Source organism: Dyadobacter luticola, assembly GCF_005860805.1.
In the GTDB taxonomy this organism is placed as follows: Bacteria; Bacteroidota; Bacteroidia; order Cytophagales; family Spirosomataceae; genus Dyadobacter; species Dyadobacter luticola.
Genome location: NZ_VCEJ01000002.1, coordinates 57672 through 115342 on the forward strand (window position 1 = coordinate 57672; position 57671 = coordinate 115342).

The window sequence follows — 57671 nt, forward strand, 5'->3', positions numbered from 1 at the left end:
ACAGAAGAATACCTGCCTTTCAGCTCCGGCATAAAATGGTCTAGCAGGAAAACGCGGCCGGAAAGCGATTCGAGCAAGTCGTCGATTTCCTGGAATTTCCCGGACATTAAAATGTAGTCGGTATACTTATTATTGGCGTCGCGCACCAGCGTTTCAAAAACCTTTCGGTTGTAGTTATGAAAAAACAGGTCCACCGTAGCAGCATTGCCCACAGACTCTACAAAGGATTTGAATAGCACCTCCTTGAAACCATTGTATTCATTAAAAAGCAGGAAAATGTTGTGACCTGCTTTCACCTTTGTACTCGTCACAAAATAGCCGACACCGTGATTGGAGGCAATTATTCCCCTGGAAATCAGCTCTTTCAAGCCAGCAAAAACAGTATCTCTCGACAAGTTATATAAACTCCTGAATTCGTTGATCGAGGGAATCCGGTCACCATTTCCATATTCCTCCGACTGAATGCGATCGGTTACGTGACTGACAATCAGCTTGTATTTGGATTTATTTTCTATCACTACATTTTCATTTGAACAAAAATAAAAAATAAGTCGTACCAGTTCGTACCAGTGTTAAACATTTATATAAATTTGGACATTCAAAACTGGATATGAAAAAGAAATCGATTTTTCTGGTCGCGCTCATTTTGCTGCAACTTAGTTATTTTTCGGGCTCGTCACAGGCGCAGGTCACGCAACTGCATCGGGTAAACCGGGCGGTGATCAATGATCCTTTCTGGAATCCGAAAATGGAACTCTGGGCCAATACGACGGCTACCGATGTACTGGATAAGTTTGAAGGAAAACATTTGAAAACCGCCGAGGAAAAAGATCTGAACAATGTTTTGGAAAACTTTGATAAGGTGGCGGCTGGTAAAAAGGGGCAAGGTGGACACGCCGGTTTACCCTGGTTTGACGGATTCTGGATCGAGAATCGCGGCCGGAACTCGGGTTATCCGCTGTGGCTGAGCTGGGGAAATGATAAATCGGAGGCGTGGATCAGGGAGCAAAAGTACAAGGAGGGCTTTTCTGCTGCCAAGGCGCGGCCTACCTGGGGCGACTATGCGCAGGATTCCATTTCTGTTTTTGAACAAAAAACCATTGAAGGCCACGCGGTTCGGGCAACATTGCTCGCGACCGGCATCACCGCTGCGGCACTGGAAAATCACAAGCCGGAATACATGCAAACTGCTGACCGTCTGTGGGATAACATGGTGGGCAGGCGCATGTTCGTTACAGGCGGTGTTGGCGCAATCCACGATGACGAAAAGTTTGGCGCCGATTATTTCCTGCCGACCAATGCTTATCTGGAAACCTGCGCGGCAGTAGGTGCCGGATTTTTCAGTCAGCGCATGAACGAACTGACCGGGAATGGCAAGTATATGGACGAATTTGAGCGGGTACTTTATAACAATGTGCTCACCGGCGTGTCGCTTTCGGGCCGACAGTATACCTACCAAAATCCTTTAAATGCGCACAAACATGCGCGCTGGGAGTGGCACTCATGCCCGTGCTGCCCGCCAATGTTCCTGAAGATGGTATCGTCGCTGCCTGATTTTATTTATTCTTCGGCGGCTGACAGGATTTATGTAAATCTGTTTATCGGCAGTAATGCGTCGATTCAATTGGCTGATAATAATCAAGTTAATATTACTCAAAAAACGGAGTATCCCTGGAAAGGCAGCATTGCGCTCAGCGTTAACCCGCATAAGAAAAGCGATTTCAGCGTCCTCGTCCGCGTTCCTGGCTGGGCACGCGGCAAGGAAAATCCGTATGATCTTTACCATTCCAATCTCGCCGGGCATTACACAATCCGCGTGAATGGCAAACCGGTGAAAGCGAACATTGAAAATGGCTATGCGGTGATTAAAAGAAAATGGAAAAAGGCGGATCAGATCACGCTGGACTTGCCTGTGGAGCCAAGAATGATCACCGCCAATGCGCAGGTAAAAGATTTAAAAAACCAGGTAGCCCTCGCCTCCGGGCCGCTGATTTATTGCCTGGAAGCCGTGGATAATGCATCGCTGGACTCGCTGGAAATTGGTAGTTCGGCCTTGAAGCTAGATTTCCGGAAGAATTTGTTGAATGGCGTTAATGTGCTGACGGGGAATGGGACGGAAAGAGGTGGGAAGAAAGTGCAATTTTTGGCAGTACCCTATTTTGCTTCCGGGAATCGGGAAGGGGAGGGGTATCGGGTTTGGCTAAAAAGTACCAAGAAATGATCAATACCATCGTCATGCTGAGCGGACCGGGCCGCCGGGCGGTCGAAGCACTTTGCCGGTGAGCACAGTGCAAAAGACGTTGTGCCTAGCCAGTAGCTTGCTTCGTACCTGTCATGCTGAGCGGAGTTTAAGCCTGTCATGCTGAGCGGAGTCGAAGCACTTTGCCGGTGAGCACAGTGTAAAAAGCGTTGTGCCAAGCCAGAAGCGTGCTTCGACTCCGCTCAGCATGACAATAAAAAAAAGCGTTTTTTTAAATTTTGTTACGCAAATTCCTAATCTCATAAACCTCTCATGAACCCACTTAAACTAACCCTCATATTCTCCCTATTTTCTCTCTTCGCAAACGCCCAAAAGGCCAAAATCACCGTCAATGCCGACAAAGTCGAAAACAAACTTTCCAAGCTGATTTACGGCTCTAATATCGAAGATGTAAACCATGAAATATATGGCGGGTTTAATCGGACTTCGTACCTGGAAAGCCGGAATTGAATTTCGGAATATTCGTTTTGAGAAAAATGGCAAAATGATGTCCCCCAGGGTTTTTACTGAACCTTCCGAGCAGGTGAGCTACAACTGGGATATGTTGCGTCCGGCGGGTGTGAAGGCATCGTTTGCGATTGATAGTACTGCCGGTTATAATGGAAAAAATGCCCAGGTGATCACATTCGAAAGCGGCAGCGGGAAGGTGGGAGTTGCCAACCGCGGGCTAAACCGCTGGGGTATCGCGGTGCGGAAAGGGCAGAAGTTTCAAGGACGATTGTATCTGAAAGAGACGCAACTTTCCGGACCGGTTACGGTGGCGCTGCAAAGTGCGGATGGAAGTAAAACGTACGCTTCAAAAACGCTGACCAATATTGGCGCGGACTGGCAGAAGTTTCCTTTCGAATTCACCGCGAGCGAGGCGGATAGCAAGGCAAAACTGACGATCACATTGTCTTCGAAAGGAAAGTTATGGGTTGATCAGGTGGTGCTGATGGGTACCGGGAAAGACCAGTTTGCCGGGTTGCCGATTCGTGCAGACATTGGTAATGCGCTGGTAGCGCAGGGGTTAACATTCCTTCGGTATGCCGGTACGATGGTGAATTCGCCGGAATACAGGTTTAAGAAAATGATTGGCGATCCGGATAAACGCCCGCTTTACCGGGGGCATTGGAACCATTACAGTACCAATGGTTTTGGCATAGAGGAATTTTTGCAATACTGCGAAGCGGCCAACATTACGCCTTGTTTCGCTATCAACATTTACGAAACGCCGGAAGATATGGCGGATATGGTCGAATATTTCAATGGTGATGCTTCAACAAAATGGGGCGCAATCCGCGCGAAAAATGGTCATCCGAAAGCCTATGGTGTGAAATACATTGAAATAGGGAATGAAGAAGTGCTTTTTAATGGCGACAGCAAAGAAGGGTACGAGGAATACGTGACGCGGTTTAAATTGCTGCATCAGGCGATGAAGCAGAAGGATAACGCGCTGATATTGATACATTCTGCCTGGTGGCGACCGGCTTCTCCGAATATGGAATATGTTTTCAAAGAATTAAATGGAAAGGCGGATTACTGGGACCTGCACGTAGGCGGGGATAATCCAAATGAAGGTTTGGAAACCGATAAAAAATTGACTGAAATGATCGGTATGTTCCGGAAATGGGACCCGGCTACGAAAATGCAAATTGCTGTATTTGAGGAAAATGGTAGCAAACATGGAATGCAACGCGCACTCGGCCACGCGACAAATCTGAATGCAATCCGAAGACATAATGAATATGTACTAACTTCCAGCCCGGCCAACGCTTTGGAGCCTTATCTGCAAAATGACAATGATTGGAACCAGGGGCAGATCTTTTTTACACCCACGCAAGTTTGGGGCATGCCGCCTTTTTATTCACAAAAAATGCAGTCGGAAAACCATTTGCCACTGCGTGTCCACAGTGCGTCCGAAGGTGGGCTGGATGTGACGGCGACCAGAAGCGAGGATGGAAAAACGCTGGCGCTGCATGTGGTCAACACCGGAGTGGAAGCGCGGCAGGCGGAAATTAGCATCACCGGATTTGACGGTAATAGAAGTAATGTTCAGATATTTACGCTTTCCGGCGAACTGACAGCCGAGAACTCTCCCCAAAAACCGGAAGCATACCGGACGATTGAATCAAAGGGAACATTGGCGGGAAATGCGCCGGGTTATGATTTCCCTCCGCATTCTTATACCATTCTAAAATTGAAGAGATAGTATTTGAACTATCAGTGCAGCCTTTGATCAGAGTATCCTGTTTACTCCTGGAATTTTTACCAGTAAATCGGCCAGCGCAAACGCTCCAACCACACCCAGCGGACCTACAACCAGGAATTTAATGCCTGGATCGACCGCCCAGTCTTTTAATAAAGAAGAAAGTATAACCAGTCCGATCGGGTGAAAAATGTAGGCTGCGAAAGCACAGCGGGCGAGACGGGCTAGGAGCGGCGAGGGGACGTCCCATTTTGCCCTTCCAATGCAAAGCAGGGCCGTCGCAATGCTGAAACCGAGCACCTGCTCCCATACCGCGTACCAAAGTTGCGGCCAATGCATGCCTGAGCTGAAATAAGCGATCGGGAAGTCAAAGATTTTTCTTGCAATAAAAAACAGCGGAAAACCGATGACAACCAGCAAAATCGCGATCAGCCGCATTTGTTTGCCCATTTTATAATCAGACTGACCGAGCCAGTTGTTCCTGGAAGCGATGATCCCGAAAATAAACATGGCAATGTATTGCGGAAAATGACCGAGCTGAAAGCCAAGTGGGTCGAGCGTACGGCCGACAGGAAAAACAATTCGGACAAAAAAACTGATGATACCGATTGCCGTCGCGAAAATCAGGATCTGACCGGTTGTCGGAATGTCCATGACCAGCTTATCTGAGCCAGAAATTATTCGGAATAGTACATATAAGAAGCTGAAAATCAGCAACGCTGCCACAAACCACATCACACCGAAATTGATCCACTCATCGAAGCCGCTGAGAAATTGTCCGTACGAAATGTGGTGACCTTTTGGCCAGTAATAAACGATGTAGATCACGAAGGGCGAAAACACGAACGAATAAAACATGAGCGGAATGCCCAGCCGCACAAGCCGGTCGGACATGAATTTGCCAGGCCCTTTTTTGTCGAGCGAAACAGGAATAAATAAGGCTGACAACAAAAAGAAAAAGCCCATAAAAAACGCCTGATCGACCGAAACGAGCAGCGTCATGGGCATAATCGCACCGAGAGTTTCCGTTTTTTCGGAATAATACCAGCCGCCCGGCGCGCCGTAAGTGACCGCGGCGTGATGCAGGACCACAAGCGCCGTCAGTGCAACCCGCAGGTGATCAATGTAAACGATCTTCGGTTTTGGTTCGATTTTCAGGGCGTCGGACATTTCGAATTTGTTGCTTTGAGCGAGAATGATTTTGCCGATAAAATATTGAACTGATTTTAGTCCAGCACAGAGAGGGTAATGCGGATAATGTCGCCGAAAAACGCATTGTCAACAGAAGATTTGGCAGACACGCGGATACCTTTCACCGTGTTGATAATAAAACGTGTAAGCGCCCTGGCGTCCTGGTTGTTGGGGATCTCACCATTTTTCTGACCCTGGTCGATGACGGCGTAAAAAGCTTCTTCAAGTTGGATTTCATTCCGGCACACAATGTCGCGGACTTCGGTATCGTGCGGCGCCACTTCCACTTCCGCGTTGACCATGAAGCAACCTTTGTGCTGATCGTCATTGAGCAGCTCGGCGGAGACGAATTCAAGTAGTTTTTTGATCTTTTCCCTGGCAGGCAAATTGTTGTTCACAATTTCAAAAATGCGCGCGCCGGATGTATTCTGATAAAATTCCAATGCCTTGATATACAGCGTATGTTTGTCGGCATAAGTATCATAGAGGCTCGACCGGCTGATACCTAGATGGTCGACCAGTTCCTGCATGGACGTACCATTATAGCCCTTATGCCAAAAGAGACATACCGCTTTGTTCAACACCTCCGCCTCATCAAAATCTTTCGTTCTTGCCATCGCAGAAAAGCTTTACCCGTTCAGGGCAAAGCTATTCAATTTTAAATAATATTTATCGGGTAATGATTACCGGGTAACGATTACCTGATACCGCCGCTGGCGATAATGGTTTCGCCGGTCAGCCAGCGGGAATCGTCGGATGCCAGGAAAACAGCAATCGGCGCAATGTCATTGGGTTGTCCAATGCGGCCCAGCGGAGCAGATTTTTCCGCATTTGCATGAAATTCACTACCGATCATTCCCGCAGCGTGCGCGCCTTCGGTTTCTACCATACCCGGATTGATCGCATTCACGCGAATCTTTTTCGGGCCAAGTTCTTTGGAAAGAACCTGTGTAATAGAATCGACGGCACCTTTGGTAGCCGTGTAAATGGAGCTTCCCGGAGGGGTGATCCTGGATACGGTCGAGCCAATGTTGATGATGCTGCCGCCTTTTTCGCCAAAGCTTTTTACCGCACCTTTTGTAACGAGCAGCAAGCCCAGCACGTTGGTATTAAATTGTCGGTTAAATTCCTCAGTAGTAACATCTTCAATATTGCCAAACTGGTAAATGCCCGCATTGTTCACCAGGATATCCACGCTGCCGAAAGCTTCTTCGGTTTGGCTGAAAATGCTGTCTACGTCCGCTTGTTTCGAGACATCACCTTGAATCGCGATGGCTTTACCACCTTCTTTTACGATTTCTGCAACCACTTTTTCCGCACCTTCCTTGGCCGAAGCGTAGTTCACAACCACCGCAGCGCCTTCTGCCGCCAGACTTTTAGCAATACCAGCTCCAATTCCTTTAGAAGCACCTGTAATAACTGCAACCTTATTTGTTAACTTTTCCATTTTGTCTTTTTTTGATTAAATTTCGGAATGATCGTTCCGGTATAGAATCAACATTCCGGAACAATCGTTCCAGAATTGGGAAGAATTTTTTCCAGCGTTTTAAACAGGTTGGTTTTAAGGTAAATGTGTACTTTTTTAAAGATAATAATGTAGCGAGAACCGTTACCAGCCTACGATCTCACCTCCCTGCTACATTCTTCCGCCGCTTTGAAACAGCCGATAAAAACAAATAGCCGCAGACTCCGGATAGGACCGAGCCGGTAAGGATGGCGAATTTGGCTTCGGAGAGGATGAGCTGCTCGCCGGGAAAGGATAAGAGGGCGATGAAGACCGACATGGTAAAACCGATGCCGCCGAGCATGCCGACACCGATTAAATGCTGCCAGCTAGCTGATTTGGGCATTTTTGCCACGCCGGATTTCACTGCCAACCAGGAAAAAAGAAAGATACCGATTGGTTTCCCAAGTGCCAGTCCAAGGATAATTCCCAGACCGAGCGTCGTGGTCAGTCCGCCGAGCATTTCCGTTTCAAAAGTAATGTTGGTATTGACCAGCGCAAAAAGCGGCATGATCGCAAAATTGACGGGATTCACGAGGATATGTTCCAGTTTTTCGAGTGGCGACTCGACTGCATCTGGCGTGGTAGGAAGCGCAAAAGCGGTAAGCACGCCAGCGATCGTCGCATGCACGCCGGAATGGTGGATGAAGTACCACATCAGCGCGCCGGGAATCAGATAGGCAGCCAATGCCTTAACTTTCAATTTGTTAAGAATTAAAAGAAAAACAAAAATCCCCAGTGCATACCCAAGAAATGCGTAATGTAAATCGGAAGAATAGAAGATCGCGATGACAAGAATGGCCATCAGGTCGTCCACGATAGCCAGTGCCGACAGAAAGATTTTGAGCGAGGAAGGGACTTTCTTACCCAGCAGCGAAATCACGGCGATGGCAAATGCAATGTCCGTCGCCATGGGTATGCCCCAGCCGCCTGCGGTAGGGGTACCTTTATTTAATGTAAAATAAATGAGCGCCGGAGCCAGCACACCGCCCAGTGCCGCGACAATCGGCAGAGAAGCTTTTTTGAAAGACGAAAGCTCACCCTCCACCAGTTCACGCTTGATTTCCAGTCCGACAAGCAGAAAAAAGATGGCCATTAATCCATCATTGATCCACGACAAAAGCGGGTAGCGCAGGTGGACGGCACCAGTTTCGAAGCCAAGTTCCGATTGCAGCAAATGTTCAAAACCGGGCGCGGCCGAAGTGTTGGCAATAATGAGTGAGATGACCACACAGCTCATCAAAAAGATACTTCCGAGTGATTCCGAGCGTAAAAATTCCTTAAAAGGTTTGATGTTGAAGAGTTTCGCCATAAGGTAAAACTAGTCAAAAATGGCTGTGAAAAGACCTTTGGAAGAGACTAAAATGCAATCCCAAGCCCTGCACCCAGGTTAACTACGCCTATAAAACGTTTGTCGGTAAGCTGCTCAGTGAGTTCCAGCCCGGCCACATTGGCATGGATCGCCAGATTTTTGACTTGCGCCCGTGCACCGATCATATCCGCATTTACATTGACAAACAGCATCTTATAAATAGGGTACCTCAAACTTATGCCACCTGCAAATCCAAAAGGCGTGACCGTTTTCTGATCCATCGTAATGATAATCTGTTTACTGGCCGGGTCGATCTGTCCGTCGGCACTAAGCACATTGCCGACCAGCCTCACCGAAGGCGTTTTCGCCGTGACAATACCACCCTGAATGTGGCCCTCGATGGTCAGTTTTCCATAATCCAGGTAAACAGCCGGGCCGAGCAGCAGCGCGCCCAGGTTCCATTTCGAGACATTGCTGTTCCAGGTGTACGTTTTCCCGGTGCCCACGGTATAGGTGTTGGCTTTGTCGACGATCGGTCCGGAATTGGTTTTATTTTTATTCAAATCACCGGAAATGCGAAAGCCAAACCGGCTGGTAACGCGGCGGTCATAATTGCCTTGGACATAAAACCCCGAGCCTGCCAGACCAGAAAGCGGATCATCAGGCTTGGCTTTGGCAAACTTCCCGACGGGTAAACTGTAACCCGAGGATACTGAAATGTAGTTACGGCTGCCCTGCGCTAGGGCCGAAAAGTTTATCAGGGAGCAAACCAGCAAAAAGAGCGTCCCGCCAGCCAGATATTTCATTATTCAGAATTTAAGGTTGAGCGAAGCTACTGAATGTTCGTCAAAGGCGGTTGCGGAAATGTTGGTTAAGTTGATTTCAGTAACAAACGAACACCGCTTTTTGTGACGTATATATATTAAAGTTAGTATTCTTTTGAGGCCTTGCTTCTCTACCACTTCTACCATTTTTAAAAATTAGGTATCTATAAATATTTCGACGATTCCTCCTGTAATTATTTCATTTTGAACACGCTGTGTTCCGATGGATAAATGATATGTGCCGTTAGTTCGCTCTTTTACGATGAACTGTTTTGCTCAGGTTACTTTTGGCTTGTTGTATAATTTATCACCTTCTAAACAGGCAAGCTTATGAAAAGACGAACAGCAAAGGGACGGGCCGCGGGCTGGTAGAACCTATTCATTAATTCAGGAAATTCCCTCCATTACTATGAAAGTTTCTTATTTAATCACACTTATTCATGATGAAAAAGTTTTTATTAATTATGGTCCTGATGCTTATGAGCATAGCATCAGTGCTGAGAGCGCAAACCGTGCCTGCCACTGGTGCGGGCGCTTATGACTGTTACACAGGATGTTCACAGATAGGATGGATTGGATCCGGTAACTATTGGATATCTAATGCATTTAAAGGGGGAGGAGAATATGCTTGGCTTCCCACTGGTGTCGTGCCTTCGCCTCCATCAAATCCAATAGGTTCCGACGGAGGTAAGCATTTCTTGTCACTTTATGCCTCTGGAAGTGTTGAGAATTCGTTGAGCAGTCAAATGACTGGATTAATAGTTGGCAGGAGTTATACATTAAAATATTATGTAATGTCCTCCAAAGCAGATATAGACGATGCATACGGTGATCCAACAGGATTTGCCACAAAAGCAGCAGTTAGTACAAACAACGTAGTTAATACTCATACATTTACAGAAGGTGTCAATACAAACCAGTGGATTTTAGGAAATCTTAAATTTACCGCTATTGCAAGCAGTCAAACATTGCTTATTGTCAACGGTACGAAAACGTACTCAGGTGGATTCATAAATGTCGATATAGCTGGTGCATGGTTGACAATGGATCCTTGCGATGCTGGAACTGCACAAGTTCAGGTCAATTCAACATTAACTAATACTTGTCCATCGGCTACTGCAAATTTAAATAATGCTTTTACCGGTTGGTATCCCCCATCTGGTAACAACGTTCTGGTGTGGTTTAAAGACCCAGCTCATAGTCTGAATCAGATTGTTAATAACCCTTCTGCGGTTGGCCCAGGCACATATTATGCCTTTTTTCATGATCTTAATAATGACTGCTATAATACAAGTGATTCAAAAGCAAAGGTAGTTGTATCAATAAATGCGTGTCAATCTTGTAAAGCGGGAACATCACAAGTCAGCGTAAAGGCTTCTTTAAAAAACATTTGTCCGTCAAGCACTGTCAATCTAAATGACGCTTTGGTAGGTAGTGCCCCAGCTGGTACCTTCATTGTTTGGTATGTAAAGCCAAATCCTCAGCCACAGGATCCATGGGTTACTGACCCTGCACACATAGCGAAGTCAGGCGATTACTACGCTTTTATTTATGATCAAGCTGCGAATTGTAAAAACGTAACAACTTCGACAGCGAAGGTTTCGGTAGGTATTAATAACGATATCTGTCATCCAGGTGTAAAAAGTGACAACGCTTCATTGCCATGCCAGGGAGGTACGGTTAACTTGCCACTTTTGTTTTCTGGTCTGATACCAAGTGGTGCGGAACTGCGGTGGTTTGACAATTCAACCCATTCAGGAGAACCAATTTCAACTCCAACAAATGTTCAGCAACCAGGTGAATTTTACACCTTTTATTATTACGGCGTAACCGGAACATATGACTCGGACAATTCAGCCGCAAAAATAACAGTAACAAGAGAAACGTGCCCCGACCTTAGCCCGACAATTGAAATTGACAATCTTAATTTTAATGAAGGGGCTGCCCGCGATTTCACCGTCAACATATACGAGATAAATGGGGCGCCAAGTTCAGGTGCAGTTTCATTTAGGATTACGAAATCGGGATCATACACAATCTCTTATCCCACGGTGAGCGGCACATCTGATGTCGATGGCGGTCAGAAAAACGACAATAGTAATTGGACGTTTACTGAAAATGCAGGATTCATTACTGCTACTTCGTCATTACCTATTTCAGCCAATGGCGCCGCGGTGATTGGGTTTAACATCAAGCGAAAGGCAGGACAACCCAAAGGAGTAACCCAAAATATCACTTCAACAATTGTCAGTAATTCTGGCGGGGAAACCAATTCAGGTAACAACCAGGCAATACGTAGTGTATCGACAAATTAATTTCTTTCAGGGCTATCTGGCTTTATTCCTCAGCTTGGAATAAGGTCAGATAGCTAATTCCAACTAAACAACTTTATTAAAATGAAAACGAAAAAACTTTTACTTTCACTTTTGACTTTTTGCGCTTCGGCTGCTTCTTACAATTCCTTTTCTCAAGATGTAAGTTTAAATGTCACTCCTTTGCAAGCTTCAATTTTAAATTACACAACGGGGGAGTTAGAGGTGACGTTGTGTAATGAAGATCCGTCTGACATTGCGGCACCGGCAAATAAGTTACGACCACTGATTAGCTTTCCTGATAATTTGACGCTGTTGGATGTAACAAACGCCGACGGTTCTCCACTTACGAATTTCCAATTGCAAAAAATGACTAATATTGAGGGAGATCATTCCGTTCGAGTTCTTTACCAAGTTCCACTCCCTAATGCACAGTGTATTTCTTTCCATATTAAGTTCCAAGGTAACGCGGTTGGCACAGGACCTATAACTGCTTCCCTTGGCTTTGTTGGTCCGCAAACTACTGGTAATAATCCAGCAAACGATAATAGTACGGCCACAACTCCTGTCGAGGTTAATCTTCCGGTAACGCTTGCCAGTTTTGAAGCAAAAGCTGAAGGCAAAACGGCGCAGCTGCAATGGGTAACGTCGGATGAGGTAAACAGCGATCATTTTGACGTGCAGAGAAGCCGTAATGGAAAGGATTGGCAGACATTCCAAAGCGTCCAAGCTCTTGGAGAAAGCAAGGAGAAACACGATTATTCAGCCGTAGATGAACACCCCTTTAGCGGTGAAAACTTTTATCGATTGCACATGATCGACCAGGATGGTAGCAATACGTATAGCTCAATCCGTCATGTATTTTTCAAGTCGTCTGAAGGGAAAATTTATCCCAATCCCGTCTCGGATTATTTTGTCATCGAAAACTCCGATTGGAATGAGATAAAGACAGTTGCGATTTTAAATTCAAGTGGCGTTGCGGTTTATAAATCTCCTGAGATTCCAGAAAAAACGGTCAATACAAAGAACCTTCCGGCAGGGACTTATATAGTAAGTCTTAACTATAAGAACGGAGATTCAAAAAGTCATAAGATTATTATAACACACTAAATACCAATAAGTAAGCCATGTTATGAAAGCGATTCTGAAAACAATTATTATCATCTGTATCATTATAAGTTCCTGCACTGTTAAAGCGCAAAGTATTAAACCTACCGACGGTGCAAATACTTGCAAATATTGTCTTCCACAAGGTTGGGTAAGGCCCAACACTTCTAACTTTGATCCTGGTATTTCGGATATGATTCATTGGGGAGGCGACCCTTTTGAACCATGGACACCCGCACCTCAGGGACCAATCCCTTCCGGTTTAAATAACTTTCTAAGTGTATACCATTCGCCGATTGTAAATGAGACCTGCCATACAACTATGACAGGTCTCACGCCCGGAGTCACTTATTATTTGCGATACAACGTCATGACTACTAAAACGGCAACCACGAATTATGCAATTCGAGGTGCTGTACTAGTCAGTAACGGAGGGGACGCCTACCAGAAAACTGAATTTACACCAAATGTAAATACTGATAAGTGGATTGAAAACATTCTGGTGTTTAAAGCCACGTCTCCCACAGCAAGATTAACCGTTGCTGCTGATGGTGGAAGCGGCGGTTATGTAAACTTCGACATTGGTTTTAATGCACTCAGGTCTTGCTACTCAGGAACGGAACAGGTTAAACTCAGCGCAAATTCCCTGACTTCTAAGTGCCTGAATACTTTCGTTAATCTGAATAGTCTGGTTACCAGCCAAACACCCAGTGGTGCTAGCTTGGTCTGGTTTACTAATGCGGAGCACACCGGATCTCCTTATGGCCTACCTAACGCGGCTGCGGCAGGCACCTATTATGCATTTTATTACGATGCTATTATGGAGTGCTATAATACTTCAAGCTCAAATGCGAAGGTTGTAGTTTCACCCAAGCTGGTGGAGGTTAATGCTACGACACTATTCGTTTCCTGTATCTCCAAAAGCGGCGATTTGAATTCGGTATTAACAAGCGCCCCTCCAAATGGAGCAGTCGTTAGGTGGTTTGATAATTCAAGCCATTCTGGTAACCTTGTTTCAGATCCGACCAAGGCGGGGCCAGGTGATTATTATGCATTTTACTATTATAGTGTAAATAATTGCTATAACACGGACAATTCCATTGCAAAGGTCACGGTCAGTCTAGACCCGTCTTGTGCTGACTTGACGCCTACTATTGATATCGACAATCTTGGTTTTAATGAAAATGTAGAGCGCGATTTTGTCGTCAATATTTATGAAGTTGGAGGGGCTTCAACAATTGGAAATATCACTTTCCGTTTGTCGAAATTAAAAGCGTTCGATATTTTATACCCTACCACAAGTGGCACATCTAATGTGTTTGGTGAAACTCTGAACGAAAATAGTAAATGGACATTTTCAGAGAATGCTAATTTCGTAACTGCTGTCTTGTCTTCCGGGATTGCTGGTTCTGGCAAATCAACAGTGGGATTTTCCCTGAAACGAAAAGCAGGGCAGGCGAAAGGACTGGTCCAGAATATCACAACTACAATTGTAAGCGGCTCTGGCGGCGAAACAAATGCAACCAATAACCAATCTATTACTAACGTGGCGACAAACTAGCACAGTTTATCTAATGCTGTTAGTGTGGGGTAAGGGAGAAATGAAATTTCTCCCTTTACTTTATAAAGCAAACGCCACATATAAATCCCCCGATTTTCCCCCCAACTTCCCACCACCACAAGCTATTACCACATACTGCTTCCCGCCCACCGCATAAGTGCTCGGCGAAGCGAAGCCGGCGGCGGGGAGTTGGGTTTTCCAGAGGGTTGCGCCGGTGCGTTTGTCTATTGCGCGGAATTGTTCGTCTTTGCTGGCGGCTATGAAAAGGAGGCCGCTGCCTGTAACTAAGGGTCCTCCGTAATTGTCGGTGCCGGTTGGTGGGATGCCTTTGGCTGTTAATTCTTTGTATTCTCCCAGCGGAACCTGCCATTTGTGTTCGCCGGTGTTGAGGTCGATGGCGGTGATGGTGCCCCAGGGCGGTGTGCTTACCGGATAGCCTTTGCTGTCGTACCAACGGTTGTATCCGGTGTGCTGGTAAGGGATTTCAGTTGATTTTTGGGTGCTGGCGATTGTTTGTGACGTTTCTCCTTTGCTTATCAGGAAGTCGATGATGGCTTTCGTTTCTTTTTCGGGCAAGTGCGAGAAGGAAGGCATCATGCCGCGGCCTTTGGCGAGAACTTGCTGGATGGCGGGTTCGGAGAGCCGCTTTTCAATGCTCAGTAAAGAAGGGTATGATCCGTCGTGGTTGCCGCGGCGGTCCTGACCGTGGCAGGCGGCGCAATTTTGGCTGTAAAGCTGCGCGCCCGTGACGAATTTGCTATCCGTCGGCTGCTCACGTAGAATCAGTGATGAAAACACCGGATTCTGCTTGGCCGGAACGTAAATAACACCTTCCTGGTCCACCGCCGAGCCACCCCACTGGGCACCTCCGTCCGTTCCGGGAAAGAAAAGTGTCATCGTGGATGTGAGTGGCGTATAAGGACTGCCGGTACGGGCTTTTTGGAGCAAAATTTTGATTGAATCCTTATTTGAAGCCCACGAATTAATGTCATCCACCGTAAATGTTTGCCGGGTAAAAGGTGCCGGTTTAAGCGGGATTGGCTGCGTAATGCTCACCTGCTCGCCCTCCACAGCGTTTACAGGGAAACGTTTCTCTTCAATCGGAAAGATTGGTTTTCCTGTGACGCGGTCAAAGACAAAAATGTGTCCTTGCTTCGTGGTTTGGGCTACAACATCAATGCGCTTTCCATTCTGTGTGATCGTCAGCAGATTGGGTGGGGAAGGTGGGTCGCGGTCCCAGATATCGTGGTGCACAAATTGAAAATGCCAAAGCAGCTTACCATTATTCGCATTCAATGCAAGCAAACAGTTGGCATACAAGTTGTTACCTTTCCGGTTTCCACCATAAAAATCGTAAGCCGCGGAGCCGGTCGGGACGTAAACAATGCCCCGCGCACGGTCTATGGACATACCTGCCCAGGCATTTGCGCCGCCCAGCCGCTGTCGCGGGTTCGCAGGCGACCAACTTTCATAGCCCGGCTCGCCAGGTTCCGGAATGGTGTGAAAAGTCCATTTTCTCTTTCCCGTTTTTACATCATAACACCTGATATCTCCCAGCAAAGCAGTTTCACTTTCCGAAACCCTGACGCCGACAATGATCCGGTTTTTATAAGTCACATTTGGCGTGTTGGCCTGCACATAATTATCAGCCCCCGGCCGCTCAATGCCAATTTTAAGATCGATCCCGCCATTTTCTCCAAAAGTTGAGATCGTTTTTCCGGTAGTGGCATCCAGCGCATAAAGCCATTTTCCAGCCCCGAAAAAAATTCGTTTATCTTCTCCGTCGGCCCAGTAAGTTACCCCGCGGCTGGTTGTGCCGCCATTATCTGTCAAGGCTGTTTTCCAGATTTCCTTACCAGTTGCTGCATCCAGTGCAAAAGCTTGTGTGCCAGCCGAAACACCATATAAAATGCCGTCGATAATAACTGGGTTACACTGCATTTGAGTACGGTTGCGGACGGTATCCGCACCGCCGGAAGCGTACGTCCAGGCAACTTTCAGCTGCCCCACATTATCAGGCGTAATTTGCGACAGCGGGGAAAAGTGGCTTCTGGCTCCGTCACCGTTGTATTCGGCCCAATTGGTATCGGGCACGGGCGGAACAGAAGCCAATCCGGCAAATAAAAAGAGCAGGAATGTGGTGATGGTCAGGTATTTCATACTCCGGAAGAATAGACGTCAGGCGTTTATTCCCAAAGTCATTCTACCGGAAGAAATACCTTAAAAGTAGAGCCCTGGCCCACCTGGCTGTTAGCCGTAATTGCGCCGCCGTGGTTGATGGCCACTTTCTGACAAATAGCAAGCCCAATGCCGGTGCCGGTAAACTGGCTGCGTCCCTGCAAACGCTGGAAAATCTGGAAGATCCGGTCTGTATACCGCTCGTCGAAGCCTATACCATTGTCTTCCACGTCGATCTGATAGTATGCTTCACATTGCCTGGCGGGCCTTACCGACTCGGGCAGGTCCTGGGAGGGAATTGTTCTTGCCGAAATGTTAATGACCGGCGTCGAATCCGGCTCCTGGAATTTCAAAGCATTACTGATGATATTCTGGAACAATTGCACCAGCTGCGAACTGTCGCCGTGCACCGTCGGTAATGCGCCAATGCTCAGTTTGGCTTTCGATTGCTGGATCGCCAGATCCAGATCGAGCAGGGCAGAGGAGATTACCTCGTCCAGGTTTACCGGTGTGGTCAAGTCTTTATTTGTCGAAACCCTTGAAAACGAGAGCAAATCATCGATCAAAGAAGACATGCGTTTTGCAGAAGCCTGCATACGATCGATGTATTCGGCACCCGCACCCAGGTTGCCCGCAAAACGGTTTTTAAGCAAATCTCCAAACGACTGTATTTTCCGTAGGGGCTCCTGCAAATCGTGCGAAGCAATGTAGGCAAACTGCTGCAAATTTTCGTTGGAGCGCGAAAGCAGATCATTGGAAAGGCTCAGATCTTCATTCAAAGCCATATATTCCTCATTGATGGCCGCCAATTCCTCGTTTGTCGATTCCAATTCTTCGGTACGGTGCTGCACCTGCTGTTCCAGCGCCAGCATCATTTTTTGCTGCACGGTCACATCCTGTACGCTTCCGATCACCTTATAAGGCACTTTTTCAGCATTATATAAAACAAGACCCTGCGTATGAAGCACTCTTTCGTTCCTTTTTTCGCCGGGCTTAATGGTGAATTCAATATCGTAAATCTGGTCACCATGATCAGCGATCGCCGTGGCAATCTTCTTCTGTATCCGATCCAGATCTTGCTGGTAGATCGCATCGAAAACATGCTCAGGCGTGATCAAAGCCTCTTCGCCCAAACCAAACCAATGTTTCAGCCGGTCTGAAACTTCAATCATCCCAGTCGAAAGATCTATCTGCCAGGTGCCCAGCTCCGCCAGTTCCACCGCGCCGCGCAAGGTATTTTCGGCATCTTCAATTTTTTGTCTGGAAACCACCTGTGTCGTCACATCCGTAGCCACCACCAGCACACCCGAAACCTGACCGTCGAGATCACGCTTTGGCTGGTAAGTCATGTTCACATATAAAGTTTGAAGTACATTGTCCTTCATCAAATCGACCGACTGTTCCGTAGCAATAAACGGTTCGCCGGTTTCAATCACTCTTTCGAGAATGGCGTCAAACCCTTGTCCATCCAGCTCAGGAAGCGCCTTCCGCATGGGTTTTCCCACAATTTGATCCACGGTACGGCCTACCAGCCGCGCATAAAACGGATTGGCCATCGTGAAAGTCAGGTCTTCTTTTGCAATCACAGCAATCGCAGCGGGCGACTGTTCAAACAAAGTGAGCAGCTGCATCTGGCTTTCTTCCACCTTCATTTGCTCCTGCATCTTGTCCGTGACATCGATCGCAATGTCCAGAATCGCGTATACTTCACCATTTTCGTCGAAAATCGGCGTATAAGTAATGTTGTAGAAATTTTGGGTCAACTCACCATTGCGCACGATTTCCACCTGGGTACCAGAAGTTTTATAGGATTTTCCGGTCGTGTACACCTCATCGAGGATTTCAAGGAAAGCCTGACTTTCCAGCTCCGGCATGACCTGGCTCAAAGATTTCCCGGTAATGTCCGGTCCTTTCCCGACAATGTCGATGAAAGACTGGTTCGGCATTTCGATGATCAGGTCGCGGCCTACGAAAAGCCCGATCGCGACTGGCGCCGTGTTGACGATGGAACGCAACTTATTCTCACTTTCCCGCAGCGCACGCTCGGCAAGGACACGCTGGGTAACGTCGATAGAAATATTGATAATGGTATATACCTCGCCGTTTTCGTCCAGCAAAGGTTTATAGGTAAAATCAAAATAATAGGTGCCCAGCACGCCATCGACTTCAATATCGACCCGTGCATCTTTGGCAACATGCGCCTGTTTGGTCACCAGAATATCCGCCAGCAGCTGGTGAAAAGGCTGCCCGTCGAGCTCAGGCATCGCTTCCCGAAGCGGTTTGCCAATCACCGACATATCCTTGCCCCAGTAACCCACCATCGGCGCATTGGCCAGCTCCACGATCATATCTTTTCCCGTGAAAAGGCAAATCGCGACCGGCGCTTCTGCAATCAGGGATTCAAATCTGTGAATGGTTTTGTTCAGTTCCGCCTCATGCGCGCGCAGCTGGCGGGTAACTTCGGCGGTTTCTTGGGTGGTTTTGATAAATTTGGTTACGTCGGTCACAATGCCGGCGAGGGTATGTGCAGTTGAGCTGCCTTGCCCTTTGAAATTGAGCCAGACCGGTTCGCCTTCCTTTTCCCTTACAATCCGGAATTCGAAATCGAAAAGATCCCCTTTTTCAAAAGCCTGCTCGGTCCTGGACCTGACCAGCTCCCGGTCTTCCTCGGAAATCTGTTGCAGCAGCTCGTTAAATGATATGGTATCCTGGAACGGAAAGCCAAAAATGGCTTTGAAGCGTTCGCAAAGCTTGAACTCATCTTTTTCCGGGTTAAATTCCCAGGTACCTACGCCCGCGGCAGTCAGCGCAGCTTCCAGCCGCGTGATTTCAGTTTGATCGTCAGGACTGAAGGGTTTTATCGAAGTGGCCATTGAATGGTCTGTAAAAATATCGTCAGAATGCAGGAATAATCCTGTCAGATATCCTCGCATAAAAATCCATACCTGAAAAGATACACTTTGTCAAGACCCCAGGAATTTCATAGCTGTCCCGCATTTTCAACGGCGTTTAGCGTAAAGGGTTAGCCGGCTAATTTTCTTTGAAATAATATTCAAGTTATTGTAAATCAATGTGATAAAACTTGGTAAAACTTGAACAATTGTCGGGGTGCATCCTAAACTTACCGGTTATTAGATTTATAAAAAACACCGACCAGCCATGCTCAAAAACTATTTCCTGATCGCCCTGCGCACCTTCCGAAAGCAGCGCGGTTTCACATTTCTGAACATCATGGGGCTCGCAATCGGCCTCGCTAGCGTCATGCTCATCTACTTGTTTATCATTGATGAACAGGGCTTCGATCAGTTTCATCCCGACTCCGACCAGCTTTACATCCTGGGTTCGAAAAACAAAATGAATGGCAAAGAGTACTCCTCGGCTTATGCGCCTGGTGCCTGGGTAAATGCCTTAAAAAGCCAGTTTCCGGAAGTTAAAGGCGGCACACACTTGATCTCGCTGGGTTATCCCGCCTCTTTTCGCGACCGGCAAAAAGACAAGATCCTGCTTTCGGAGAATGTTTTTTGGGTGATGTCCGATTTTAAGGAGGTTTTTTATTTTCCTTTAAAATATGGAAACCCTGAAACGGTTTTTTTCAAACCAAACGGCATTGTCATAAGTGAATCCATCGCTGAGCAATTTTACGGCAGCCAGGATCCGGTCGGTAAAACATTGGAGCTCAGCCACATTTATGCGACCGACAATAAATATGTCCCGCTGACAATCACAGGCGTGCTGAAAGATTACCCCGCCAACTCACACATTCAGCCCGACTATCTGGTAAGTATGGGCATGCTGCGGAATATGATGACTTCGAACGGACAAAACTGGCAGGACAACTGGGGCCAGGGCTCGGGCTGGTTCCTGAGTTACCTGCATACCACGCCCGGCGCCGATATCAGCAGGATTGTTAAAGCATTCAACCGGACGGTTCAGTCTAACCTTCCGAAAGATTTGAACCGCATTATCCATCCGATGATCATGCCGCTGAAAGATGTGCATTTCACGGAAGAACTGCGGTCGAGCTACAACAACAGCCGGATCGGGGACAAAAAGTACCTTTACATTTTCGCCTGTACTGCGCTGCTCGTTATCGTCATCGCCAGCATTAATTATATGAACCTCGCCACGGCGCGTGCATTGAGGCGGTCGAAGGAGATCGGGCTGCGGAAGGTTTTGGGAAGCAGGCGGGCGCAACTTGTCGGCCAGTTTCTGAGCGAGTCGCTGATTACAGCATTCATCGCCATGGTGATCGGAATTTTATTGGTTGTGCTTTTGCTGCCCGCATTCAATCATGTTTCAGGGAAACATTTCAGCCTGGCACATTTGGTGCAGGTTAAGCTCATTGCTTTCACATTCGGTACAACATTGCTTGTCGGGCTTTTATCGGGAAGTTATCCTGCGCTGTTTTTGTCCGGGTTAATGCCTTTAACCGTTTTAAAAAATGCCAAAGCGGGCGGCCGCGGTTCCGACAAATTGCGAAAGGGACTGATCATCATGCAATACACCATCACAATTTTGCTGATCGTCTCGACGGCTATCATGATTCGGCAGATGAATTTTATACACCAGTCGGCGCTGAGCCTGAGCGGTGACCAGCTGCTTTCGGTGCGGTGGTCGGGAATGGCATCCCTGAATAAGTATTTAGCATTAAAACAAAGGATTCAGGAAGATCCGGAACTGGATGTGGTGACGCTGGCGAACCATTTGCCTAACCAGGATTATTTTGGCTCGATGGATTACGATGTCGTTTTTCCCGAGGTAGGCAATGAAGCGCATTTATGGGGACAAATGAGCGGGGACTACGATCTGCCCAAGGCGTTTAACCTGCAACTGGTCGCCGGGCGGACATTCAAAATCGGAAGTGCGGCCGATTCTTCTACTTATCTTTTAAATGAAAGCGCTGTAAAATCGCTGGGGTTACCGATGGAGAAAGTGCTCGGTATGCGGCTCACCATCAACCGCCCCGGCGCCTCTGATAGTACGCGGCGGGAAGGTACGGTGATCGGTATCGTCCGCGATTTTCCTTACCGCTCCATCCACCACGCCATTTCCCCGCTGGCAATCAGCTGCCGCCCCGATCCCGAAGACCGCATTTTATATGTGAAACTTCCGGTTGGCAAATTCCAGGAGAAAACGGCCCAGATCGAGGCCAAGTGGAAGCAGGAGCTGCCCGGCGTAGGTTTCGGACATTGGTTTATGAGCGAAGAATTCGGCAGAATGTATGAAGGCGAAAACCGGATGTCGGCCATGTTCAAGTCATTTTCCATCTTATCCATTTTAATCGCCTGCCTCGGTTTGTTTGGACTTTCATCCTATCTCGCCGAGCAGCGTACCAAAGAAATTGGTATCCGCAAAACATTGGGTGCATCGCTGCTACAAATCCTCCGGCTGCTTTTCACGCCATTTTTCCGGCTGCTCGGTGTAGCTTGTCTCATCGCGATCCCGCTGGGCTGGTTTGCCATGAACCGCTGGTTGCAGGATTTTATTTACAGGGTCGATATCGACGCATTCATTTTCCTGACCAGCATTTTGCTTGTAGCGCTCCTCACGGTTTTTGTCGTCAGTTACGAAACCCTCCGGGCTGCACTTGTCAACCCGGTGAAGAGCCTGCGGTCGGAGTAAATGTGAAATGCAATTGACCACCGGTTTGGTGAGATTCAACCCGCTAAAATTTCAATTCAGCGTGAATGTAGTTTCCAGGGCAGCGTTCTGAGGCCATTTTTGTAAAGTCAAATTTATTATTAGCCAAGAAAAACAAACAAAAATGAAAGCGCTACTCAATCAAACGTTCCCGGTACCCACATTACCCTCCATCGAAATCCCTAACCAAACTTCCATCACGGTCTATAACATGGGACGGGCATTTTCGATCAGGACGGTAGAAATCACCCATTTTGAAGGCGTAGGAAACTACACATTTGCCTGCACCAGAAACGGCAGGTACCTGATCTCAAAATGTTTGAAAACCATCCACGATATGGTAGGAAACGATTTTGTACGTGTCCACAAATCGTACATTATTAATCGTCAGCACATTAAGTCCAGATTATTCTCACATATCCAGCTGAGCTGCGGCAAGGACATTACCATCGCACGCCGGCGCCTTAGGGAAACCCACGAAACACTGGCTATCAAATAAGCCCAGGGTTTCCAGACACACGCTACCAACCCGCAGTCACGATTGCGGGTTTTTTTGTGCGTCAACTTTTTTAGCAAAAAGAAAAGCGGGAAGCAAATCGCTTCCCGCTTTTACCAAAACTACAATGAAATGTTTTCAATGTGCTGCCTTCTTCTCCATCCTAACCACCTGATGATCAATTGGCTTCACGGTATTCAAATAAGCATAGATCGCTTCCAGATCTTTCGTTTTCATGTTGGCATACATCGTCCACGGCATCGGCGTGTTCATATCACCCGCATTCACAGTCGGAGAAACATAGTTGCTGTCCGCGCAAATTTTGAAGCGCGCAACGAATGCTTCCTTCGTCCATTTGCCGATACCTGTTTCCTTGTGCATCGTAATGTTGGGCGATCTTAAAATACCGTTCGGACTGGCAAATTCCATTCCTCCGCCAAATTCTGTGCCCGGTATCACCGCTCCTTTGTCGGTTTTACTGTGGCAATCCACGCAGCCGGTGGCATTGATGAGGTACTTGCCATAAGCAACCTGGTCCTGTTCCGAAGGTAACTTGGTGAAAGCCGCCTCGTGGGGCATGGTGTTGATGATAAAATTGACAGGAAACTCCGGTTCAGAGGCTGGAATGTCCTTTTTTACTTCCGGCAATTCGCGGATGTAAGCGATGATCGCGTACACATCTTCCTGATCCATTTGCCCGAAACGGTGGTAGCCCATAACCGGGAACAATGCTTTTCCGTCCTTATTTATCCCGGTCGTCACGGCTCTGAAAATCTCTCCGTCCGTCCAGTCGCCGAGGGCGTAGGGAGTAATGTTGGGCGCGTAAAATGTTCCAGGGAAACCCATTTCTTTGGTAAATGCCTCACCGCCAGCGCCAAAACCGCCGGCAGCCATCGGCCCGGCGTATTTCGACCAGTCGCGGGTGCTGTGGCAATCCATACAGACCGTCACGCTGTTGGCCAGGTACTTACCCCGTTCAATGCGCGAGGCAGTTCTTTCAATTTTAATGTCCGGCGCAGGGCCGGTGTCGGGCAATGCAAGTTTGACGTAGGTCAATGCCGCCGCAATAACGAGCAACAAGCCGGCAAGCACCTTGCCGATGATTTTCATAGCTTTCACTTTTTGTTTTTTTTAGATTAAACTTCAAAACAAAAATGGCTTTGGCGTACGTCAGAGGCAATGTTGCGTTGTATGAGGTGAGAATATGAGTGGATGAATTGTAGGAGAGGAAATATTCTTATTTTGTATCGTAATATTGCGATTGATAAATCCTTTACTATCTTTGGCACATGGGAGCCACAAAGACAGAGGTATTTACGGAACAGCAAAACAGCATCGCCGACCTGGCCAAGGCATTTGCGCATCCGGCCAGGGTAGCCATTTTGCAGTTGCTCGTGGCACGAAAGGCTTGTGTTTGCGGCGATCTGGTGGATGAGCTGGATCTCGCACAGGCAACGGTTTCCCAACATTTGAAAGAATTGAAACGGATCGGTATCATTCAGGGCGAAATCAACCCGCCGCGTGTATGCTACTGTATCAACCCCGAAGTGTGGGAGGAAGCCAGACAAACATTCGGGCAAATGTTTGAAACGATTACCAATGTTACCTGCTGCAACTAGCGCGGCTATTTTTTTGGATTTATCTATCGCAATATTACAATTAAACAAATGGAAACAGCTGATCAATTGAAAGAAACTGTGCGCCAGAAGTATGGCGAAATCGCCGGACAATCTACTTCAACGCTTGAAAGTCAGGGTTGCTGCGGACCGACTTCCTGCTGCAATGCGGATGTGGAAGCAAATGTGCCGATTGCGATGGCCGAAGATTATCAAAAATTAAACGGTTATGTAGCGGATGCAGACCTGGGTCTTGGATGCGGGTTGCCAACACAATTTGCACAGATAAAACCCGGAGATATCGTGGTGGACCTCGGTTCCGGCGCAGGAAATGATTGCTTTGTAGCGAGAGCAGAAGCGGGCGAAACGGGCCGGGTGATCGGCCTGGATATGACACCCGCAATGATTGACCGGGCACGTAAAAACGCGAAAGTGCGGGGTTTCAAGAATGTGGAATTTGTATACGGCGACATTGAAGATATGCCGCTGCCCGACGATCTGGCCGACGTGGTTGTCAGCAACTGCGTCATGAACCTGGTGCCGGATAAGGCGAAAGCGTTCGCAGAAACATTCCGGATATTGAAGCCGGGCGGCCATTTCAGCATTTCAGACATTGTGTTGCTGGGCGATTTGCCGGAAGGTTTGCGCCAGGACGCTGAAATGTATGCGGGCTGCGTGTCGGGCGCCATTCAAAAAGATGCGTATCTCAAAACGATTGCCGATTGCGGTTTTACCCATATCATTGTGCAAAAGCAAAGAGAAATACATATTCCTGATGCTGTTTTTATGCGTTATCTGACTGACAATGAAATTGCTGCATACCGCAATCAGGACAAAAACCATCCGTCATTCGGGATTTTTAGTGTGACCGTATTTGCTGAAAAACCTGTTCAATCCTGCTGCGGACCTGACTGCTGCAATTAAACTTTTCGGATTATGAAACGCATTCTGGTTCTCTGCACCGGCAATTCTGCCCGCTCACAAATCGCTCAGGGGTATTTACAGGCATTCGCCGGAAACCGTGCCGAAGTTTACAGCGCCGGGGTCGCGCCGCATGGCGTCAATCCGTTATCAGTGCAAGTGATGGCCGAAGATGGCGTCGACATTTCGCACCACACGTCCAATCACGTGGATGAGTACGCTGGCACTGCTTTCGATTTTGTGATTACCGTCTGCGACAACGCGCGTGAACAATGTCCGCATTTTCCTTCTTCCGCTGAGCTGATCCACCAGAGCTTTCCCGACCCGGGACACCAGCCCAATGTGGATGCGCTTACTTCCTTCCGGCAGGTCCGCGACGAGATCAAAACGTTTTCACAAAATTTTATCGCGTCAAAACTGACCGAACAATCGGACATTACAGTAAGGTCAGCCACGCCGGACGATCGGGAGGCTATTGAAAATATGCTCAAAAATGCATCTCTACCAATCTCCGATCTGCCCGAAAGTTTGTCCAATTTCTTTGTTGCCAATTTTGAAAGTCAAATAGTTGGTATAGCAGGATTGGAAATGTTCGGAAAAATCGGACTGCTTCGTTCCGTGGCAGTGGATCCTGCTTTTCAGAAAAAGGGCATTGCAGAAAAGTTATTACAGAAAATAAAAAGGCATGCAGAAGAATCCGGTATTGAGGACATTTACCTCATTACAAACACCGCCGATCAATACTTTCTGCGCCAAGGCTTTCACCCGATCACCCGCGCTCAGGCGCCGGAAGCTATTCAGCAAACCGCTCAGTTCAGCGGGCTTTGCCCTGCGTCATCGTTTGTAATGAAACATGCTCTTTAAGCGATGGATCTTTTCTTATTCCAACCAAATTTAACCCAAATCCTGCCGCGTTTAAACCCAAACGCCCCTTACAAACAGTCGTGATTTTAAGGGTAAGTTGATGTAGTAGTTTTGAAATGTCAAACGGAAACACAGACGGATTTCCAACAACTAACAAAACTTTTTAACACATAACTAAATCAACTTATTATCATGAAAGCTTCTCAGTTTGTATTGTTTTTCGCATTCGTTGCCCTTTTAGGTTTTTCTTCATGCAGCAAAAAATCAGATGATGTTACCCCGGATCCTGCTACAGTGGTGGGTTTCAAAGTAAAAGTGGACGGCAAAGTTTACGCCCCTGATTATGCTTACGCACTGGCCGAATCGCCCGGAACTGCCAACTACTATACGATCTACGGATTGGACAGCAAAACCAGCGACGTCATCGCCATCGCACTGCCAAACACACTCGGCGAAGGCACACACCCGATCAACGCAACCAACTTCGGGATCGTAAATTATAACAAAGAAGAACTTTCGACCGTAAACGGCGGTACGGGCACGGTTACCATCACCAAAAAGACTGCGACGCAGATCATGGGCACATTCAGCTTCACGGCCCAGGACGCAACAGGCAAAATCACACGCACTTTGACAGAGGGAAGTTTCAACGTAAATGTCAGGAACTGACCTGTTGCCAGGAATCCTGTCGCCAGGAACCCTGTTGTCAGGAACCCTGTTTCGCAGAGCACACTAGCTAGCCTGTCCGGATTTCCGGGCGGGCATTTTTACTTTTCTAAATCCGCTAAAACACAATCCCGAACTGTAAGCCCGCCGTGAACGAAACCGGGTGATTGTTGCCAAACCGGACCGGCAGCGGGATAGCGACAAAATAACTGTTGGTAGCGCCCTTTTTGACGATTTTGTTAAAAACCGGTGTCACGCCATACCTGCCCGAAGTCTCAAAAGCAATTCGCCCTGCAAACGTGAAATCATGGCCCAGGTTGACCAGTACGCCGGGATGAAAAACCACATTAGCGACCCGGCTGTCGCCATGCTGTGCGCGGATCACAGGAATGATTTCAACAGAAAACCCCAATTTTTTCGTCTTCCAGAGATTCAGCCCAATCGGAAATCCTACCACGTAGTAGTCGCTGAAATTGGTTTCGGTACCTGCTTTATCAACCGTCAAAATCGGATGCAGAATGCCCTGATAACCCACCATTTTTGGATAGGTAGTCACAGGCGTGGCTGTCTGTGCGAAGCTGATGCCGGGCGCGGCGAGAAACATTTGAAACCAGCAAATGATAAAAATCAAGCCGGTTTTTAAACTGGTAGAATTTGTTTTGATGTTCATACGGTAATCTTTTAAATGCCAAGATTACCGTTTCACAAAGCCTAAAAATAGAATCAAATTGCCGCGTTAGAACCGATTTTACTTTTTAAGTGATTTTCTGTGTTCGGAAGGCGTTTTGCCGATTTGTTTTTTAAAAATCCGGGTAAAATGGCTCTGATCCGAAAAGCCGGTCAGGTAGGCTATTTCCGTCAGGGAATAGTTTGTCGATTCCAGTAACTGGATCGCTTTGTCGATCCGGAGCTTGCGGATGTATTCTCCAAAAGAAAGATCATCGAAATAGCGGGCAAATGTCCTGGAAACGTAAGCCGGGTTAACAGCCAGGCTCTCTGAGAGTTCGGTCAGGCTCAGGGCAAGGTTCATGTCGATCTGGTCCTGGATCATTGCCTTCAATTCCCTGACCCAAACCGGCGGTTTTTTGCGGTTGGCAGAATCCGTGTAAGCGTGCAAAACCGCCAGTAACAACTGTTCAGTGGGGCTTTGGGTATGTTTCACCGATTGAAGATGCCTGGCCCAGCTATACAGGGCGTCATAAATGACCATACCCTGTGCTAAAAGCTGCTGATCGTCCGCAATGTTGTAAGCGAGCCCGGCCGAAATGGCCCATAGACCGGCCGACTGGGCCGCCAGCAAATGGTCGTCCGTGTCAGCTCCGCGGATGATCGGACACATGGCCAGTATTGCCGGATCGGTAATCTGGTGTTTTTCAACAAAATAGTCGAACGTGCAGCGGTCTTCATAATGCGTGTACGCCACACCCGGGATGTCGAAAGGCGTGCCGCCGGTAGATTGGGCCAGGTCGATCACAAGGTTTTCCGGAGCGAATATGATCTCCGCTTCGGGATCGATAAACCGCTTGATAAGCCAGGGACATGCTATCCGGTCGATTTTTGGACGTTCGCGGGTGATCCAGATCATGTGGGCAATTTCTTTCTTTTTTGTCTGGTCAAAGATAAATTTATTTCCCCATCCAGTTTTTAAAGTCCTGCGCCCGCTCGCGACTGACAATGATTTCTTTGTCGAATGCTGGTTTCAATGTGAGTGCCAGGCGATTGTTGTAGTAGGGCTGGATCTGCGTCACGGCCTGGTGCGTCACCATCATGCCGCGGTTGATGCGGAAAAAGCGATCGGGATCGAGGGAGCTTTCGAGGTCGTCGAGGCGGTAATCCACGACGAATTTTTGTCCCTGTTGGTTTTTAAAAATGCAGATACCGTCCTCAATGTAAAAATAAGCGATCTCCGAAACTTCCACCGAGAGCAGCCGAGCGCCATGTTTGACCAGAAACCTTTTCCGGTACTCGGGCGGAAGCTGCTGTTTTTGAAGGCTTTTCAAGATGTTTTCCAGGCTGGAAGGCAGCGGCTCGGCAGGTTGTGTTTTTACAGAGCGGGTCAGATCGTAGAATTTTTTGATGGCGCGCTGCAAATCTTCCTTTTGTACGGGTTTCAACAGATAATCAATACTGTTGACTTTAAAAGCCTGCAAAGCATATTCGTCGTAGGAAGTGGTAAAAATGACGGTGCTTTTAATCTCTACCCGATTGAATATTTCAAAGCTCTGACCGTCAGCCAGTTCAATATCCAGAAAAATAATATCCGGCTCTTCCTCACCTTTTGCCCGGTTTTCCGAAATCCACTCCACAGTGGCTTCAATGCTGGGGGTAACACCTTTGATAACCAGCTCAGGAGCAGTTTCTTCCAGCAGTTTTGTCAACTTGCGCACGGCCAGTTTTTCGTCTTCTACGATCAGGACATTCATTTGTTTTCGGGTTTTTCGGTGAGTAGGGGAAGCATGACGGTGAAATGTCCATTTTCAATCTCGAATGTGGGCATATCCACGGAGAGCAGTTCGTATTTGGCGCGTATGTTGTTCAATCCCAGCTTCGTAGAAACCACCGGCGTCGACTTTTCAAGCATATTATTCCGGACCTTCAAAAGATTATTTTCTATCGAACATATCTCGATCAGCAGCGGCTTTTTTTCCAGGATCGCATTGTGTTTCACGGCATTTTCGACGAGCAGCTGCAAGGTCAGCGGCGGTATAAATTTATCCATATCAGCTTCCTGAATGTCGATCACCAGTTCCAGGCCGGTGTCATATCTCGTGCGCAGCAAATGATAGTAGGAGCGGATAAACCGGATTTCAGTCGAGAGCGTTGTGAGTTCGTGCTGGTTGGTTTGTAAAAGATAGCGGTACACCCGCGCCATTTCGTCCACAAATTGCTCCGCGCGGTCCGGCTCGTCGGTAATCAGGGCCGATAATGTGTTTAAACTGTTAAATAAAAAATGCGGATTGACCTGACTTTTAAGACTTTGCAGCTGTCCCTGCATCCCGGCCTTTTTCATTGCTTCTTTGTTTACTTTAATCTCCTTCCACTTCGTCAGCGAATAATTGACTTCATATAAACAGGTCAGCATCAGCACGGCCACAAATTCGAAAAGATACACATTGACCATTTTTGAAAAATCCAGATCGGCATTCAAAGGGCGGAAATGAATGATGAAAAATGCGTAAGCCGTCACGTAAACGCCGGTAAGCACGCAAAAAGCCGACGCCGTAAGAAATGCCCTTTTCAGGGAAGAGTGAAAAGACGGGTATCTCCGGGCAATGTACTGCGCCGCCCAGTCGTGCGGGACAAACGCCAGGATCGTCATGGTCAGGATCATCAATGTGCCCAGCAGAAAATTCTGGAAACTGGCCAGATAAGGATCGCCGATGAGCAGGTAGCTGATCGTGGGCACAAACCAGGGCACGAGCAGCGCGAACATCCACCTGCCAAACAAGCTGAGCCAGATAAACCGGCCGATCGACGTCACTTGCAGCATGTGTGTCATGTGTATATCAAAGGCAAAGTGACTGTAAATGAGGCGTCATCCTGCTTCACCTGCACAGTTCCCGCCGCATTGAAAAGCAGCCTGTACCGCGAAACCAGCGAGGCGAGTCCCGCATTGTTGACAGGCATATTCACGACCCTCTTTTGCAGGTTATTGGAGACTTCCAGCTGCCCGGTGGCCGTAGTGCGGATCTTGATTTCCAGCGGATTATGTACGGAAACCACATTATGCCGCGTCGCATTATCGATCAATGTCTGGATGGTCAAAGGCGCAATCTGCCCGGCCAGGCAAGGTTCCGAGATCTGTAAATCGAAGCGGATGCCGCTTTCGTACCGCGTTTCCAGGAGGTATATATAGGATTTAATAAAACGCAGCTCAGCTTCGAGCGACACCAGGCTGCTTTCTTTTTCCACCCCATTCACTTGCAGGAGGTACCGGTATACTTTCGACATTTCGTCTACGAATTTCTCGGCGGTACCCGGTGCTTCCGAGATTAAAATGGAGAGCGAATTGAGGCAGTTGAACAAGAAGTGTGGGTTAACCTGCTGTTTTACAATGTCCAGCTCGGTTTCCAGCTGCGAATGCTCCATCTGCTGCAACTCGTGCTGGTTGATCCGCCACTGCGCAAAAGTGTAAGACATTTCCGTCAGCCCGGCGCCCACCAGCGAGCCGCCGACAAGCGAAAAAGCCGCCCACAACGCCGGTGAAATGTTCAAATGATAGCCGAAAACCGTAAAACGATCATAAATAGCGACGAGGAAAAACAGGATCGCCACGTGTACACCGGCGTAAAAGAGAAACCAGGAAAGTACCCTCGAAATGGATTGATGGGTATCGGGATAAAGATTGGAAATCAGCCCGGTGCTGCGTCGGCTGATCTGGTAAGCGACCAGACAAGCAGCCAGATTAACCGCGCCGCCGCCCAGAAGCATAGCGGTGTTTGAAAAATAAGCCGCGCCCCAAAAGGTATAACCTGCCAGCGGCAGCATCAGCGAAAGGATCACGAACGTGACAATAATGCGCAACCGGTTCCGCCGCACGGAATCAAGGTATTTTTCAAAAGACAATACTTGCAGCGCCATCAGAAACTCTCAAAACCTAAAAATAACAGTACGCCGCCGACATTGAAAATCGTTAAAGTTTAATCCGCAGAAATGGGAGGTGAGTTGTTGGAAATGGGGGCTGGGTTGTTTTGCGCGACCTACTTTTACTTCGCTGCCTGAATAACCCCCAGCATCTTCCGCGCCTCTGCATTCTTGGGATCCAGCGCCAAAGATTTTCTCACGTATTTCTCCGCGGCCGCCTGGTTTGCAAACTTCAAATATCCCAGCGCGATCTGGTTGCTCAAAGCCACATTGGTGCTGTCTTTGGTGAATTGCGCTTTTGCGGCGATGAGTTGCTGGACAAAATTGAGGAGCTCGTTCAGGTTGAATCTGGATTGGTTATTGGCGGCGGCGTATTGGATGTAGGGTAGGGCTTCGGCCGGTTTGTCCATTTTCAATAAAACCACAAAAAGCAGCCGCGCTCTCTCGAAACTGTTTTCTTTCCGGAATGCGTGGGAGAGGTAAGTGACTGCTTTTTCATTTTGATTTAATGCCTGCGAAAGCCTCCCTGCCTGATCATATAGAGGGATTTCCAGCGGATTTTCGAGGATAAGTCCTTCTACGACTTTCAAAACCGCGGCCGTATCGTGGCTTGTTACGTAATGATTTTGCAGCCGGTTCATCGCTTCCCGCCAGGAAATTTGTTTCACTACCAGCGCGCCGGCCAGCTCTTCTTCCAGGGTTTTCTCTCGCTTTTCTTCCGCAGGCATCGGCACATTGAAAGGCCAGCCCTCTTTCAAAATCATGATTTCGTACGCACCTTTCAGCGAATCGACGGTGGTCAGCGGCATTTGTTTTTGTAATGTTTTAAAATCAAATTCCTTCACATTTGAAGCCGGGATTATCCGCGCCTTTTTTAATGCTTCATAAAAACTTTCAGAAAGCAGACCGTATCCTTTCAAATTAGGATGAACATGCTCCAAAAGCGTCTCCGAGCCCAGAATGCCATTTTTTGAATGTTTTTCAAAAATCGTTTTTGAGTCGACCAGCGTGATGCCGGGATACTTTCTTACCAATTCTTCAATTATAACATTGATCGCTTCCGACGCGCGGAAACGCAGCACGTCTAGTTCTTTTGCTCTTACGAATTCCTTTTTGGCACCAGTCGAATCGCCTTTTGAAAGCAGAACATTTCCGGCCTGGTAATGTTGATCAGCCGAGATTTCTGCATTTCCTTTCAGACTCAGCAGCGGTTTCAAATCCTTTTCATTACTGACCACATTACTGAGCAGCAGCGGGATTTTCCTGTCGCTCAGTAGCTTGCAGAGCGCATCCATATTGGTTTTAAATTGCTCAATACCAGCCTGATACTTCTTGCTTCCAAATGAAATCTGTTGATTCGCCGCCATGCGCTTCATCAGATTTTCACGGAGGTCCACTTGATGCCCGGAAACCATTTCACCGAAACCCGAAAATGCATTGGATAGCAGCTGCACAAGCCTGAATTCACGAAGTTTGATCAAAACCTTTTTTACAAAAACATTACCTCCCGAGCCAGCGCCAAGCGCACCGTAATATTCATTATGCCCGGTATAAACCAGCACCGCATCCGGCTCATAATCCACGACGGTTTTCGCAAAATCAAGCACTGTCCACGAATTCACTGCGGTAAGCGAGAGGTTGATGATCTCGAAATTCTTCTCAGGAAATGTATGCATCAGCCGATATTGCAGCCACCGGTGAAACGAACCATTGTGCATGTAAGGATAGCCGATCGTCGTAGATTCCCCAAGCACAAAAATGCGCGTCGTACCAGGATCTTTTTTTTCTAAAAACGGCTCGTAGTTGCCAATCGTAGCATTTTTCTGGTTTGAGAAGTAACGCTCGGAGGCATATTTGTTGAGGACCAGGTAACCTTTGTGGTCTGGGGCTTTGATGAAAACGTCTAGATTATGGCCATAATCAAATGCCCGCAGTAGAATTTCCAGAAGCCCAAGTAGAAGCAGTGGAATAAATAGTGTAACCGTTTTTAAAAGAAAGAGGCGGAATTTAATCATTTGTTATAATTGATGGCCATCACTTTTTTTAGCCACGAATGCACGAATGTCACACGAATAAATATTGATATTCGTGAACATTCGTGTATTCGTGGCTCGAAACATTATGGCCGAATAATCGTCCCATCAAACCTACGAACCTGCCAGTTAGACTTCGAAGTAATCGGATACTTAGCCGCCTCCTTTTCATCAATATCCACGCCCAGCCCCGGCACTTCATTCACCGACATATATCCGTTTTTCATCGTCGGGCAGCCTTTGAAAATCGCTTGCGTCTGCTCATTGAAACTTACAGCTTCCTGAATCCCGAAGTTCCAGATCGCCAGGTCAATGTGCGCATGGGCGGCGTGGCCTACGGGAGAAACATCGCCGGGACCGTGCCAGGCAGTTTTTACATTAAACCATTCACCCAAACGCGCCACTTTCATAGCAGGCGAAATGCCGCCGATCTGCGAAACATGGCAGCGAATGTAGTCGAACAACTGGTTTGCCATCGGGTCGCGGAATTCGTTGATGTTGTTGAAAAGCTCACCCATCGCGATCGGTACCGTGGTGCTTTGGCGGAGCTGTTTGAACCAGCCCATATTTTCCGGCGAAAACGGATCTTCGATAAAAAACGGCCGGTATTCTTCCAAAGCCTTGATCATATTGATCGCGTCCATTGGCTGCACCCGCTCGTGAATATCATGCAGCAGCTCAATTTCATCCCCGACTTTTTTGCGAACGGTTTCGAATAATTTTGGCACCGATTTAAGGTAAGTGCGCTCATTCATATAATTATCCGTCGGGCCGCCGAAACCTGCTTCCTTGAAATCAGGCTTTTGCTCGGTGCTGCCCACCGCGCCGTAGCCGCCCTGCTGGATGCGGATGTATTTGAAGCCGCGCTCCTGAATGCGCTGCACGTCGTCGGCCGTTTCATCCGGCGTTTTTCCATTGGCGTGGGTGTAGCAGGGGATCGCGAAACGTACTTTTCCGCCCAAAAGCTGGTAAACCGGCATCCCGGCGCGTTTTCCTTTGATATCCCAAAGCGCCTCGTCGAGCCCGCTCAATGCATTGTTGAGCGCCGGACCATTGCGCCAGTACGAACTCACATAGGCCGCCTGCCACATATCTTCAATGTTGTCCACGTCTTTCCCGGCGCAAAACTCATTGAGATACACATTGATAGCGGGTATCACCACCATCGCCCGCTGGGTAAATGTCGCGCAGCCAAGACCATACAATCCCGGCTCGGTAGTTTCCACTTTCACCACGATCAAATTGGAACCCTGCGGCGCCGTGACAATCGCCTTGACGCTTTTAATCTTCACCGGCGCCATGCCTTTTTGGTAATCCGGCGTGGTATAATGTTCCCTGGCCTCAGCCCGGGAAGGACCGCCCAGCAAGCCAAATAAGCCCGCCGCCGACCCGGTACCCAGCATTTTCAGCGCATTTCTGCGCGCGTCGTTTGTAGCTTCTTTCATTATGGTTAGGATTTAATTAGAATGGTTTTTAAAACGTTGTTAACATTGTCATGCTGAGCGCAGTCGAAGCACGTCGCTGGCTTGGCAGAGTGCAAAAGGCGTCGTGCCAAGCCAGTAGCGTGCTTCGACTGCGCTCAGCATGACAACGTTAATTCAACTCATCATTAATAGCTTTTTTTCAAGGCAACGCAAAGGCAATGTAACTTCCCCCCGGCTTGTGCCCGTTTTTGGCGCCGCCGGCTGCGATGACGATATATTGTTTGCCATTTACCATATAAGTAACCGGGGTAGCAAAACCTCCTGCCGGTAATTGGTATTCCCACAAGATTTTACCTGTTTTTTTGTCAAATGCCCTGATCCGCTCGTCTTTCGTACCGGCGATAAACACCAGCCCGCCTGCCGTCACGATCGGGCCGCCGTAGTTTTCAGTGCCTGTGACCGGGATTCCTTTTTTGGTCAGTTCCGGAAATTCTCCGAGCGGCACGCGCCAGAGATACTCGCCGGTGTTCAGGTCGATGGCATTCAATGTTCCCCAGGGCGGCTTGATGGCCGGGTAGCCATTTTGGTCGAAAAATCTTGTCCAACCATTGTTAATGTACGGTGGAATGTAGGGGAATGCGACATTGTTTTCGGCTGATTTTGGCGCGGCGGTGGCACTATGTTCCTCAGCAGCAGTGGTATTTTTATTTTCAATATTCAATAAAAAATTCACCAAAGCCGCTCGCTCACGGTCTGGAATGTGCTGGAAGGAAGGCATCCTGCCGCGGCCGCTTTTGATGATCGTCGCGATTTCATCTTTGGATAATTTGCTCCCAACATTAACAAGGCTGGGATATTCCTGCCCGCTTCCCTGGCGGTCGGCGCGGTGGCAGGCGGCGCAATTTCGCATGTAGAGCGTCTTGCCGTCGGAGGTATTTCTTTGTCCGGTGTAGTCCAGCATCGTCAGGTCCCAGACCATCTCGTTGCCATTTTGGTATAAAATCCCATCCGGATCAGCAGCATTGCCTCCCCACTCTGCACCGCCGCCGAAGCCGAGGTACAAGGTGCCTTCCTTGCTCGGCGTCTGGTACTTGCTGCCGGAGCGGGATTTGGCAAATTTCTCTTTTACAAAAGCCGTAGCCTCGGGCGAAATATCGGTAATGTCATTTTCAGTAAAAAGCTGGCGGGAAAATGGTGCTGGTTTGGTAGGGTAGGGCTGGGTGGGCCAGGGATGTTCGCCGGGCAATGTGTAAAAAGTTTTGGCGGGACGTTCTTCTACCGGGAAAAGCGGTTTACCGGTATTTCTATCCAATAAAAACAAAAGTCCATCTTTGGTAGCCTGCGCGACCGCGTCGATCTTTTTGCCTTTTTGCGTGACAGTCACCAGATTAGGCTGACAGGGAATGTCGCGGTCCCAAAGATCGTGGTGGACGGTTTGGTAGTACCAGTTCAATTTTCCGGTTTCCGCATTCAGCGAGATCACGCAGTTGGCATACAAATTCTGGCCTTCCCTTGCCGCGCCATAAAAGTCCACCGAAGGCGAGCCAGTACCGAAAAATACATTCCCTCTTTTCTCGTCGAGCACCATGCCAGCCCAGTTATTGGCGCCACCTATTTGCTTCCAGGCATCTTTCGGCCAGGTTTCGTAACCTTTTTCGCCCGGCTGCGGAATGGTATGAAAAACCCATTTTAGCTTGCCAGTCCGCACATCAAAAGCCCGGATATACCCCGGCGCCGCATCCCCATACTCCGAAACCCGCGACCCGATCACCAAAATATCCTTGTAAATCACCCCCGGACTCGTCGCATCCACCGAAACCGTAACATTTTCACGCCCCGGAATGCCGGTAACGCCATCACGCAGGTCAACTTTTCCATTGGTTCCAAAGCCTTCAACCAGCTTTCCATCCTTCGCATTCAATGCAAATAAATGATCCCCAGCCGTATACAAAATCCGCTGCTTCGCACCATTTTCCCAATACATTATCCCGCGGTTGGCATGAAACCTCGGCTCGGTATCTTTAAATGGATCAAACTTCCAAAGCTCTTCCCCAGTATCAGCCCTGAGCGCAAAAAGACTTAGCATTGGCGTAGTCCCATACAAAACTCCCCGCACCACAATCGGCTGACACTGAATTTCCATCGGACGACGTGGCGCCGGCGCGCCTTCCGCTTTCTTAGCTGCATCATACTGCCAGGCAACTTGCAGCTTCGCAACATTGCCGGTATTGATTTGGGAAAGCGCGGAGTAACGGTTGCCGGCAGCGTTCCCACCGTAAGTTTTCCAGTCAGTGTCTTTTTCGTCGGTGGTTTTTTGGCTGGATAGGGTTAGGGTGGTGACTATCGAAAACAATAGTATTTTAAATGAAAAGATTGGCTTCACGGTTTTGATTTTTTGGTTTGAAGCTCGTTTGATTTGCGTTTTGTGTGCTGTCTTAGTGTTGTCGGGCTGACTTGATGCTTTCAAGCTGTCTTAACATTGTCAAGCTGTCTTAACGTTGTCATGCTGTTTTAACGTTGTCATGCTGAGCGGAGTCGAAACACGCTACTGGTTAAGCAGAGTGCAAAAAAGGCATCTTGCCCAGCCAGAAACGTGCTTCGACTCCGCTCAGCATGACACGTAAAGTCAGCATGACGGCGCTAATTCAGCATGACAAACATCATGATAACATTACAACATTGAAAAAGTAGCATTCACAACCTCAATACCCCGGGTTCTGCCGCATGTTCACATTCGACGTAATCTCATTGATCGGGATCGGCTGGGCGTAGTCCGTGTTGTTCCACTGGATGGCGCCGCCGCGGATGCGTTGGTAGTAGGCCGCTTCCTTGTCGCCGATTTTCCAGCGGCAGACGTCGAACCACCACTGGCCTTCGCCGAAGAATTCGGCCCAGCGCTCGTATTTGAGCGGGTCGTTTTTTAGGACATCGTCACTGGCCATGGTGGCGGCGGTGAGGCTTTTGTAATCGACGGCCGAGACGGTGTTGACCGGGTAACCATAAGCCCGACGCTTCACTTTATTAATGTATTCCAAAGCTGTCGTGTTATCGCCCGAATGTGTCAGCGTTTCGGCGTAGAGCAGGTAAATGTCGGCCAGTCGCAGCCAAGGAATGTTGGCGCCGTCGGCCATATTGATCTCAGCTTCCGTTCCGTTCGGGTTGAGGAATTTCCGGAAACTCCATGCTTCCATATCTGTCTCAGTCACATCCAGATAATGTGAAATCGGGCGCAGCTTGCCGCTCACCACCATCGAGTCGACATAAGGCTGGTAGCAGGCTACCCAAAGCCGCGGATCGACGGTCTTGTTTTGTTTAGCCAGTTTTGATTTCGCAATGTAAGTTGGGTCCACATTGGCAATGTTGGCAACGGTAGTACCTGGTTTGAAATAATGCCCCTCCTTGAAGCCAAACCGCGTAATGTTTTTGGCATGCGGAAACACATTGGACCAAGCCGAAGCAGCCTGACCGCCATTGTCGCCCACATAAGTCGGCGCAATCACCATCCCGATGCTCGATCCCATCGACTGGTCGTCACCGCCGCGGGCAGTCATGTCCACATTCAGGCTTATTTCAAAAAGCGACTCGGATGTGAATTCATTTTTACCATTAAACATATCCTTGTACACATCAAAAGGCACCAGAGATTTGCCGCTGTTGGCTACCACGTTGCTGAGATACGTTTTAGCATTGGCCCAATCCTGCTGATATACATATACTTTACCCAAAAATGCTTTCACAGCCCAGCCCGATACTTTGTATTTGTCCGTAGCGCCGGTCCAGGTGGTAGTTGCCAGCAAGGTTTCTGCGGTTTTCAGATCAGAAATAATGAAATCCCAGTTTTCTTTTACGGTTTTGCGATCTACCTGCGTCGCTTCGAGGCTGGTAGCCGCGTCGGTGATGATGGGGACGCCCATTTTGTCGCCGCCTTGTCCGTTTACGATAAAGCCTTCGCCCCAAAGTGCCGTCAAATGATAGTAGTACCAGGCGCGGAGGAACAATGCTTGTCCTTTGATCAGGTCGATAGCTGCCTGGTCCTGCGGCGCTTTTTCACGGTACTTTTCCACGGCGGCCAGCAGGGTATTGCTGCGCTGTACACCGCGCCACAGTTCCCGCCAGGTATCGTACAAAAAGCTGTCGTTCGGCTGGGAATTGTTTTGTGCAAGCTGGATCCAGGTCGGGGTGCCCTGCCAGCTAAGATCGGTGGTATGGTCCCAGAGCCAGGTATTTTTGGCCAGCATTGTGTGCCCGAAAAGCCCGTTGGCGTGCTGCGTGGCGTAAACGCCGGTCAGTAATTGTTCAAGATCGGTGACCGAGCCGGGATAATTGGTAGGTGAAAGCGCACCCGGGTTTTCGACATTCACGAAGTCTTCTTTGCAGGAAAAAACACCTGCGAGCAAGACGAACAGAGAGATTTTAACTAATATTTTCATCGCTTTGATAGCTGTTTTGTCTTGAATGAATTAAAAATTCAGGTCGATACCCATGGAAACCAGCCTCGTGCGCGGGTAGGAATAAATTGTATCGATGCCGCGTGCAGTGGTACCATTTCGTCCGACAATTTCAGGATCAAGGCCTGAATATTTCGTGAAAGTCAGCAGGTTTTGTCCTTGAAAATAAATCCGTAACCCGGTCATTTTCCAGGATTTAGTCAGCGAAGCGGGCAGGGTATATCCAACTTGCAGGTTGCGCAGTTTCAGAAAAGAACCGTTTTCAACAACAAAATCCGAGATACGGGTGTAGTTCGAATTCGGGTCGCGCACATAGTTGCCCGATGCGTCGGTAGTCCCGATCCTTGGCTGGCTGGTGAGTCCGCCGCCGTTGAAGAAAGAGGTTTTGAAAATATCGGAAGTCGTGTTGTAGTCACCCACAAAAAACTGGGTGTAATATTTATTTCCATTAAAAACATCCACACCCTGGATTCCCTGGAACATCGCAGCAAGGTCTAAACCTTTCCAGCCGAGGTTGATGGAAAATCCGTAGGTCATTTTCGGCCACGGGTTACCGATGAATGTTTTGTCATCGATCGTGATACGTCCGTCACCATTCAAATCCTTGAATTTCAGGTCACCCGCGCCGGTTCCTGCTGCCTGGTAAAACACGCCGGTCGACGATTGCCCCGAGGCGGCCGCTTTTTCCTGCGCACTCTGGTTCAATGCTGCTACTTCCGCATCGGTTTTGAAAATACCGTCCGTTTTGTATCCGTAGAACTGGCTCAAAGGTTGTCCGGCCTGGGTGCGTGCCACGGTACTTTCGAGGTAATCGCCCGCCGCGCCGTCGTTGATCGGGTTATTGTTGGTGCCGCTGAGTTGTTTTACCAGGTTTTTGTTAAAAGACGCATTTACGCTGAAAGCATAGGTGAAATCCTTCACCCGGCCGCGGTAATCAATCGCCAGCTCGATGCCTTTGTTGCTCATCTGGCCCACATTGGTATACACACTGCTTCCATAAAAACCCGACGAGGTAGGCACCGGCACCTGGTAAATCATATCCTGCGTCTGGCGGCTGTACCAGTCGGCCGTCAGGTTGAGGCTGTTCCGGAAAAGCCCGAGGTCGAGGCCGATATCTGTCTGGTTTACCTGCTCCCATTTAATGTTCTGGTTGGGAAGCTGGGCGGTCAGTGCGTAGCCTTTTGAGCGATTACCATCGGGCAAGCCGAGAATGTTCGTTCCGCCGGTTCCGCCGAAAGACGCCTGGTAGGTGTACTGCGGAATGCTGCTGGTACTTCCCAGTTTTCCATAGCTTCCGCGCAGTTTAAGGTTCGATACCTGCTCAAAATTGTCACGGATAAAGGCTTCTTCATTCATTTTCCAACCAACTGAAAAAGAAGGGAATACGCCCCATTTGTTCGCTGGCCCAAACCGGTCGGAACCATCACGGCGCACATTGGCGGTCAGCAGATATTTGCCGGCATAAGTATAGTTGATCCGGCCGAATTGGGACAATAACCTCGTCTGAGGAAACTCGCCGCCGCTCGCTTTGTACGTGCTCGGGTTGGTGGTCATGCCCAAATTGTAGGTGATCACCTGGAAACCCTGCGCTTCTCCGTGCAGGTTGCTGAGATCCGATTTGTAAGCTTCATAACCCGCCATGGCCTTGATTTCATGCGGGCCAAAAACTTTGCTGTACGTCAAAACAAAGTTGGCGGTATAGTTTTGCGAGTTGCTCAGGTCGCGGCTCAGGAATGCGTTCACATTTTTTAATGTACCAAAATCGTAGGCCTCCGTGAATTTGTAGTTGGTGCCACTGTAAATCGATGATCCGAATGTAGCCCGCAGGTTCAAACCTTTAAAAATTTCCAGATCAGCGTATAAATTTCCTTCAAGCGCGTACTGAATGTTCTTGGCGTGGTTGATCAACTCGTTTCCGACCAGGTTGGGGCCGGTAAAGAAGGTGCCCGTTTTGGCCCAGCCGCCTACCGGGTTGCTGGCGTCGTAAACGGGGATCAAAGGTGCAGAGCGAAATGGGAATGTGCTGGTTTGCACAGGATTAACACCCGTCCGCCAGGCGTACAATGTTTCGCCAACTTTCAATCGGTTTGTTATTTTAAAATCAGCATTCGAGCGGATACCGTAGCGGTCAAAATAGTTGTCGATAATGGTACCGCCTTCACGCTGGTAGTTGGCCGAGAGGTAATAATTGGTTTTGGCCGTCGCGCCGGACAGGGAGAGTGAGTAACTCTGGTCGCTGCCGTTTTGGTAAAGGTCATTTACCCAGTCGTTGTCGGGCAATGTATTCGGGTCGCCCCAGCTACTGGTATTCACGCCGAATGCAGATTTTGCCTTGATATAATCTGCGGTATTAAGCATTTTATACAAATTCCTCGGCTGGCGTACACCGTAATAAGCATTGAAATTAATGTTCATTTTATCCAGACCGGTACCTCTTTTGGTGGTCACCAAAACGACTCCACCCGCTGCCTGCGCACCATAAATCGCCGCCGCACTCGCATCTTTTAAGACTTCGATGGATTCCACATCCTGCAAATTGAAATTGTTGCCCGCCGACATCCGGATTCCATCCACAATGTACAGCGGCGCCATGCCACCGATTGAACCCACCCCGCGCACCACAATGTCCGAACCCGAGCCAGGCGAACCGTCCGTCCGCGTTACCTGCACGCCTGCCGCACGTCCCTGCAATGCTTCGCTGACGCTGCGCACAGGCAGACTTTTAATATCCTCGGCTTTAACAGAAGAGACCGAGCCGGTCAGGTCGGAGCGTTTTTGCGTACCGTAACCTACCACGACAATTTCTTCCAACGCTTTGTCATTGATTTTCAGCGTCACATCCAGCATCGCCCGCCTGCCTACCACAATTTCCTGGGATGTATAACCCACAAAAGAGAAGATTAGCACTGCGTCCGGATCGGAGATTTCAATGTTATATGCGCCGTTTTCATTGGTGGAAGTGCCTCGCTGCGTGCCTTTTTGCACAATGTTTACGCCCGGTAAAGCCTCACCTTTTTCGTCGGTAACCTTTCCCTGCACATTGATATCAAACATATTTTCTGGCCGGATCTTCTCCTGAATGCTTTCCAGCATCCGCTGCTCAATGCCCGGATCACTGAAATAAGCCATCGGCAACCTCACCTCCGTCGAGCTGACCGGTTTCTTGTTAGCTTCTTTCTTCTTTTTTACGATAATTGTCTTATCTACAATGTTATAGGTCAATGCCTGTTTAGCAAAACATGCGTCCAGCACCTCTTTCAAAGGCGCATTATTCACATCAATATTGACCTTCTCCGCCTTTTCCAGCATATCGAGGTCACAAATAAAAAGATAGCCAGTCTGCTTCCGCACCGATTTGAGCACTTCCAGCAGCGAGGCGTTCTTTTTTTGCAGGCTCACCTGTTGCGCGAAAGTGTTGTCTGCCAGCACTTGCAGCGTTCCAATCAGGAGCAGTATCGCGGTTAATCTCATGGTCAGGAATACTTTGCCGAGATTTACCCGGCCCGTGATGGCGGCACCGATCCTGAGGGAACGTTTACGTATATACGCTACCCCAAGGACGGTTTTGCCCTTGTATACAAATTTCATAGTTTTGTATGCTTGATTAAGGTTAATGTTTCGTTGTCCAATGATCAAAGATCAATCAGGTGAAGCCGGGTGCGGTCGCAACGCATCCGGCTTTTTGATTCATCCGGTAATGTTCTTCAGGAAGAATTTACAGGTTTCATAATGAGAGGTTTAGGGTTAGGAATCGTTGTCAGTCTGTGTTTTTAACGGTGATTTTTCTATCCTCGATCCGGAACTGGATGCCGCCGGTCAGTTCCAGCATTTTAAGTACTTCCGACACATTGTTTTTCCTCGAAATCGTTCCTGCGAAAGATTTCTTCTCCACATTGCCTTCATAAGTCACGTCGAGGTCGTACCAGCGGGAAATCTGCCGCATGATCTCCCTAATATTGCCATTAAATTCAAAACGGCCCTCTTTCCAGGCTACCACACTTTCGGTATCTACCAGTTTCACGGCAATGTTCGGCTGCTGCTCGCCAAACGCAATCCGCGCCTGCTGGCCTGGCGACAAGATCTTAGCCACATCACCTTTTTCCACTTTAACCGAACCTTCTAGTAAGGTGGTCTGAATGTTGGCCTCTTCACAATACGATGAAATGTTGAAATGTGTCCCTAGGACAGTGATTTCAGTGGGGCGATCATTGTTCCGCCGGTCGAGTATCCGCACTTGGAAAGGCATTTTCTTATTTTTCTCCACTTCAAAATATACTTCTCCGCTCATTTCCACATGCCTCATGCTGCCTGTAAAAGCAGTAGGATAGCGCAGGCTCGACCCTGCGTTTAGCCACGCACGTGTGCCGTCGGGCAGCACGATTTTATACTGACCCCCAAGAGGCGTCCGCAGTACATTGTAAGTAATCGAGTCCGGTTTCTCAGGTGACGTACTGTAAGTGATCTGGCCGATAGTTTTATTGATAGTTACCCACGGCTGCCCGGCCAGGTTTTCGCTGGTCGCGGTGGTAAGGTCGATGGAATCACCGTTTGCCAGGGTAAGGCTTGCCCTGGTGCCACCCGCCGGGGCATCTTCGCCGTAAACACTTTTCAAAACGGCCACCGGAAGCTGCTTTTGCTCTTTTTTATTGAGCCACTGATAACCTCCGTACAGCAGCAGCAATGTTACCGCCGCAGCGGCGAGGCGGGCCACCCACAAATACCGGAGCGGCGCGGGTGATTCGGCATATTCTTCATTTTTTTCTGGTTCTTCTATTTTTGGAGAAGTTGCCGTAAAAATGGACGAAAGGATATCATCGGCCATCTCGCGCGACAAATGATGTTCCGCATGGTCGTCGCGGATCAGCCGATCGATCAGGCCGTTGATCTGCTCCCGGTTCTCGTCAAGTAACAAGAGGGACATCAGCTCATCATGTTCTTGGCCGGTAATGTTTTTTTCACAATACCGGAAAAACAGATCGTCCAGGCGCTGGCTTTGCATAGGTGGAATCGGGGTAATATCTGAGCTTTTTCAGACCTTCACCCATAAAGACTCCCGCCGCGGAAGTTTGGGGGACAATAAGATTAAAAAAAGTTAAAAAATTATTTTACCAAGAGGAGCAGTAGCCAGGATAGGGTCATTCCCAGTTTTAATTTACTATAAGCACGAATGTGGCGCAAGGCGCGGGAGAGGTGGGTTTTGACTGTTTCGGATGAAATGCGCAGCATTTTTGCAATTTCATCGCGTTTCAATTCCTGTTCTTTACTTAAAAGATAGATCTGTTTTTGCTGCGCCGGTAACAATTCTACCGCTTCATGCAGGATCTGGTCCATTTCCTGGTCAATGATGCGGTTGTAGGTACTGTCTTCGGACGACGGCATTTCCAGTTGCAGGTCGTCGACAAGCTGCTGCTGGCGCGCCATTTTTTTCATCGCAGAAAAAACATGGTTTCGCGTCATGATAAAAAGGTAATCTTCAAAATCCTGGATTTCAGGGAGTGTTTCTTTTTTAACCCAGAGTTTGAGAAAAATATCCTGGACTACTTCCTCAGCCAGGAATGTGGACCTGGTAAGGCGGAGCGCGACGGAGTAAATTTTGTTGCGATACCCATGAAACAGCGCGGCAAAGGCTTTTTCGCTGCCCGATGCTGCCTGTGCGAGCAGCTCTGTTTCACTATATAAGGAATCGATTTTCAATGTTGGAAAGAAACAGCCTGCTCAAAGTTAATAGCGTAAGGCAATAAATAGGAAAATATAGCTATTAAATGTCAATATTTTAAACGAAGGCTGCAAGCGTTTTCAAAATACAACCGTCCCGAACGCACGCATTCAGGACGGTTGTAAAGACATTCGACACCTACCCGAGCGAACATTATTTAATCATCATTATTTGATCGCCACCGGTACTTCCGTGTTTTCCCAGCGCAGCACGAAGCCTTTTGAAGTTACCTCATACATCAGTTTTTCGTTCATGGAAGCACTTTTCGCAGGTTTTGCTTTCACGGTAAGCACATCTTTGGATGCGTCTTTCGAAGTGTCCCCGCCGCGTTTGATACCCCACTGACCGGTTTCGGAGTTGAAAATAAATGACCATTCTTTTTCGCCTGGCTGTGCGTACAAGCTGTATTTGCCGGCAGCAAGTTTTTTGCCTTCCACCATAATGTCCTTATCGGTTTCAAAAATGGTCGCTTCGTTTGCACCAGCGCGCCATACTTTGTCGTAAGGGACCAGCTCACCAAATATCTTGCGTCCTTTCACCGATGGACTGGAATAGTTGATGGTAATGGTAGCTCCACCCACTTTTCCCGACGCGGTCATCGGCGGGCTTGGGCGGCTAGCCTTATCTTGCTGCGCCCAGGCAGCCACCGACAAAAACATGCACAATGCACCCAGGATCATTCCTTTTGAAATCATTTTGTTTTTCATGATACGCTTGTTAGTGGTTGAACTCCTCTTTAAAAATTAATTAAATATCGCGAATTGTGACAATAAGCAAGGTAGTCCGCTTGTTCAAATTTTGTCATTTTATGGTCATTTGTTGTCATTGATAGTCATTTGTAGTTATTTGTTGTCAGGTATGGTCAGATGTTGTCTTGAACTTTAAGGTAAAAGCGACCTCTAAACAATAAATGACTACACCTGACTATAATTGACAACAAATGGCAACTACCTCGAACCCACTTCCTATATGAATGAAATCCCCTTCCAATTAACCGCAGAAGAGCTTTACCGCGGCTTGATCGCCCTGGCCCGGACGCGGCTTATTACCAAAATGTTCCGGATTTTAGGCATGGTCTTACTGGCCGTGTTGGTTTTCATTACGGTGGTGATGATTAAGGACGGTAACTTTCAGTTTACTTCGGGATATGTTGTGACGCTTCTGCTTGCAGTGTACGGTTATTTCCTGCCCGAAATTTCTGCTAGAATCCAGGCGCCATCGATGGTTAAATCCCAAAACCCTATCGTGCAGCCGATGAAATTGTCTGTCCACAAAACCTACTACGTGCTCACCGGCGAAAATTTCACCAACAGGCTCACCTACGAAAAAATGCATTCCGCAGTTGAAACCGAAGAATTTTTCCTCCTGAAAACCTCCGAAGGTTCTGGACAGATGATCCCGAAACGAATTTTCACACCCGAGCAGATCGCGCAGTTGAAGGCGATTTTGCTGGATGTGAATGGGTTGAAGGTAAAGTTTTTGTAGGGGTTATTGTTTGAGGATTTTAAAAGTTTGCTTCTGCTCCCCGGCGATGACTTCCAGCAAGTAAATTCCTGTCGGTAATTTTTCTTTTGATAGATCGATGGTTTTGACCTGCACAGAGCCAGTAGCATTCAATGTTTCATTTTTAACCAACCGTCCGCCTGTCTCGAAGACATTGATTTTCACTTCCTGATCTTTTTCACCTTTCAACTCAACCTGGAAAAAATCACGCGAAGGATTCGGATACAATTTCCAGACAATATCCTGATAATTCACGGAGCGGATAGCAGAATAGCTAAATGTCTGATCCGTATCCACCATTTTCAACCGATAATACCTCGTCCCCGCCGGATTTTTAACACGATCCGTAAATGTATAAACCTGCTGCGCCACCGAAAGTCCAAACCCTTTCGCCTCGCCAATTTTAGTAAAAAGCTGCTTCCTGACCTGCATTTCATCTTCCGCCACCTCAATTTCAAAATGGCTGAAATCTTTTTCAGAAGCCGTCGTCCATTTCAGCTGCACATCATGGGAAAGGTCAGTGCCGCCGACCCGTTTCGCCGAAAAACTGATCAGATCCACCGGCAGCGACGAGCCCTGCCCGATATAATCATTTGCAAACCAGAATTCCGAAAAGTTTTTGGCTTTGAATTCAAAATAATATCCTTTCCCATAAGGCACCTTCGTAACCTGCGCCGAAGGGATGAATGTCCAGGTTTTAGCCGCATTGTTCAGCAGGTTTCCATCCTCATTCGTCCCGGAATATTGCGTAATCGCCAGGTCATAAGCGTTTTGGGGTCTTTGGACGCCGGTTTTGTCCGGGGCCGAGATGAGTCTTTCGATTTCGGTGTCGGTAATGTAGAGGCGGACGGTGACGGGCTCTGCTAAGTCGCCGCTGGTTTTAACAATAGTAAAGTTTTTATCAAGATAATATTGCCCGTTGCTGATCCGGACAGCCTGCTGATTCAGAAAACTGCGCACCGAGACATTTGATATTAACTGATTTTCTGACTTGAGGGATGCGATTATTTTATTATCGTTACTAATGAAACTTTCATAGTAATAATTTAGGACTTCTGATTTAGTAACCGGAACTGTGTTTACACCTTCGCTGATTTCATTTTCAAATTCATAGATGTGAATGTCGTCAATTGCAATTCCCTCTCTAACCACAGCACTATTACTTTTGAAAACAAAACGGAACCTGACAACCGGGAAATTAAAACTAGGCAGCACAACAGAACAAACATGCCATCTGGAATAACCGGAAACATTCCAGCTCCCCAGGCCGTTACTCTCCACATTGTACCAATTCGTGCCATCACCCCTGGAACCCAGACGGGTCCAGTCGCCGCCATCTGTAATGTATTCAACATAAAATTCGTCACAATTACCACCGGGGCAATTTTCAATATCGATGGACGCACTGAAACTCAATGCAGGATTTCTGACATTCCCCAAGTAAAAGCATGACGAGTACAGATAAGAAAGCTCATTGTTATTATAATTGCCTTTCAAATTGGTTTTCCACACATTTTTACCACTTGCGGCTTTTTTTAAATGTTCCGAATTTGGGGTGCCATACTCCCAGGAATTATTAGTACCGCCAGAAAACCAGTTGCCATCACTATCTTCAAAGTTTTCCAGATAAGGAAACTGGTTTATCTGAGGCGACATCCTGAGGGTAACCTCGCTGGAATCGTTGTCAGGGTGGTTGTCATATGATTTCTCCGTCCAGACTTTGACCTTGTAGGTTTTGAAATAGTATCCGACATATCTCGCCCTAATTTCAAAAATTGTATCGGTATGCGCCTTGATCGATGGGATTGTTCCCTCGTACAAATACCCTACTTGACTTTGGGCTTTTACAGGAATGTCATAGCAATCTTCTGAGCCGTTGTTTTTCACTTTAATCGAAATGGTCGGGACTTCTTCGTTCCAGCACGACTTGACGGATGGCTGCATGATCTCAACCAATTCAATGTCTTGTTCTACCTTGTAAATCCGTATATCGTCATACGTGTAGCCATCTCCACTTTCGTCGGGAAGAGCTGGGCTGTATCCATATTGCCCTAAGCGAATTTGAAAAGTCTGCGAGAATTCCTGATTGTTCAATTTTAGCAACTCGCTTAAATTGGCTTTGTAGAGCTGATAACCCTGGGAAGAAGAAAGCTGATTTTGTTGGCCGAAGATCTGAATCCAGTTGTTTGTCTCGTTGCCTCTAATAAAGATGGAGTTGCCATCATAAGTGTATTCTCCATGACTTTTGAATGCAAAACTTAACCGGATATCGTCGGCATCAACATGGTAGCCGGAAAGGTTGTAGGTTCCGGTCAGGAAATTCTGATTAGCGCCTGCATCGGGCAAATATTTTTTTACATCGAGGGTTATGGCCCTGTTTCCCGAATACGCATTACCGGGTGACATGGCTGTCCTAAGCCGTCCATTTGGCCGCGAGTTTGAAAAATCAAATTTTTCCGCACCATCCAGACCAATTACGGGGCCATAGATTTCCTGATCCGGCATGGCATCGAACTGTTCCAAATAGGGCAATGCAAGCGGCGCATTATCCAGATGCTTGAAATCCCGTTCGAGCGCATTGTTTGTCTCTACCTGGTCGCCGTTTTTTTTCACATAAACCCTTAAATGATAGGAGCGGAATGCACGCACATCGACCTTTTTTGTAAATGTGTATTCGAGAGCTTGACCTCCCGCGATATTGGTATTGATCGTTTCCCAGTAAACCGGTGCTGATTTATCGCCGAGTGCATAACCTACTTCGATCGGGCCGTTGGTTGGCTGATCGTCCAGGTTTTTCAATCGGATTTTAATGGGCTCCTCGGCGTTCAGGTCTGTCGAGGTGTATTTCCGACCTGATTTAGCCGGCGAAATAATCGATTCCATCAGCATATCATTGTCAGAAATACTGCCGGCGCAGGTTCCACCGTCAGGTTTCCGGCTTACGGCTACGCCGCGTCGGCCCGGCGTCCCATCCTTCCGCGCCCGCACGGTGACAAAATAGGTCGAATCTTTGGATAAGGCTGAAAATGTGTAGGCGAGTCCGGTGACCGAAGTCACATGTGCCATTTCTTCGCCTTTAAGCTGCAAGACCTCGTAATCCGTTGCGCCGGTTACTGCGGTCCACTTCAAAGCAATATAGCCTTCACATTGAGCGGGTGCGAGTGAAACCACTGGCGCGCCGAGAATGGTGAAATTGCCGCTTTCGTGAGTTACGCTCGTCTGGTTTTGAATAACTCTCACTTTGGCCGAGGTCGTGGCTGTCGAGGGCACCGTCCAGCTGATTTGTCTCAAATTGGCCGCCACATTGTTATCGATGGCCGTCCAGGTGCCGCCCCCATTCAATGAGTATTGCAGACTGAACTTACTTGCTTCGTTCCCATAAGATTCCCACACCACATTTACCACATCGCCGGGGGCCAGCCGCTCTTTTCCGGCCGGATAAGCCATCATGGTCGAGCTTTCAATCGGGTCATATACCAAAAAGTACTCCTGAACTTCCGCCGGGATCATTTTACCGGTTACTTCTAATGTGTAACTTCCCGCTGCCGGGTTGTCGATGGTAATTTGCTCAACATTATTCACCTCGTCGATGCTTTCAACTGCCGTGATGGCAGCATTTGCCGGAAGCGGTACCAGAGGTAATTTGGCTGTCTGATTTGGTTTAATGAGTTTTAAATCCAGGTTGTTGACTAGCGTTTTTTCGCCGGTAAGCAGGGATTGTGCAGGATCATTCCAATATAACATGACCTTTAATTTCGCTGTGTTGGCTGGAACGATGATCTGATGTTGGTTTTTCCCCTGGTGACCGATCTGCCCACTTACATAATGTCCTGCATTCAGCATATTCAAAGACCGAAATAGGTTCATCCCGCCAAAACCGTAACTGTAATCCGGCCCCGTCAGTCCGTGGTCAAATGCACCATTCATGACAAGCGCTTTCATCAAAGCATTTCGTGGATTCTGCTGCGCGTTTAGTTGCCGGTAGCGCTGATAAAGCAGAGCGAGTCCGCCAGAAACGGCGGGCGCTGCCATGCTGGTGCCCGTTCCTGTCGCATACCTGTTGCCGGAAATGGTTGAGTTGATAAGTGTTCCTGGCGCGGTTAGTTCCGGTTTTATTCTCCCATCCTGCACCGGTCCCTTACTCGATTCCAGGGATACATTGCCATTTACCTGCACCTGACCTACCGAGATCACATTTTTGGCAGCTGCATACGGGCTGGAAATATTCCCGAAGCCGGCGGGATAATCGGGACAATTTTTTGCTCCATCGTTACCGACCGCAAAAACGTGCAAAAGAGACGGCAGCTCAAACGCCTGGCGGTCCAGCAAATAGGCGTCAAAATCATATTCTCCGTATTCGGGACAGCCGGAGGAACCTCCGTAAGAATTATTGGTAATGACCATTCCGTAGTCGGCTACATAACCGGGAGCATAGTGCCAGATGGAGGAAGTAGAAGCGGATATGATTTGAGATTTTGGAGCATATCCCCGATATTTTTCGTTGATAATACCAGCCCCAGCCATCGTCCCTGCAACATGAATTCCGTGATCGTAGGACATTCCACCTTGATAAAGAATAACCCGTCCGCTGAGATCGCGGTGTGTAATGGGATCACCGAAATCTCCCAGGCCTACCGTAACGCCTTCTCCTGTCAGGTTGTAGCCATATATTTCCGAACTCAACAGATTGGCTTTGGTATTCGCCATACTTTTATCGTTCAGCGGCTGTGGTTTTTCAGGTATCCGCCCCAAATATTGGACAAATGGCAACTCAGCGAGTTCTGTCAAACGGTTTGCGGTTACTTTGACTTCTAAAATCTGGTAAGTTTTAAAAGCCTCCGAGACAATTGGTATGTTATTGTCATTCAACTGTTTTGAAACTTCTTCAAAAGTAAAACCTGCCGGGTAGCTCAATCGCACCTGTACCGTATCTGCCTTCTCAGCAGCTATCTTTTCCAGCAAACCCTTTTCAATCTTCTGCTCCGGCGCAAGCTCCACCACCGACCGTGCATTCGCTTCCTTCAAAACATTTTCATCCGCATTACCCATCACGGTAGCCGTATAGGCATAATCCGGAATGTATTCCAGTAGCTCGATGCCTGCATTTTTAAGCAAGTCCTTCTGGCTCTGCGTCGGAATGTCGTAGAATTGTATGATAACAAATGTTTTCTCCGAAGAAGCTGATTTCCTGAGGTTTGCGGAGATAGTGGCAATGTTTTCCGGTGGGGTGATGGTGCCGCTGCGTAGGAAAAGTTTGTGTACGGGTTTTTGCTGGGCAAAGACTTTTAAACCCGAAAAAACTGCGATCAATAAAAAGGAGATAAAGAGGGGTAAATGTTTACGCATGTATGATGTTGTGTTGTTTTTATTTAAAATCAAAAAATAACCAGCGCCCGGGTCACATCCTTTGCCGGATTTTCAAACCTGATTTTCAGCCCCGTTTTCTCGGATAATTCGTCCACCAGCCTCAATCCCAAGCCATTCATTCCCTGGTTAGAATCCTTTTGTGCCAGGATATTTTCGTATGCTTCCTGACTGAATGCCGGGCCAGGATTTTCGATTGCAAGTGCGCGCTGATCGGCTTTTTCGGTGAGTTCAAGGCGGATCTGGCTTTGCTCGGAGGAGGCTTTAATCGCGTTTTGCAGCAGGTTGCGGACGATGGCCTGCAGATAATAAGGATCTGTTTCCACGACGACATTAGCCGGGACATCATGGATGATGCTGATCTGTTTCGCTACCAAATTTAGTTGTAAAAGCTTGATACATTGCTCAGTTACCCGTGCTACTTCCACAGGCTGAATGTCGGCCTTAAACTGGTTGATCTGCGTTTTCGACCACAATAAGAGATCCTCCATCGTTTCCAGCAGTGAGCCGGTCGCGGTCTGGATCTTTTCATTCAGCTCGGCTTTTTGAGCTTCGCTTAATAGTTGAGGGTTGAGCTGCTGCAATTTTAGAAACTGATATACCTGGTTGATCGGCGAGCGCAGGTCGTGGCTGATAATGCTGAAGAGTTTAGCTTTCGTGCGGTTTGCTTCTTCCAATTCGTGGATCAGCTGGGCCATTTCCTGGTTTTTGGCGTCGAGTATCTCAGCATTTTTTCGTTTGTTCCGGTAAATGATCGCCAGCAGCGCCAACGAAATTGCCAGAAAGGAAACACCCGAAATCAGCCAGAGCCGCTGCTTTTTCGCTTCATCGATTTGCAGGTTTTTGATCTCGATCTGCGCCTGTTTTTCCTTGTTTTGATAAAGCGCCTCCGCGTCGGCAATGCTTTTTTTCGAGGCTTCAACATACAAAGAATCTCTCAGCGGCGCATATTTTTCATAGTATTCGTATGCCTGCTGCCATTTCCCGGTTGCCGCATAGCACCGCGCCAGCGATTGCAGCAGCGAAACATATATTTGCCTGTCCCAGCCTTCACAAAACGTTTCGGACGCTTTCAGCAGCGGAAGTGCCTTTTCATACTGCTTTTGCGCCATGAAAACCTCGCCGGACATATATGTCACCTGCGACATCAGGTTCGTGCCCGCCCATTTGGAAGCCAATTGATTGGCCTGCGTCATGTAAATCTGTGCGCTATCGGGTTTGTTATGTTGGAGATAAAAATCCGCAAAGCTCAGATCGACCGAAATCTTGTTGCCGTAACCTCTCGCATAGTCGTTTTTCGCCATGTTGGTGAGACTGTCGTAATACACCCTTGCCTTCTCCGGCTTTGACATCGACAGGTAAGCGTCGGTCATATCTTTGTAATGATGCGAAAGAAAAGTCTTGTTAGTTACGATATACCCTCTCGCTTCCAGGGAATAGCTAATGCCCTTATCCGGCTGATTCAGACTGATATAGAGCTCAGCCAGGTTCATGATATCGGCTACTACGAGCTCCCGGTCCTTGATTTTTCCTGTCGCGATCAATTTCTTCGTCACTTCGATCGACGCCAGCAGGTATTTAATCTGATTTTCGTATTGTCCCTGAATTGAGTAATAATTCGCGATGGTTACGTACAAGCCCACTTTTTCCCGCTCAGAGCGGGTTGTGTCCACAATGCCCAGAATTTCCTTGAAGGTCGCTTTGCTCTGCGCCGTGTAACCACCCGTATTGGTATATATATAAAGTAACCGCCCCAAAGCTTCCTTGATGCGCCTCGGACTCTTTGCTTTTCTGGCAAAATCCAAACTTTTTTCATGAAAGTAGAGACTGCTGTCATCGCCGCCATCGTACTCGTAAGCAACACCCAGATTGAAATTGAAAAGCGATAAATAGTAGTAATCGTTCGCCGGAATCATGGAAAGTGCGTACCGGGATACGACTTTCTCACGCGCATAATCTTCCTGATTATTTAATGTGTCGCACAAATAGGCCAGCGCTTCCAGCTTCTGGTGGGCAGTTTTGTATTTTGAAAGATCAGGGATTTGCTGCGCATAAATATTTTGGGCAAATGTGAGAAGCAGCATCGCCAGGAGTAGCGTTTTTCCCATCGTCAGAATCTCATTTTGGCGACGGCCGAGCGATAGGTTTTACCAACCGGAATCACGGCATTGTTGCATACCAGCTCAGAATACCGCATTTCTTTCACCTGCCCGACTGACACGGCATAACTGCGGTGCACGCGGAGAAAACGGTCGGCGGGAAGTTGTTCCATGAAGTACGTGAGCGACGAAAGCGTCATGTAATTCTTGTTAGAGGTCACAATTTTGGTGTAATCCTGCATCGCTTCCAGGTAAATAATGTCCCGCTGCGCCAGCTTGACGTGGTTATGCCCTTCCTTAATCGTGAGCATATCTTTTTCAAACATTACCTCATAAGCCGCGGATTTTTGCCTCATTTCCCAGTATTCCTGGATCTTGCGCGCCGCCTGCGCGAAACGTTCCTCGGTGAGGGGTTTGAGAATGTAATCCAATGCCGAAAGTTCAAAACCTTCCAGCGCAAATTCTGGGTGTGACGTGATGAAAACGGCCATCACCACTTCCTCACGGATTTTTCTGAGCAGGTCTATCCCGCTGAAGCCAGGCATCTCAATGTCCAGAAACACCAGATCGGGTTTGATATATTGTTGCGCGCCATAACCTTCAACAGCATTCGAAAATGTGCCGCAGGGAATCAGAAACGGGTATGCTTTTGAAAATTCGGAAATAAAAAGCAGGTCAAGCGGGCTGTCGTCGACTGCGATAAAGCGTATACCAGGGAGCGTACCCGTCATTATATTAGGTTAAGGATTTACTACCGAATATAGACAAAAGTGCACTCCTTACATATAGTTGTGTACAAAAACGGGCCGGAGCTTAGTTTCCGGCCCGGCAATCAGCGGGTTATTTGTGCAGTCGTAGAAACGTACGATCATCAGTGTTGGTTGAATTGCAGTACCCACATCCAGTTCGCGGGCCAGTAGGAATTGATGCGTTCATGGCTGACAAGCTCTTCATCTACAAGCTCATAACCGATGATCCGGCCGCCGCTCTTCTCCATATCCTCTTTCGCGTGGTTGTAGAGATTGATCCAATCTTCCCTGGTCGTGTATTCTTTTTCAGGGTTCTCGGCGTAGCGCTGCACCAGGTAATGTTTAAAACTTTCATGACTAAGAGAGATCACCGCATGTTTTTGACTATTCGTTTTCATGATTTCCAATGTTTAAGTTTTAAAAAAAGTGTATGTAACTGACGGTTTAATTATTAATAGCATACCAGAAGAGCAGTATTTTTAGAATAAATACTACAATTTACGTAGTATTAGGTGTAAAAAATGCCAAATTGGCGCGTACAGGCATTCAGGGAAATTTGTCTTGTTTTATCAATGTGTGGATACATGTATATACAAATGTGGAAAAATTCCTGAAAGTGATTCTTTTACCCAGAATTGTGGTCAGGGGAACATTTTTTGCAATGCTCCTCGGGCCGTAAATCATAGATTTGCAGCAACGATAAAAACAATCATTTTTTCTATGAACGATATCCAGGTCCGTCCTGCGCGTCCCGACGAACTTCAAGTGCTATGGGAATTCGAGCAAGGTATTATTTTGGCCGAGCGGCCTTTTGATAAAACGCTTCTGCCGGGACATTTTCATTATTATGATCTGGCCAAAATGATTGAAAATGAGGAGACTGAGGTCGTCGTAGCTGTGCAGGGAGATAAGCTGATAGGCAGCGGTCACGCCAGGATCATGGAGGCGAAACCCTTCAATCAATTTGAGCGATATGCATTTCTCGGGTTCATGTATGTAGTGCCCGAAATGCGCGGAAAAGGCGTCAACCGGCTCATCATCGACGCGCTCGTACAGTGGGCTAAAAACCGTGGGCTGGAAGAAATCCGGCTGCACGTCTACTCCGACAATGCGCCGGCAATCGCAGCGTATGAAAAGGTTGGTTTTAAAAAGATTTTGACGGAAATGCGGCTGGATCTTGACTAGCTATCAAAGCCGAAATTTACCAGCCGATACCATAATCCTCGCCATGGTTACTGGACCCGCCCCAGAAGCTGCCGTGCTGCCAGTCGAACCAAATGGCATTGATGGGGCCGCTGGTACGGGGCTGGTAACTTAGTTTGTAGCCTTTTTGGGCTAGTTCTTTTCTCGTCCAGTCGGGCATGGCTTCGTTGAGAATCAGCCCGCCGGGGATTTTTTCATGCGCGCCAAAGCTGCTGTACATCTGTAATGTTTTAAAACTTGGCGCCTCGGTGGATTCCTGCACAGTCATGCCGAATTCGACAATGTTCAGGAAAAATTGGAGCAGCAGTTGGTCCTGCTCGTCGCCTGCCTGTTTCGCAAAAGATAAAAATGGCTTACCATCTTTCATAGCAAGGCTTGGCGTGAGGGTTACCCGCGGACGTTTGCCCGGCTCCATCACATTGAAAGGATTTTCCTTCGCATCCAGCACGAAAGACTGCATACGCTGGCTCAGACCGACGCCCGTATTTCCGGCAATGCACGCCGGCACCCAGCCGCCGCTCGGCGTGATGCTCACCACCCAGCCTTCTTCATCCGCCGCTTCCACGGACGTAGTACCAGCCGTAAATTCCTTCATAAACCGCTCGCCCGGGCCATTTTCATTCTGGTTTACCGAAGCCTGGAAGTTACCCCAAGACTTGATCTGGTCGCTGTAAGGGTTCTTTTTGCCTTCAAAAGGGTAGGGGTCGCCTGGCATTACTTTCGGATCATTCTTTTCCAGGTCGATTAGCTTAATGCGCTCCTTTGCATATTCTTTGGAAAGCAAACCTTTCATCGGCTCCGCGGGTGCAAAAGCAGGATCGCCATAATAAAAATCGCGGTCGGCAAATGCCAGATTCATCACCTGGTACAGGGTATGCACATATCTCGACGAATTGTACCCCATACCTTTCAAATCGAAATTTTCCAGCATGTTCAGCGCCTGCAACATCACCGGTCCCTGCGTCCACTGCTGCATTTTATACACCTCTATTCCCTTGTAATTTGTCATTAGAGGCTCCTCGATCTTCACTTTCCAGTTTGCTAAATCCTGCTCTGTGATCAGCCCGCCTTGTTCCTGCGTCCCCCGGGCAATTTCTTTTGCAATATCTCCTTTGTAAAACCGGTCATAAGCCGCATAAATCGCTTCTTTTCTCGATTTTCCTTTTTTCAAAGCCTGCTGCTCGGTATCTACGAGCTTCTGTAATGTTGCCAGCAAATCCTTCTGCACGAATATTTCTCCGGCATCGGGCGCTTCTCTTTTTTGCCCCAAATGCGGCAGGAAAACTTTGGTAGAATAAGGCCACTTCTTGATCTCGTCTTTTCCCCGCTCAATAGAGTTAGCCGTCTGAGCTTCAATTGGATAACCTTCTGCCATAGACATGGCCGGTGCCAGAACATCTTTCAAACTCATTGTACCATATTCGGCCAGCATGGTCATCAGCCCGCCCGCAGTACCCGGTGTTGTTGCCGCCAGAGGACCATATTCCGGCGGATATTTCATGCCTTTTCCTCTATAAAACTCAGGCGTAGCCCCAGTCGGCGCCACACCCATCGCATTGATGGCGATCACCTTTTTTGTTTTCGGATTATAAATCAAAGCCTGCGTCTCCCCGCCCCAGCTCAAAACGTCCCACATCGTACAAGTCGCAGCCAGCATTGCGCAGGAAGCATCTATCGCGTTTCCGCCTTTGCTAAAAATCATCGCGCCCGCCGTAGCCGCCAGCGGTTTCCCCGTAATCCCCATCCAATGTTTGCCATGCAGCGGCGGCTTTTGCGTGGTGACCGGAAAATTATTAAATGATTGCGCTTGGATTTGCAAGCAGACCGCTATGAATAGCAGGGAAGAGATGAGGAATTTTATTTTCATAAATGCGGTGGTTAAGGAGTATTTGCAGGATTTGGGAATGA

40 protein-coding genes and 2 pseudogenes (1 of these 42 only partly in view) are annotated in these 57671 nt (G+C 48.0%); 15 read left to right on the plus strand and 27 right to left on the minus strand.

The features are described 5' to 3' along the window. Nucleotides 1-518: the 5' portion of a GntR family transcriptional regulator gene (locus tag FEN17_RS00250; protein ID WP_138363321.1), read on the minus strand. Its footprint begins 460 nt before the window's first position; the window shows 518 of its 978 coding nt (coding positions 1-518); it begins with the start codon at nucleotides 516-518; the stop codon falls past the left edge of the window. 92 nt (nucleotides 519-610) lie between these two features. Here FEN17_RS00250 and FEN17_RS00255 point away from each other — a divergent pair, with 92 nt between their 5' ends. From FEN17_RS00255 to FEN17_RS00265, 3 genes are all read left to right on the plus strand, one after another. Then, nucleotides 611-2221, plus strand: a complete 1611-nt coding sequence (locus tag FEN17_RS00255) for a glycoside hydrolase family 127 protein (protein WP_138363322.1) — start codon at nucleotides 611-613, stop codon at nucleotides 2219-2221. Nucleotides 2222-2512: 291 nt separating this feature from the next. Further along, nucleotides 2513-2710 carry a hypothetical protein gene (locus FEN17_RS00260; RefSeq protein WP_138363323.1) on the plus strand — a complete coding sequence of 66 codons (198 nt, stop codon included), beginning with the start codon at nucleotides 2513-2515 and terminating at the stop codon, nucleotides 2708-2710. Further along, complete coding sequence (locus FEN17_RS00265; RefSeq protein ID WP_171037793.1) at nucleotides 2667-4451, plus strand: alpha-L-arabinofuranosidase family protein; 1785 nt, start codon at nucleotides 2667-2669, stop codon at nucleotides 4449-4451. The genes FEN17_RS00260 and FEN17_RS00265 overlap by 44 nt, the downstream gene beginning before the upstream one ends. A 27-nt stretch (nucleotides 4452-4478) precedes the next feature. Here FEN17_RS00265 and FEN17_RS00270 read toward each other — a convergent pair whose 3' ends face one another. The 5 genes from FEN17_RS00270 to FEN17_RS00290 form a co-directional block, all read right to left on the minus strand. Next, nucleotides 4479-5618 (minus strand): acyltransferase family protein, encoded by a 1140-nt coding sequence (locus FEN17_RS00270; protein WP_138363325.1) that lies wholly within the window; start codon nucleotides 5616-5618, stop codon nucleotides 4479-4481. Nucleotides 5619-5674: 56 nt separating this feature from the next. After that, entirely contained in the window at nucleotides 5675-6256 is a 582-nt protein-coding gene (locus FEN17_RS00275; RefSeq protein ID WP_138363326.1) for a TetR/AcrR family transcriptional regulator, read from the minus strand. Between the two features lie 80 nt (nucleotides 6257-6336). Further along, a complete protein-coding gene (locus FEN17_RS00280) occupies nucleotides 6337-7086 on the minus strand; it encodes an SDR family NAD(P)-dependent oxidoreductase (protein ID WP_138363327.1) in 750 nt (249 codons plus the stop codon). A 178-nt stretch (nucleotides 7087-7264) separates the two neighbouring features. Then, nucleotides 7265-8455 carry a Na+/H+ antiporter NhaA gene (gene nhaA, locus FEN17_RS00285; protein WP_138363328.1) on the minus strand — a complete coding sequence of 397 codons (1191 nt, stop codon included), beginning with the start codon at nucleotides 8453-8455 and terminating at the stop codon, nucleotides 7265-7267. 47 nt (nucleotides 8456-8502) lie between these two features. After that, nucleotides 8503-9261 (minus strand): hypothetical protein, encoded by a 759-nt coding sequence (locus FEN17_RS00290; RefSeq protein WP_138363329.1) that lies wholly within the window; start codon nucleotides 9259-9261, stop codon nucleotides 8503-8505. Nucleotides 9262-9719: 458 nt separating this feature from the next. On the opposite strand from FEN17_RS00290, the gene FEN17_RS00295 reads away from it, so the two are divergent. The 3 genes from FEN17_RS00295 (at nucleotide 9720) to FEN17_RS00305 (ending at nucleotide 14259) form a co-directional block, all read left to right on the plus strand. Continuing rightward, complete coding sequence (locus FEN17_RS00295; protein ID WP_138363330.1) at nucleotides 9720-11594, plus strand: hypothetical protein; 1875 nt, start codon at nucleotides 9720-9722, stop codon at nucleotides 11592-11594. 81 nt (nucleotides 11595-11675) lie between these two features. Next, nucleotides 11676-12701, plus strand: a complete 1026-nt coding sequence (locus FEN17_RS00300) for a T9SS type A sorting domain-containing protein (protein ID WP_138363331.1) — start codon at nucleotides 11676-11678, stop codon at nucleotides 12699-12701. A gap of 22 nt (nucleotides 12702-12723) precedes the next feature. Beyond that, a complete protein-coding gene (locus FEN17_RS00305; RefSeq protein WP_138363332.1) occupies nucleotides 12724-14259 on the plus strand; it encodes a hypothetical protein in 1536 nt (511 codons plus the stop codon). A gap of 60 nt (nucleotides 14260-14319) precedes the next feature. Here FEN17_RS00305 and FEN17_RS00310 read toward each other — a convergent pair whose 3' ends face one another. Then, the gene (locus FEN17_RS00310) at nucleotides 14320-16419 is read right to left on the minus strand and encodes an outer membrane protein assembly factor BamB family protein (protein WP_138363333.1); all 2100 of its coding nucleotides are present in this window, start codon (nucleotides 16417-16419) and stop codon (nucleotides 14320-14322) included. Nucleotides 16420-16457: 38 nt separating this feature from the next. Continuing rightward, on the minus strand, nucleotides 16458-19310 hold the full coding sequence (locus FEN17_RS00315) for a PAS domain-containing sensor histidine kinase (protein ID WP_171037794.1): 2853 nt from the start codon (nucleotides 19308-19310) through the stop codon (nucleotides 16458-16460). A 286-nt stretch (nucleotides 19311-19596) separates the two neighbouring features. On the opposite strand from FEN17_RS00315, the gene FEN17_RS00320 reads away from it, so the two are divergent. Next, nucleotides 19597-22059 (plus strand): ABC transporter permease, encoded by a 2463-nt coding sequence (locus tag FEN17_RS00320; RefSeq protein ID WP_138363335.1) that lies wholly within the window; start codon nucleotides 19597-19599, stop codon nucleotides 22057-22059. Between the two features lie 142 nt (nucleotides 22060-22201). Beyond that, nucleotides 22202-22576: a LytR/AlgR family response regulator transcription factor gene (locus tag FEN17_RS00325; RefSeq protein ID WP_138363336.1), complete on the plus strand. Its 375-nt coding sequence runs from the start codon at nucleotides 22202-22204 to the stop codon at nucleotides 22574-22576. Nucleotides 22577-22711: 135 nt separating this feature from the next. On the opposite strand, the gene FEN17_RS00330 is transcribed toward FEN17_RS00325, so the two are convergent. Further along, entirely contained in the window at nucleotides 22712-23683 is a 972-nt protein-coding gene (locus FEN17_RS00330) for a c-type cytochrome (RefSeq protein WP_138363337.1), read from the minus strand. Between the two features lie 179 nt (nucleotides 23684-23862). Between FEN17_RS00330 and FEN17_RS00335 the strand changes: the two genes are divergently transcribed. The 5 genes and pseudogenes from FEN17_RS00335 (at nucleotide 23863) to FEN17_RS00355 (ending at nucleotide 26643) form a co-directional block, all read left to right on the plus strand. After that, nucleotides 23863-24192: an ArsR/SmtB family transcription factor gene (locus tag FEN17_RS00335; RefSeq protein WP_138363338.1), complete on the plus strand. Its 330-nt coding sequence runs from the start codon at nucleotides 23863-23865 to the stop codon at nucleotides 24190-24192. Nucleotides 24193-24240: 48 nt separating this feature from the next. Continuing rightward, a complete protein-coding gene (locus tag FEN17_RS00340; RefSeq protein ID WP_138363339.1) occupies nucleotides 24241-25113 on the plus strand; it encodes an arsenite methyltransferase in 873 nt (290 codons plus the stop codon). Between the two features lie 12 nt (nucleotides 25114-25125). Beyond that, nucleotides 25126-25530, plus strand: a pseudogene (locus tag FEN17_RS00345) (arsenate reductase ArsC); the annotation flags it as partial. 54 nt (nucleotides 25531-25584) lie between these two features. Continuing rightward, nucleotides 25585-25974, plus strand: a pseudogene (gene arsN2 / locus FEN17_RS00350) (arsenic resistance N-acetyltransferase ArsN2); the annotation flags it as partial. 192 nt (nucleotides 25975-26166) lie between these two features. Continuing rightward, complete coding sequence (locus FEN17_RS00355; protein WP_138363340.1) at nucleotides 26167-26643, plus strand: DUF6252 domain-containing protein; 477 nt, start codon at nucleotides 26167-26169, stop codon at nucleotides 26641-26643. 115 nt (nucleotides 26644-26758) lie between these two features. Here the strand turns inward: FEN17_RS00355 and FEN17_RS00360 are convergent, their stop codons facing one another. The 13 genes from FEN17_RS00360 to FEN17_RS00420 form a co-directional block, all read right to left on the minus strand. Continuing rightward, nucleotides 26759-27310: a hypothetical protein gene (locus FEN17_RS00360; protein WP_310589740.1), complete on the minus strand. Its 552-nt coding sequence runs from the start codon at nucleotides 27308-27310 to the stop codon at nucleotides 26759-26761. A 78-nt stretch (nucleotides 27311-27388) separates the two neighbouring features. Continuing rightward, nucleotides 27389-28225 carry a chromate resistance protein ChrB domain-containing protein gene (locus FEN17_RS00365; RefSeq protein ID WP_138363341.1) on the minus strand — a complete coding sequence of 279 codons (837 nt, stop codon included), beginning with the start codon at nucleotides 28223-28225 and terminating at the stop codon, nucleotides 27389-27391. 40 nt (nucleotides 28226-28265) lie between these two features. Further along, nucleotides 28266-29063 (minus strand): LytR/AlgR family response regulator transcription factor, encoded by a 798-nt coding sequence (locus FEN17_RS00370; RefSeq protein ID WP_138363342.1) that lies wholly within the window; start codon nucleotides 29061-29063, stop codon nucleotides 28266-28268. Further along, nucleotides 29060-30130, minus strand: coding sequence for a sensor histidine kinase (locus FEN17_RS00375; RefSeq protein WP_229208628.1), 1071 nt, complete (start codon nucleotides 30128-30130; stop codon nucleotides 29060-29062). Before FEN17_RS00375 ends, FEN17_RS00370 begins: the two co-directional genes overlap by 4 nt. Nucleotides 30131-30135: 5 nt before the next feature. Then, on the minus strand, nucleotides 30136-31221 hold the full coding sequence (locus FEN17_RS00380) for a sensor histidine kinase (protein WP_138363344.1): 1086 nt from the start codon (nucleotides 31219-31221) through the stop codon (nucleotides 30136-30138). A gap of 125 nt (nucleotides 31222-31346) precedes the next feature. Further along, nucleotides 31347-33239, minus strand: coding sequence for an SGNH/GDSL hydrolase family protein (locus tag FEN17_RS00385; protein WP_205748079.1), 1893 nt, complete (start codon nucleotides 33237-33239; stop codon nucleotides 31347-31349). A 104-nt stretch (nucleotides 33240-33343) separates the two neighbouring features. Continuing rightward, a complete protein-coding gene (locus FEN17_RS00390; protein WP_138363345.1) occupies nucleotides 33344-34702 on the minus strand; it encodes an enolase C-terminal domain-like protein in 1359 nt (452 codons plus the stop codon). Nucleotides 34703-34880: 178 nt separating this feature from the next. Next, nucleotides 34881-37064: a pyrroloquinoline quinone-dependent dehydrogenase gene (locus FEN17_RS00395; protein WP_374756663.1), complete on the minus strand. Its 2184-nt coding sequence runs from the start codon at nucleotides 37062-37064 to the stop codon at nucleotides 34881-34883. Between the two features lie 319 nt (nucleotides 37065-37383). Beyond that, entirely contained in the window at nucleotides 37384-39111 is a 1728-nt protein-coding gene (locus tag FEN17_RS00400) for a RagB/SusD family nutrient uptake outer membrane protein (protein ID WP_138363346.1), read from the minus strand. Between the two features lie 30 nt (nucleotides 39112-39141). After that, a complete protein-coding gene (locus FEN17_RS00405; protein ID WP_138363347.1) occupies nucleotides 39142-42717 on the minus strand; it encodes a TonB-dependent receptor in 3576 nt (1191 codons plus the stop codon). A 169-nt stretch (nucleotides 42718-42886) separates the two neighbouring features. Then, a complete protein-coding gene (locus FEN17_RS00410) occupies nucleotides 42887-44128 on the minus strand; it encodes a FecR family protein (protein ID WP_138363348.1) in 1242 nt (413 codons plus the stop codon). A 101-nt stretch (nucleotides 44129-44229) separates the two neighbouring features. After that, the gene (locus tag FEN17_RS00415; protein WP_138363349.1) at nucleotides 44230-44823 is read right to left on the minus strand and encodes an RNA polymerase sigma factor; all 594 of its coding nucleotides are present in this window, start codon (nucleotides 44821-44823) and stop codon (nucleotides 44230-44232) included. A 189-nt stretch (nucleotides 44824-45012) separates the two neighbouring features. After that, nucleotides 45013-45552, minus strand: coding sequence for a DUF2911 domain-containing protein (locus FEN17_RS00420; protein WP_229208629.1), 540 nt, complete (start codon nucleotides 45550-45552; stop codon nucleotides 45013-45015). A gap of 262 nt (nucleotides 45553-45814) precedes the next feature. Here FEN17_RS00420 and FEN17_RS00425 point away from each other — a divergent pair, with 262 nt between their 5' ends. Next, entirely contained in the window at nucleotides 45815-46330 is a 516-nt protein-coding gene (locus tag FEN17_RS00425) for a YcxB family protein (RefSeq protein WP_138363350.1), read from the plus strand. A gap of 3 nt (nucleotides 46331-46333) precedes the next feature. Here the strand turns inward: FEN17_RS00425 and FEN17_RS00430 are convergent, their stop codons facing one another. The 4 genes from FEN17_RS00430 to FEN17_RS00445 all read right to left on the minus strand — a co-directional run bounded on the left by FEN17_RS00430 (nucleotide 46334) and on the right by FEN17_RS00445 (nucleotide 54958). Next, nucleotides 46334-51694 (minus strand): S8 family serine peptidase, encoded by a 5361-nt coding sequence (locus tag FEN17_RS00430; RefSeq protein WP_138363351.1) that lies wholly within the window; start codon nucleotides 51692-51694, stop codon nucleotides 46334-46336. Nucleotides 51695-51723: 29 nt separating this feature from the next. Further along, on the minus strand, nucleotides 51724-53820 hold the full coding sequence (locus FEN17_RS00435) for a tetratricopeptide repeat-containing sensor histidine kinase (protein WP_138363352.1): 2097 nt from the start codon (nucleotides 53818-53820) through the stop codon (nucleotides 51724-51726). A gap of 2 nt (nucleotides 53821-53822) precedes the next feature. Further along, entirely contained in the window at nucleotides 53823-54542 is a 720-nt protein-coding gene (locus FEN17_RS00440) for a LytR/AlgR family response regulator transcription factor (RefSeq protein ID WP_138363353.1), read from the minus strand. Between the two features lie 140 nt (nucleotides 54543-54682). Further along, on the minus strand, nucleotides 54683-54958 hold the full coding sequence (locus FEN17_RS00445) for a hypothetical protein (protein WP_138363354.1): 276 nt from the start codon (nucleotides 54956-54958) through the stop codon (nucleotides 54683-54685). A 322-nt stretch (nucleotides 54959-55280) separates the two neighbouring features. Here FEN17_RS00445 and FEN17_RS00450 point away from each other — a divergent pair, with 322 nt between their 5' ends. Beyond that, nucleotides 55281-55745, plus strand: a complete 465-nt coding sequence (locus FEN17_RS00450) for a GNAT family N-acetyltransferase (protein WP_138363355.1) — start codon at nucleotides 55281-55283, stop codon at nucleotides 55743-55745. A 16-nt stretch (nucleotides 55746-55761) separates the two neighbouring features. Here FEN17_RS00450 and FEN17_RS00455 read toward each other — a convergent pair whose 3' ends face one another. After that, nucleotides 55762-57630, minus strand: coding sequence for a gamma-glutamyltransferase family protein (locus FEN17_RS00455; RefSeq protein ID WP_138363356.1), 1869 nt, complete (start codon nucleotides 57628-57630; stop codon nucleotides 55762-55764). Nucleotides 57631-57671: the final 41 nt, after the last annotated feature.

Coding starts and splice junctions, on each gene's coding strand:
- FEN17_RS00255 (WP_138363322.1), top strand. CDS start 611: ATGAAAAAGAAATCGATTTTTCTGGTCGCGCTCATTTTGCTGCAACTT.
- FEN17_RS00260 (WP_138363323.1), top strand. CDS start 2,513: ATGAACCCACTTAAACTAACCCTCATATTCTCCCTATTTTCTCTCTTC.
- FEN17_RS00265 (WP_171037793.1), top strand. CDS start 2,667: ATGGCGGGTTTAATCGGACTTCGTACCTGGAAAGCCGGAATTGAATTT.
- FEN17_RS00270 (WP_138363325.1), bottom strand. CDS start 5,618: ATGTCCGACGCCCTGAAAATCGAACCAAAACCGAAGATCGTTTACATT.
- FEN17_RS00275 (WP_138363326.1), bottom strand. CDS start 6,256: ATGGCAAGAACGAAAGATTTTGATGAGGCGGAGGTGTTGAACAAAGCG.
- FEN17_RS00280 (WP_138363327.1), bottom strand. CDS start 7,086: ATGGAAAAGTTAACAAATAAGGTTGCAGTTATTACAGGTGCTTCTAAA.
- nhaA (WP_138363328.1), bottom strand. CDS start 8,455: ATGGCGAAACTCTTCAACATCAAACCTTTTAAGGAATTTTTACGCTCG.
- FEN17_RS00290 (WP_138363329.1), bottom strand. CDS start 9,261: ATGAAATATCTGGCTGGCGGGACGCTCTTTTTGCTGGTTTGCTCCCTG.
- FEN17_RS00295 (WP_138363330.1), top strand. CDS start 9,720: ATGATGAAAAAGTTTTTATTAATTATGGTCCTGATGCTTATGAGCATA.
- FEN17_RS00300 (WP_138363331.1), top strand. CDS start 11,676: ATGAAAACGAAAAAACTTTTACTTTCACTTTTGACTTTTTGCGCTTCG.
- FEN17_RS00305 (WP_138363332.1), top strand. CDS start 12,724: ATGAAAGCGATTCTGAAAACAATTATTATCATCTGTATCATTATAAGT.
- FEN17_RS00310 (WP_138363333.1), bottom strand. CDS start 16,419: ATGAAATACCTGACCATCACCACATTCCTGCTCTTTTTATTTGCCGGA.
- FEN17_RS00315 (WP_171037794.1), bottom strand. CDS start 19,310: ATGGCCACTTCGATAAAACCCTTCAGTCCTGACGATCAAACTGAAATC.
- FEN17_RS00320 (WP_138363335.1), top strand. CDS start 19,597: ATGCTCAAAAACTATTTCCTGATCGCCCTGCGCACCTTCCGAAAGCAG.
- FEN17_RS00325 (WP_138363336.1), top strand. CDS start 22,202: ATGAAAGCGCTACTCAATCAAACGTTCCCGGTACCCACATTACCCTCC.
- FEN17_RS00330 (WP_138363337.1), bottom strand. CDS start 23,683: ATGAAAATCATCGGCAAGGTGCTTGCCGGCTTGTTGCTCGTTATTGCG.
- FEN17_RS00335 (WP_138363338.1), top strand. CDS start 23,863: ATGGGAGCCACAAAGACAGAGGTATTTACGGAACAGCAAAACAGCATC.
- FEN17_RS00340 (WP_138363339.1), top strand. CDS start 24,241: ATGGAAACAGCTGATCAATTGAAAGAAACTGTGCGCCAGAAGTATGGC.
- FEN17_RS00355 (WP_138363340.1), top strand. CDS start 26,167: ATGAAAGCTTCTCAGTTTGTATTGTTTTTCGCATTCGTTGCCCTTTTA.
- FEN17_RS00360 (WP_310589740.1), bottom strand. CDS start 27,310: ATGAACATCAAAACAAATTCTACCAGTTTAAAAACCGGCTTGATTTTT.
- FEN17_RS00365 (WP_138363341.1), bottom strand. CDS start 28,225: ATGATCTGGATCACCCGCGAACGTCCAAAAATCGACCGGATAGCATGT.
- FEN17_RS00370 (WP_138363342.1), bottom strand. CDS start 29,063: ATGAATGTCCTGATCGTAGAAGACGAAAAACTGGCCGTGCGCAAGTTG.
- FEN17_RS00375 (WP_229208628.1), bottom strand. CDS start 30,130: ATGCTGCAAGTGACGTCGATCGGCCGGTTTATCTGGCTCAGCTTGTTT.
- FEN17_RS00380 (WP_138363344.1), bottom strand. CDS start 31,221: ATGGCGCTGCAAGTATTGTCTTTTGAAAAATACCTTGATTCCGTGCGG.
- FEN17_RS00385 (WP_205748079.1), bottom strand. CDS start 33,239: ATGATTAAATTCCGCCTCTTTCTTTTAAAAACGGTTACACTATTTATT.
- FEN17_RS00390 (WP_138363345.1), bottom strand. CDS start 34,702: ATGAAAGAAGCTACAAACGACGCGCGCAGAAATGCGCTGAAAATGCTG.
- FEN17_RS00400 (WP_138363346.1), bottom strand. CDS start 39,111: ATGAAAATATTAGTTAAAATCTCTCTGTTCGTCTTGCTCGCAGGTGTT.
- FEN17_RS00405 (WP_138363347.1), bottom strand. CDS start 42,717: ATGAAATTTGTATACAAGGGCAAAACCGTCCTTGGGGTAGCGTATATA.
- FEN17_RS00410 (WP_138363348.1), bottom strand. CDS start 44,128: ATGCAAAGCCAGCGCCTGGACGATCTGTTTTTCCGGTATTGTGAAAAA.
- FEN17_RS00420 (WP_229208629.1), bottom strand. CDS start 45,552: ATGAAAAACAAAATGATTTCAAAAGGAATGATCCTGGGTGCATTGTGC.
- FEN17_RS00425 (WP_138363350.1), top strand. CDS start 45,815: ATGAATGAAATCCCCTTCCAATTAACCGCAGAAGAGCTTTACCGCGGC.
- FEN17_RS00430 (WP_138363351.1), bottom strand. CDS start 51,694: ATGCGTAAACATTTACCCCTCTTTATCTCCTTTTTATTGATCGCAGTT.
- FEN17_RS00435 (WP_138363352.1), bottom strand. CDS start 53,820: ATGGGAAAAACGCTACTCCTGGCGATGCTGCTTCTCACATTTGCCCAA.
- FEN17_RS00440 (WP_138363353.1), bottom strand. CDS start 54,542: ATGACGGGTACGCTCCCTGGTATACGCTTTATCGCAGTCGACGACAGC.
- FEN17_RS00445 (WP_138363354.1), bottom strand. CDS start 54,958: ATGAAAACGAATAGTCAAAAACATGCGGTGATCTCTCTTAGTCATGAA.
- FEN17_RS00450 (WP_138363355.1), top strand. CDS start 55,281: ATGAACGATATCCAGGTCCGTCCTGCGCGTCCCGACGAACTTCAAGTG.
- FEN17_RS00455 (WP_138363356.1), bottom strand. CDS start 57,630: ATGAAAATAAAATTCCTCATCTCTTCCCTGCTATTCATAGCGGTCTGC.